Source organism: Vreelandella neptunia, from assembly GCF_034479615.1.
In the GTDB taxonomy this organism is placed as follows: Bacteria; Pseudomonadota; Gammaproteobacteria; order Pseudomonadales; family Halomonadaceae; genus Vreelandella; species Vreelandella neptunia.
In genome coordinates, this window is record NZ_CP140255.1 from 4,762,215 (window position 1) to 4,818,243 (window position 56,029).

General features: G+C 57.0%; 57 protein-coding genes (2 of these 57 only partly in view). 22 read left to right on the forward strand and 35 right to left on the reverse strand.

Annotation, left to right across the window (positions count from 1 at the left end; all coding sequences use genetic code 11):
- The 6 genes from SR894_RS22000 to SR894_RS22025 form a co-directional block, all read left to right on the forward strand.
- Positions 1–343 carry the 3' portion of an ABC transporter permease subunit gene (locus SR894_RS22000; protein ID WP_133732239.1) on the forward strand. 776 nt of this gene lie to the left of the window's left edge, so the window shows 343 of its 1,119 coding nt (coding positions 777–1,119); its start codon lies off the left edge, out of view; it ends in the stop codon at positions 341–343.
- Complete coding sequence (pstA, locus tag SR894_RS22005) at positions 340–1,764, forward strand: phosphate ABC transporter permease PstA (RefSeq protein WP_223288314.1); 1,425 nt, start codon at positions 340–342, stop codon at positions 1,762–1,764. Before SR894_RS22000 ends, pstA begins: the two co-directional genes overlap by 4 nt.
- The gene (gene pstB, locus SR894_RS22010) at positions 1,758–2,573 is read left to right on the forward strand and encodes a phosphate ABC transporter ATP-binding protein PstB (protein WP_009286293.1); all 816 of its coding nucleotides are present in this window, start codon (positions 1,758–1,760) and stop codon (positions 2,571–2,573) included. Before pstA ends, pstB begins: the two co-directional genes overlap by 7 nt.
- 31 nt (positions 2,574–2,604) lie before the next feature.
- Positions 2,605–3,330 carry a phosphate signaling complex protein PhoU gene (gene phoU / locus SR894_RS22015; protein WP_088698318.1) on the forward strand — a complete coding sequence of 242 codons (726 nt, stop codon included), beginning with the start codon at positions 2,605–2,607 and terminating at the stop codon, positions 3,328–3,330.
- Between the two features lie 78 nt (positions 3,331–3,408).
- The gene (gene cysZ, locus SR894_RS22020) at positions 3,409–4,152 is read left to right on the forward strand and encodes a sulfate transporter CysZ (protein ID WP_223288313.1); all 744 of its coding nucleotides are present in this window, start codon (positions 3,409–3,411) and stop codon (positions 4,150–4,152) included.
- A gap of 99 nt (positions 4,153–4,251) precedes the next feature.
- Entirely contained in the window at positions 4,252–4,746 is a 495-nt protein-coding gene (locus SR894_RS22025) for a copper chaperone PCu(A)C (protein WP_223288312.1), read from the forward strand.
- Between the two features lie 91 nt (positions 4,747–4,837).
- On the opposite strand, the gene SR894_RS22030 is transcribed toward SR894_RS22025, so the two are convergent.
- From SR894_RS22030 to SR894_RS22060, 7 genes are all read right to left on the reverse strand, one after another.
- Positions 4,838–5,167 (reverse strand): hypothetical protein, encoded by a 330-nt coding sequence (locus tag SR894_RS22030; protein ID WP_133732243.1) that lies wholly within the window; start codon positions 5,165–5,167, stop codon positions 4,838–4,840.
- A gap of 579 nt (positions 5,168–5,746) precedes the next feature.
- The gene (locus SR894_RS22035; RefSeq protein WP_223288311.1) at positions 5,747–6,049 is read right to left on the reverse strand and encodes a hypothetical protein; all 303 of its coding nucleotides are present in this window, start codon (positions 6,047–6,049) and stop codon (positions 5,747–5,749) included.
- Between the two features lie 634 nt (positions 6,050–6,683).
- On the reverse strand, positions 6,684–6,995 hold the full coding sequence (locus tag SR894_RS22040) for a hypothetical protein (protein ID WP_223288310.1): 312 nt from the start codon (positions 6,993–6,995) through the stop codon (positions 6,684–6,686).
- Between the two features lie 308 nt (positions 6,996–7,303).
- Positions 7,304–8,590, reverse strand: a complete 1,287-nt coding sequence (phoR, locus tag SR894_RS22045; protein ID WP_133732245.1) for a phosphate regulon sensor histidine kinase PhoR — start codon at positions 8,588–8,590, stop codon at positions 7,304–7,306.
- Between the two features lie 2 nt (positions 8,591–8,592).
- The gene (phoB, locus tag SR894_RS22050; protein ID WP_133732246.1) at positions 8,593–9,282 is read right to left on the reverse strand and encodes a phosphate regulon transcriptional regulator PhoB; all 690 of its coding nucleotides are present in this window, start codon (positions 9,280–9,282) and stop codon (positions 8,593–8,595) included.
- A 111-nt stretch (positions 9,283–9,393) separates the two neighbouring features.
- Positions 9,394–10,284: a 4-hydroxybenzoate octaprenyltransferase gene (gene ubiA / locus SR894_RS22055; protein WP_223288309.1), complete on the reverse strand. Its 891-nt coding sequence runs from the start codon at positions 10,282–10,284 to the stop codon at positions 9,394–9,396.
- A 35-nt stretch (positions 10,285–10,319) separates the two neighbouring features.
- The gene (locus tag SR894_RS22060; protein WP_223288308.1) at positions 10,320–10,883 is read right to left on the reverse strand and encodes a chorismate--pyruvate lyase family protein; all 564 of its coding nucleotides are present in this window, start codon (positions 10,881–10,883) and stop codon (positions 10,320–10,322) included.
- 138 nt (positions 10,884–11,021) lie between these two features.
- Here SR894_RS22060 and SR894_RS22065 point away from each other — a divergent pair, with 138 nt between their 5' ends.
- The 4 genes from SR894_RS22065 to SR894_RS22080 all read left to right on the forward strand — a co-directional run bounded on the left by SR894_RS22065 (position 11,022) and on the right by SR894_RS22080 (position 13,945).
- Positions 11,022–12,212, forward strand: a complete 1,191-nt coding sequence (locus SR894_RS22065; protein WP_223288307.1) for an NAD(P)/FAD-dependent oxidoreductase — start codon at positions 11,022–11,024, stop codon at positions 12,210–12,212.
- Between the two features lie 108 nt (positions 12,213–12,320).
- Positions 12,321–12,593: an HU family DNA-binding protein gene (locus tag SR894_RS22070; RefSeq protein ID WP_064232353.1), complete on the forward strand. Its 273-nt coding sequence runs from the start codon at positions 12,321–12,323 to the stop codon at positions 12,591–12,593.
- On the forward strand, positions 12,593–12,949 hold the full coding sequence (locus SR894_RS22075) for a hypothetical protein (RefSeq protein WP_133732250.1): 357 nt from the start codon (positions 12,593–12,595) through the stop codon (positions 12,947–12,949). Before SR894_RS22070 ends, SR894_RS22075 begins: the two co-directional genes overlap by 1 nt.
- A 78-nt stretch (positions 12,950–13,027) precedes the next feature.
- Positions 13,028–13,945: a LysR family transcriptional regulator gene (locus tag SR894_RS22080; RefSeq protein ID WP_133732251.1), complete on the forward strand. Its 918-nt coding sequence runs from the start codon at positions 13,028–13,030 to the stop codon at positions 13,943–13,945.
- On the opposite strand, the gene epsC is transcribed toward SR894_RS22080, so the two are convergent.
- The 7 genes from epsC to SR894_RS22120 form a co-directional block, all read right to left on the reverse strand.
- Entirely contained in the window at positions 13,942–14,703 is a 762-nt protein-coding gene (gene epsC / locus SR894_RS22085; RefSeq protein WP_133732252.1) for a serine O-acetyltransferase EpsC, read from the reverse strand. The two genes, SR894_RS22080 and epsC, sit on opposite strands and share 4 nt — an antisense overlap.
- Before the next feature lie 11 nt (positions 14,704–14,714).
- The gene (locus SR894_RS22090; protein WP_223288306.1) at positions 14,715–15,590 is read right to left on the reverse strand and encodes a VOC family protein; all 876 of its coding nucleotides are present in this window, start codon (positions 15,588–15,590) and stop codon (positions 14,715–14,717) included.
- A gap of 88 nt (positions 15,591–15,678) precedes the next feature.
- Positions 15,679–17,229 carry an aldehyde dehydrogenase family protein gene (locus SR894_RS22095; protein ID WP_223288305.1) on the reverse strand — a complete coding sequence of 517 codons (1,551 nt, stop codon included), beginning with the start codon at positions 17,227–17,229 and terminating at the stop codon, positions 15,679–15,681.
- A complete protein-coding gene (locus SR894_RS23020; RefSeq protein ID WP_223288304.1) occupies positions 17,226–18,131 on the reverse strand; it encodes an NAD(P)-dependent oxidoreductase in 906 nt (301 codons plus the stop codon). Before SR894_RS23020 ends, SR894_RS22095 begins: the two co-directional genes overlap by 4 nt.
- Positions 18,132–18,239: 108 nt before the next feature.
- Positions 18,240–19,397 carry a M20 aminoacylase family protein gene (locus SR894_RS22110; protein WP_223288303.1) on the reverse strand — a complete coding sequence of 386 codons (1,158 nt, stop codon included), beginning with the start codon at positions 19,395–19,397 and terminating at the stop codon, positions 18,240–18,242.
- A 10-nt stretch (positions 19,398–19,407) separates the two neighbouring features.
- A complete protein-coding gene (locus tag SR894_RS22115; protein ID WP_223288302.1) occupies positions 19,408–19,902 on the reverse strand; it encodes a hypothetical protein in 495 nt (164 codons plus the stop codon).
- A complete protein-coding gene (locus SR894_RS22120) occupies positions 19,889–20,707 on the reverse strand; it encodes a DUF3100 domain-containing protein (RefSeq protein WP_223288301.1) in 819 nt (272 codons plus the stop codon). The genes SR894_RS22115 and SR894_RS22120 overlap by 14 nt, the downstream gene beginning before the upstream one ends.
- 172 nt (positions 20,708–20,879) lie before the next feature.
- On the opposite strand from SR894_RS22120, the gene yccS reads away from it, so the two are divergent.
- Entirely contained in the window at positions 20,880–23,090 is a 2,211-nt protein-coding gene (gene yccS / locus SR894_RS22125) for a YccS family putative transporter (protein ID WP_223288300.1), read from the forward strand.
- Between the two features lie 9 nt (positions 23,091–23,099).
- On the opposite strand, the gene recG is transcribed toward yccS, so the two are convergent.
- Both recG and SR894_RS22135 read right to left on the reverse strand, forming a co-directional pair.
- Positions 23,100–25,178, reverse strand: a complete 2,079-nt coding sequence (recG, locus tag SR894_RS22130; RefSeq protein WP_223288299.1) for an ATP-dependent DNA helicase RecG — start codon at positions 25,176–25,178, stop codon at positions 23,100–23,102.
- On the reverse strand, positions 25,175–26,104 hold the full coding sequence (locus SR894_RS22135; RefSeq protein WP_133732261.1) for a hydrogen peroxide-inducible genes activator: 930 nt from the start codon (positions 26,102–26,104) through the stop codon (positions 25,175–25,177). The genes recG and SR894_RS22135 overlap by 4 nt, the downstream gene beginning before the upstream one ends.
- 168 nt (positions 26,105–26,272) lie before the next feature.
- Here SR894_RS22135 and SR894_RS22140 point away from each other — a divergent pair, with 168 nt between their 5' ends.
- On the forward strand, positions 26,273–27,154 hold the full coding sequence (locus SR894_RS22140; RefSeq protein WP_223288298.1) for an SDR family oxidoreductase: 882 nt from the start codon (positions 26,273–26,275) through the stop codon (positions 27,152–27,154).
- Here SR894_RS22140 and SR894_RS22145 read toward each other — a convergent pair.
- The 4 genes from SR894_RS22145 to gmk all read right to left on the reverse strand — a co-directional run bounded on the left by SR894_RS22145 (position 27,151) and on the right by gmk (position 30,804).
- Positions 27,151–27,540 carry a RidA family protein gene (locus tag SR894_RS22145; RefSeq protein WP_223288297.1) on the reverse strand — a complete coding sequence of 130 codons (390 nt, stop codon included), beginning with the start codon at positions 27,538–27,540 and terminating at the stop codon, positions 27,151–27,153. The two genes, SR894_RS22140 and SR894_RS22145, sit on opposite strands and share 4 nt — an antisense overlap.
- A 98-nt stretch (positions 27,541–27,638) precedes the next feature.
- A complete protein-coding gene (locus tag SR894_RS22150) occupies positions 27,639–29,786 on the reverse strand; it encodes a RelA/SpoT family protein (RefSeq protein ID WP_133732264.1) in 2,148 nt (715 codons plus the stop codon).
- A gap of 32 nt (positions 29,787–29,818) precedes the next feature.
- Positions 29,819–30,076 (reverse strand): DNA-directed RNA polymerase subunit omega, encoded by a 258-nt coding sequence (gene rpoZ, locus SR894_RS22155; protein ID WP_007112267.1) that lies wholly within the window; start codon positions 30,074–30,076, stop codon positions 29,819–29,821.
- Positions 30,077–30,171: 95 nt separating this feature from the next.
- Positions 30,172–30,804: a guanylate kinase gene (gene gmk / locus SR894_RS22160; RefSeq protein WP_133732265.1), complete on the reverse strand. Its 633-nt coding sequence runs from the start codon at positions 30,802–30,804 to the stop codon at positions 30,172–30,174.
- A gap of 148 nt (positions 30,805–30,952) precedes the next feature.
- Here gmk and SR894_RS22165 point away from each other — a divergent pair, with 148 nt between their 5' ends.
- Positions 30,953–31,648: an extensin-like domain-containing protein gene (locus SR894_RS22165; protein ID WP_133732266.1), complete on the forward strand. Its 696-nt coding sequence runs from the start codon at positions 30,953–30,955 to the stop codon at positions 31,646–31,648.
- Between the two features lie 15 nt (positions 31,649–31,663).
- Here SR894_RS22165 and SR894_RS22170 read toward each other — a convergent pair whose 3' ends face one another.
- Entirely contained in the window at positions 31,664–31,915 is a 252-nt protein-coding gene (locus SR894_RS22170; protein ID WP_133732267.1) for a hypothetical protein, read from the reverse strand.
- 125 nt (positions 31,916–32,040) lie between these two features.
- Positions 32,041–33,252, reverse strand: a complete 1,212-nt coding sequence (locus SR894_RS22175; protein WP_223288296.1) for an MFS transporter — start codon at positions 33,250–33,252, stop codon at positions 32,041–32,043.
- Positions 33,253–33,439: 187 nt separating this feature from the next.
- On the opposite strand from SR894_RS22175, the gene SR894_RS22180 reads away from it, so the two are divergent.
- Together SR894_RS22180 and SR894_RS22185 are read left to right on the forward strand one after the other, a co-directional pair.
- Positions 33,440–34,051: a DNA-3-methyladenine glycosylase family protein gene (locus SR894_RS22180; protein ID WP_223288295.1), complete on the forward strand. Its 612-nt coding sequence runs from the start codon at positions 33,440–33,442 to the stop codon at positions 34,049–34,051.
- 61 nt (positions 34,052–34,112) lie between these two features.
- Positions 34,113–34,985, forward strand: coding sequence for an urea carboxylase-associated family protein (locus SR894_RS22185; protein WP_223288294.1), 873 nt, complete (start codon positions 34,113–34,115; stop codon positions 34,983–34,985).
- 8 nt (positions 34,986–34,993) lie between these two features.
- Here SR894_RS22185 and SR894_RS22190 read toward each other — a convergent pair whose 3' ends face one another.
- The 7 genes from SR894_RS22190 to SR894_RS22220 form a co-directional block, all read right to left on the reverse strand.
- Positions 34,994–35,869: a pirin family protein gene (locus tag SR894_RS22190; protein WP_223288293.1), complete on the reverse strand. Its 876-nt coding sequence runs from the start codon at positions 35,867–35,869 to the stop codon at positions 34,994–34,996.
- A 112-nt stretch (positions 35,870–35,981) separates the two neighbouring features.
- Positions 35,982–37,022 carry a zinc-dependent alcohol dehydrogenase family protein gene (locus SR894_RS22195; protein WP_223288292.1) on the reverse strand — a complete coding sequence of 347 codons (1,041 nt, stop codon included), beginning with the start codon at positions 37,020–37,022 and terminating at the stop codon, positions 35,982–35,984.
- 61 nt (positions 37,023–37,083) lie between these two features.
- Positions 37,084–37,659 (reverse strand): histidine phosphatase family protein, encoded by a 576-nt coding sequence (locus SR894_RS22200; RefSeq protein ID WP_223288291.1) that lies wholly within the window; start codon positions 37,657–37,659, stop codon positions 37,084–37,086.
- 77 nt (positions 37,660–37,736) lie between these two features.
- A complete protein-coding gene (locus SR894_RS22205) occupies positions 37,737–38,495 on the reverse strand; it encodes a helix-turn-helix transcriptional regulator (protein WP_223288290.1) in 759 nt (252 codons plus the stop codon).
- 6 nt (positions 38,496–38,501) lie between these two features.
- Complete coding sequence (locus SR894_RS22210) at positions 38,502–39,272, reverse strand: SDR family oxidoreductase (protein ID WP_223288289.1); 771 nt, start codon at positions 39,270–39,272, stop codon at positions 38,502–38,504.
- 66 nt (positions 39,273–39,338) lie between these two features.
- Positions 39,339–40,127 carry an SDR family NAD(P)-dependent oxidoreductase gene (locus SR894_RS22215; RefSeq protein WP_223288288.1) on the reverse strand — a complete coding sequence of 263 codons (789 nt, stop codon included), beginning with the start codon at positions 40,125–40,127 and terminating at the stop codon, positions 39,339–39,341.
- Positions 40,117–40,935: a MoaF C-terminal domain-containing protein gene (locus SR894_RS22220; RefSeq protein ID WP_223288287.1), complete on the reverse strand. Its 819-nt coding sequence runs from the start codon at positions 40,933–40,935 to the stop codon at positions 40,117–40,119. Before SR894_RS22220 ends, SR894_RS22215 begins: the two co-directional genes overlap by 11 nt.
- Positions 40,936–41,198: 263 nt before the next feature.
- On the opposite strand from SR894_RS22220, the gene SR894_RS22225 reads away from it, so the two are divergent.
- Both SR894_RS22225 and SR894_RS22230 read left to right on the forward strand, forming a co-directional pair.
- Positions 41,199–42,593, forward strand: a complete 1,395-nt coding sequence (locus SR894_RS22225; protein ID WP_223288286.1) for an APC family permease — start codon at positions 41,199–41,201, stop codon at positions 42,591–42,593.
- Positions 42,594–42,661: 68 nt separating this feature from the next.
- Positions 42,662–45,700, forward strand: coding sequence for a cytochrome P450 (locus SR894_RS22230; RefSeq protein WP_223288285.1), 3,039 nt, complete (start codon positions 42,662–42,664; stop codon positions 45,698–45,700).
- A 184-nt stretch (positions 45,701–45,884) separates the two neighbouring features.
- Here the strand turns inward: SR894_RS22230 and SR894_RS22235 are convergent, their stop codons facing one another.
- From SR894_RS22235 to SR894_RS22245, 3 genes are all read right to left on the reverse strand, one after another.
- A complete protein-coding gene (locus SR894_RS22235; protein WP_223288284.1) occupies positions 45,885–47,174 on the reverse strand; it encodes an NAD(P)/FAD-dependent oxidoreductase in 1,290 nt (429 codons plus the stop codon).
- Between the two features lie 93 nt (positions 47,175–47,267).
- Positions 47,268–47,693, reverse strand: coding sequence for a Rid family hydrolase (locus tag SR894_RS22240; RefSeq protein ID WP_133732279.1), 426 nt, complete (start codon positions 47,691–47,693; stop codon positions 47,268–47,270).
- A gap of 82 nt (positions 47,694–47,775) precedes the next feature.
- Positions 47,776–48,915 carry an ornithine cyclodeaminase family protein gene (locus SR894_RS22245; protein WP_223288283.1) on the reverse strand — a complete coding sequence of 380 codons (1,140 nt, stop codon included), beginning with the start codon at positions 48,913–48,915 and terminating at the stop codon, positions 47,776–47,778.
- Positions 48,916–49,255: 340 nt separating this feature from the next.
- Between SR894_RS22245 and SR894_RS22250 the strand changes: the two genes are divergently transcribed.
- Both SR894_RS22250 and SR894_RS22255 read left to right on the forward strand, forming a co-directional pair.
- The gene (locus SR894_RS22250; protein ID WP_133732281.1) at positions 49,256–50,347 is read left to right on the forward strand and encodes a helix-turn-helix domain-containing protein; all 1,092 of its coding nucleotides are present in this window, start codon (positions 49,256–49,258) and stop codon (positions 50,345–50,347) included.
- Positions 50,322–50,810: a PIN domain-containing protein gene (locus tag SR894_RS22255; RefSeq protein ID WP_133732282.1), complete on the forward strand. Its 489-nt coding sequence runs from the start codon at positions 50,322–50,324 to the stop codon at positions 50,808–50,810. Before SR894_RS22250 ends, SR894_RS22255 begins: the two co-directional genes overlap by 26 nt.
- A gap of 90 nt (positions 50,811–50,900) precedes the next feature.
- Here SR894_RS22255 and SR894_RS22260 read toward each other — a convergent pair whose 3' ends face one another.
- Positions 50,901–51,779 (reverse strand): YicC/YloC family endoribonuclease, encoded by an 879-nt coding sequence (locus SR894_RS22260; protein ID WP_133733168.1) that lies wholly within the window; start codon positions 51,777–51,779, stop codon positions 50,901–50,903.
- 159 nt (positions 51,780–51,938) lie between these two features.
- Between SR894_RS22260 and rph the strand changes: the two genes are divergently transcribed.
- Complete coding sequence (rph, locus tag SR894_RS22265) at positions 51,939–52,661, forward strand: ribonuclease PH (protein WP_170834128.1); 723 nt, start codon at positions 51,939–51,941, stop codon at positions 52,659–52,661.
- A gap of 119 nt (positions 52,662–52,780) precedes the next feature.
- Here the strand turns inward: rph and SR894_RS22270 are convergent, their stop codons facing one another.
- Positions 52,781–53,548 carry an exodeoxyribonuclease III gene (locus SR894_RS22270; protein ID WP_009286323.1) on the reverse strand — a complete coding sequence of 256 codons (768 nt, stop codon included), beginning with the start codon at positions 53,546–53,548 and terminating at the stop codon, positions 52,781–52,783.
- A 141-nt stretch (positions 53,549–53,689) separates the two neighbouring features.
- Between SR894_RS22270 and pyrE the strand changes: the two genes are divergently transcribed.
- Positions 53,690–54,355 carry an orotate phosphoribosyltransferase gene (pyrE, locus tag SR894_RS22275; RefSeq protein WP_223288281.1) on the forward strand — a complete coding sequence of 222 codons (666 nt, stop codon included), beginning with the start codon at positions 53,690–53,692 and terminating at the stop codon, positions 54,353–54,355.
- Here pyrE and SR894_RS22280 read toward each other — a convergent pair whose 3' ends face one another.
- The gene (locus SR894_RS22280) at positions 54,356–54,826 is read right to left on the reverse strand and encodes a tRNA (cytidine(34)-2'-O)-methyltransferase (RefSeq protein WP_133733166.1); all 471 of its coding nucleotides are present in this window, start codon (positions 54,824–54,826) and stop codon (positions 54,356–54,358) included.
- Positions 54,827–54,936: 110 nt separating this feature from the next.
- Here SR894_RS22280 and rep point away from each other — a divergent pair, with 110 nt between their 5' ends.
- Positions 54,937–56,029: the 5' portion of a DNA helicase Rep gene (gene rep / locus SR894_RS22285; protein ID WP_223288280.1), read on the forward strand. The gene runs 977 nt beyond the window's last position; 1,093 of the gene's 2,070 nt are visible here — the first part of the coding sequence; its start codon is at positions 54,937–54,939; its stop codon lies beyond the right edge, outside the window.

Genomic DNA, 56,029 nt, shown 5'->3' on the forward strand with positions numbered 1-56,029 from the left:
CCGCTGGCAGGCGATGTGGAAAGTGGCGTTAGTGGCAGCGGGCCCAGGTATATTCTCGGCGATAATGATCGGTGCGGGCCGGGCGGTAGGCGAAACCATGATAGTACTGATGGCTAGCGGCAATACAGCCCTGTTTAGCGCCAGCCCCTTCGAGGGTATGCGCTCCATGGCCGCGGCTATTGCCATTGAGCTGCCTGAAGCGTCCCCCGGTGGCCAGACCTATCATCTACTGATCTTGGCCGCCCTGGTGCTGTTTATCTTCACGTTTCTGGTCAATACCCTTGCCGAGGTCGTCCGCCAGCGTTTACGCCGCCGCTTCCGCCAGATGGGGGGCACCTTATGACCTCAGTTTCGACCCACGCCGCCTCTCGCCGACCTCGTTTTAGCCGGGCAAATGATGTATGGCCCTGGCTTTGCGCAGCCAGCGTAGCGCTCTCCCTGCTGATGCTGGGCGCCCTACTCACGCTGCTGCTGGTGCGCGGGCTAGGGCACTTCTGGCCCGCTACGTTGGAAGAGGTCACCCTTGACTCGGGCGAAACCTTTGCTGGTCAACCCGTACGCGAAGTCGCGCTACCCCAGCAAGCAGGGGATGAACGCCTCTACTTTACCGGCAACCAGGATATAGAGGGCGTGCGCTGGCGTTGGGTGGCGATTGATGAAATTGCCGAGCGCACCCAGCCAGACGATTTGATTCGTCTTGATCGCAGCCCCTGGGGCGACTTTATTGGCCGTTTGGTCGCCATAGAGCAGCAGGGCCAGCGGTGGGAGGGAGACGCTGCCTGGCAACGATTGACCTCTTTATTGGCGCTCCCCGTCAGCCAGCGCCAGGATAGCCAACTGCTGCTTACCACCGTGGACGGCCAAACCCTGCGCCAACCGCTGGCCAGCGTGTCGAGCGCTCAGGCTCCCAATGCCATGAGCGTGTGGCAGAAAACGCTCGCCTGGGGGGATGCAGTTTGGCGGTTTCTGAGTGAGGGCCCACGGGCAGCCAACACCGACGGTGGCGTCTGGCCCGCGATATTTGGCACGGTGCTGATGGTGATTTTAATGTCGGTGATGGTGACCCCGTTTGGGGTGCTGGCCGCTATTTATCTCAATGAAATCGCTCACCAGGGGCGACTGACCCGATTGGTACGTATTGGCGTGCGCAATCTGGCGGGCGTTCCGTCGATTGTGTATGGCGTATTTGGTTTGGGCGTGTTTGTTTACGGCATCGGTGGCTCGCTGGATGAGTGGTTTTTCAGCGATACACTGCCTTCGCCCACCTTTGGCACCGGCGGCCTGTTATGGGCGTCGCTGACCCTGGCACTGCTGACCCTACCAGTGGTGATTGTGGCAACAGAGGAAGGCCTGGCGCGGATTCCCGAGGCGCAGCGTGAAGGCGCCGTGGCGCTTGGCGCTACGCGCTTAGAAATGCTCACCCGCATTGTGCTGCCCATGGCTGCCCCCGCCATGCTAACAGGCGTCATTTTAGCGGTTGCCCGCGCGGCCGGCGAAGTGGCGCCGCTAATGCTGGTTGGCGTTGCTAAGCTGGCGCCTCAAATGCCCATCGATGGTGAGTTTCCTTACCTACATTTAGAGCGCAAGTTCATGCACCTTGGCTATCATTTATTTGATACCGCCTTTCACGGCGAAGATGTGCAGGCTGCCATACCGCTGGTTTACGCCACGGCGCTACTTTTAGTGTTAATTGTGCTGGTGCTTAACCTAACTGCCATATTTCTGCGTCATTATCTTAGGCGTCAACGGGGAAACGAATGCTAGCGTCATTACATTCAGCCAATACCTCTCAGGCACCAGTGGCGCACTTTTCGTCCGAGCACAGCTGCCTGAGTATCGATCACTTTAGCCTCGCCTACGCGGGGAAAGAGGCGTTGCGCGAGTTAACCCTCAGTGTTCCCCGGCATCGTGTAACGGCTTTTATCGGCCCGTCAGGCTGCGGTAAGTCGACGCTGTTACGGGCAATTAATCGTTTGCACGATCTTAATGAGTCGGTCACCCACAGCGGCCAAATCACGCTGGAAGGGCAAGATATTCATGACCCGCAAATGAATGTGACTGAGCTGCGACGGCGTGTGGGGATGGTATTTCAAACGCCCAATCCCTTCCCCATGTCGATCTATGAAAACGTGGCCTTTGGGCTACGATTGCAGCAGCGCATGCCCAAGCGCAAAAGGGACGACATTATTGAGTGGGCGCTTACTTCCGCTGCTCTGTGGGATGAGGTGAAAGACCGCCTACACCGTTCCGCCTGGCAGCTTTCCGGCGGCCAGCAGCAGCGCCTAGTGATCGCCCGCACCTTAGCAGTTCAGCCCGATGTGCTGCTGCTTGATGAACCTGCGTCAGCCCTCGACCCGATTTCAACCCTCAAAATTGAGGAGTTGATCCGTAACCTCAAGTCAGAGCTGACGCTGATACTGGTCACCCACAATATGCAACAAGCGGCACGCGTATCGGATTACACCGCCTTTTTGCATCAAGGGGAGCTGGTTGAATACGGGCCGACCGATCAGGTCTTCACCAACCCCCGTTTGCAACGCACTGAAAACTACATCACCGGCCGCATCACCTAGGCCCTAGCAACTGAACCGTCAGGAGTGCTCCATGGATATTACTAGCGACTCTCACAGCCAGCATATCTCTCGCCAGTTCAACCAGGAGCTGGAAGAGCTGAAAACCCACCTGATGGCCATGGGCGGTCTGGTGGAAAAGCAAGTGCAGGACGCCGTCTTTGCCCTACTGGAAGGCGACACCCGGTTAGCCGAGCAGGTGCGTGACAATGACCGCCAAGTCAACGATCTACAGCTGCAAATCGACGATGAATGCACTCGCGTACTGGCGCGTCGTCAACCGGCAGCGTCCGATTTACGTCTGGTGCTGGCCGTCATCCGCGCCACTTCAGACTTAGAGCGCATTGGCGATGAAGCCAGCAAAATTGCCCGCAACGCCCTGCTCCTAAGTGAAAACACCAGCACCATTCGTGGCTTGGTAGAGGTGCGTCACATTAGTGAGCACGTACGCAAAATGCTCCGCGACGCACTCACAGCCTTTGCCCGCTTTGATACTGACCTGGCAATGCAGGTTGTGCGCGAAGACGAGCTGGTTGACGACGAGTACAGCAGCGCTATGCGTTCGTTGATGACCTTTATGATGGAAGATTCACGCTCTATTACATCCGTGCTCAGCATCATGTGGGTACTGCGTGCGCTGGAGCGAGTAGGCGACCACGCCGACAACCTTGCTGAGTACGTGGTTTATCTCGTCAAAGGCCTGGATATTCGTCATAGCGACACCGACGACCTGGATCCGAAGGTGCTAAAAAAGTCTTGACCTGATGGGGCTTTCCTCCTGCAATACGACTAGGCTGCTAAGCGGCCTGGTCGTTTGAATCTCGAGGAGCTCACCTAAATGCTGGATGCTGTCACTGCGCTTAGCCGAGGTACACGCTGTGTGTATCAGCCGGGTATGCGCCGCTATATTTTTCTGCCGATTCTGGTCAACCTGATTGTCTACGTGAGCATGTTCAGCTTTGTGCTCAACCGTTTTGATGGCTGGCTCGCCCATTGGATGAGCATGGTACCCGCCTGGCTTGATTGGCTATCCTGGCTTATCTGGCCGCTTTTCGTAATTAGCCTGTTGGTAGTCGTGTTTTTTACCTTCACGCTGGTGACCAGCTTGATTGCAGCCCCTTTTTACGGCTTTTTGGCCGCCAAAGTTGAAGTTCAAGTCACTGGCCGTGAGCCCATTGATGATCGAAATCTGACTAAAACAGCCGTTGATGCTGTGGGACGCGAGTTTGTTAAGCTCGCCTATATTCTGCCGCGTGCCGCTGGCCTCTTTGTGATTAGCTGGATTCCAGGCGTTAATATCGTTGCCCCACTACTCTGGGCGCTGTTTTCTGCCTGGGTGATGGCCATCACTTATTTGGATTACCCCATGGATAACAACAAGGTGACGTTTGCTGATATGCGTCAACGGCTCTCTAAACGCTGGTGGCAAAGCCTCAGTTTTGGAGGTTTGGTCACGCTGATCACCTGGATTCCGTTGGCCAATCTATTTCTGATTCCCGGCGCCGTAGCGGGTGCCGTACTACTCTGGGATGACCATTACAGAAATGTACATGGTGATACACGCGGCATCACACCGCAGTAGGCGCTTATTACCCAGGCTACGCCACTTTGCTACCTTTATGTTTTGTTCGGCTTTCCTAGGTTCAATCCTGGGCTCAATTAACAACAAAGGAATCACCGCATGTTAAAACCGACGACTTGGCTGGGGGGCGTACTCTTGGTTAGCGCTATGTCTATTTTGATGGCATCTATAGCCGTAGCCCACGAGGTAAAAACTGAGGCTCTGCGCGTTGCGCATCCCTTCGCCACCCCTACCCCACCAGGTGCGGCAAACGGCGCCGCCTACGTCGACATCACCGCCCTTTCAGAGTCCGTTACTCTTATTGGCGCGAGCAGCCCTGCGAGCAGCAACGTTGAGCTGCACGATATGCGAATGGACGGCGATATGATGCAAATGCGGCATGTGGATGAGATTCTCGTCGAGGCAGGTGAGACTTATACCATGCGCCCTGGTGGCGGCTTTCACTTAATGCTGATTGGCCTCACCGAGCCGCTAAAGGAGGGTGAGCGGTTCCCTCTTACGCTCACCTTTGCAGAACAAGGCGATGTGGATATTGAGGTTTGGATACAGGGCGCCCAGGAAGGCAGCGAAGCTGCTGATGGCCACCACCACTGACGTGGGCTGCAGTTAACTTATAGCAAAAACCCCGCTTCGGCGGGGTTTTTGCTAGCAATGATTACATTAGCAGTTACACTTATTCTATGTTTTACCAGTCGGTGCTATCGCCTTCATCCCGGTTGAGTTCCCCAGGAGTGTAACCCTCTCGGCGAGAGGTCGCCCCTTTTTCAGCACTAGAAAAACGACTACTTGAGGGCGAAAAGTCCAAGCTATCACCTTCATCATGGTTCAAGTCACTCGCAGAGACATGAGATGGTTTGGAAGCTGCATGTGACTCAGGTTTGTCGATGACATCCTGACCAGCGGTACGGTCTTGATTTAGCTCAATAGATGATTGCGCCATCGCCAAGGGGCTCGCTACCAGACCAAAAGCAATACCGACTATGGCGAGTTTTTGACTCATTTCTTTTAACAGCATGGTGATCTCCTCACTATTCATGGATTCCGTTCGATGATGATTAGAACGGTTATTACGCTTTATGTTGCATATTAGCCGCCAAAAAATAAAAATATTTTATTCTTTAAAAATCAATAATTTATAAAAAATCGCTTAAAAATAACACATTCTGTTATGCCCAGAGGGATTATGTATTCATTACTCATATGACTGTTATCTACACATAGTAGATGCTTAAGACATCGCCCATCGGCAGACTGCATGAGGTGTGGTGTATGCATAGCGACGCAATGAAATTGGGCCTCGCTAGAAAGCAGCACCTTAAACGAAAAAGACAATGGTTTGAGAGAGGTGTTGGGTGTCACAAAAAATCAGACCCCGCATTAGCAGGGCCTAAGGACACAATACTTTGACAATGACTAACGCTAGCTTCCTTTCCTTTTGCGGGACTCCAACCTTGGAATTTAACCCTGACTAACGCTTTGATTGTCGCTTGATTCATTCCTTGAATCGATCTGCATCCGTATCGTTTTGACACGCCTTCGCGTGTTTAGCTCACACGTCAATCGTAATGTATTTCTACATAATTGCAAACTTTTGTTACCAAACGTTTCCATCACCTTCATCATGAGTTAAGTCTTTTGCTGTGTACTCCGCTTGAGCGCTGGTGCGGTGTGACTCTGCCTTGATAACTAGAGGGCGCTCGCCTTCGTCATACATCAAATCAGATGGGCTAAACTCAGCTTGGGTCGAGGTACGGTGTGACTGTGCCTGAATCGGCTGATCATCGACGGTAAAGTCTTGGTTCGCTTCAATGGACATATGTGCCATTGCCAACGGGCTAGCCAGTAGACCAAATGAAAGTCCCACAACAGCTGCTTTTTTTACAAATACGTTAAACATAATATTTACTCCTGACGACTGTTTGATACCGCTGAAGTGAAGTAAGAAGAGGCCCCTGGCTCAGTTCTCACTGCGGTTAGCTTCACTACCTTAAGCTTGCACTTAAAATGCCAAAACCGATCTTAATTCAATTAATAACAATAAAATCAATTACTTATTTTAAATATATTGTGCGCAATAATACATCGCTGTAAACAAAAGCGCGCTAATTAAATGTGCACTAATGACACATGCGCAAAATTGTCTGTGCCTTTATGACACACTACTCAACGTCCGCCTTAAAAGCGCATGCAAATACGCCTCGTATCAAAAGGCAGCAGTATAGTTTTTAGGGAGAAAACAAGAAAAAGTACAAAGCAGAGGGGGAGGGAAAAATATAGATTGAAAAAGTAGGCAGCAAAAAATTAGGCCCCGCTTAGCGGAGCCCGATATCAGAATTGGTTATAGGTAATGACTAACGCTAGCTTCCACTCCTTGTGCGGGACTCCAACCTTGGAATTTACCCTGACTAACATTTTGATTTCCTATTGATTCATCCTTGAATCTAAGAGCATCCTTGCCTGTATAACATCCTGTTGATCGCTTCTTCATCCGATGAAAAAGCATTCAATGATATCTAAAAAATCACCAATAATTAGCTACCGCTATTTTCTTCAACAAGCTCATCTTCGCCATACTCAGCATCATCTGAGTGGCTGCTTGATTGAGGATCCATGTCGCTAACGTCATCGCCTTCGTCATGGGTTAAATCATTCGTCATATCTGTATCATTGCTGTTTGAGCTGCCTACACCTTGTGGATCCATTGGCTGCTCATCAGCTGTAATACCCTGATTTTCGTCAATCGCCGAATTTTCATCGGTTTGTGCAAAAGCTAATGGACTTGCCATCAGACCAAAAGAAACACCTAGAATGCCAGCTTTCTTGAGAAATTCCTTGGACATCATATTCCACCTCCGATCGCTGTTTGTTACCGCTTAGTCAAGAAAGAAGGGCTAACCAGTAGCCAGCATTTCCTGCGGTCGTCTTTCTTAACTTTATTGCTGCATTCGGTATGCCAAAAAAACATAAAATAAAATAAAAACATCAAAAATCAATAACTTGAATTCAACTTGAAAGCATTTTCAAAAATCTACCCAGCTAAAATATGACGCTAAAAACTGTGTAGAAATGACACATGAGCAAGGTTTTACCAATCTTGCATGCCAATATTGCACACTTCTACAAATATTGTGCGGCGGAACATTTGGCTACATCAAACAAGACGCGAGGGGGGGAAGGCGCAGCGAAACAACGCCCCTTTACCGGGGAGGGATTCAATTTGCAGTTGCGCATCATGACGCAACAGTACGTGCTTAACGATGGCTAAGCCTAAACCTGTGCCGCCCGTTGCAGTACTGCGCCCCTTATCGACTCGGTAAAAGCGTTCGGTTAAGCGGGGAATATGCACAGGATCAATCCCCTCTCCGTTATCTTCCACATCAATACAGCCACCGCCAGTAGCGCTAGCTTTCCAGCGCAGGGTGATTTGGCTGCCTGCTGGTGTGTAGCGAACCGCATTAAAGGCAAGGTTAGAGACGGCGCTACGAATTTCCTGCTCACTGCCTAGCAGCCGCGCATCGCTCTCAAGTGCGACGGTGATGGTATGGCGTTGATGCGATAAGGCTAGTGCGTCAGCACACACGCTTTGCAGTAAAGGCTCAAGTGACAGCGGATGATGATCTTGCCCACCTTGGTCAATCTCCAAACGCGAGAGCAGCAATAAATCGTTGACCAGATTCTGCATCCGCTGGGTCTGCTCCTGCATTTGCTGGACACTGCGACCCAATCGCGGCGGAAGCTGATCGGCGATATCACTGTAGGTTTCCAAATAACCTGATAGAACGGTCAGAGGGGTGCGCAGCTCGTGGGAGACGTTGGCGACAAAGTCGCGCCGCATCTGCTCTAGGCGATGCAAGCGGGTGATATCGCGCGCCATCACCAAGCGTTCGTCGTCACCATAGAGAGTAATTTGATATTGCAGGATTCGCCGTTCATCAATCGGCGAAGTGAGCGTTAACGGCTCACTGTAATTACGCGCATTAAAGTAGCTGATAAAGCTTGGGTCGCGCAGCAGGTTAGTAATGTGTTGACCACGATCATGGGCCGTTTGTAGCCCCAGCATGGCGGTAGCAGCACTGTTCCACCACTCCAGGTCGCCGTGGCGGTCAAGCATAACCACGCTGTCACGCATCGCTTCAGACGACTCTTGAATACGCGCCAGAGTAGCGCGCAGACGGCTTTGGGTAATGCGCTGGCTTTTTTGATAGCGGTATAAACGATCGAATAGCTCGCCCCACATTCCACTGGCGGCAGGGGGTTCATCGTGAGGGTTAAGCGTGAGCCACAGGTAAAGCTCGCGCAACTGTCGTAGGTGGTAAAACAGGCATAGCGCAAGCCCTGCCGCGAGCCCCAGCCCGGCCGAACCCAACAGCCAGCCTAAGCAGGTGCCCAGCGTGGCCAGCCACGCTATTCGCCACAGCTCACGACTCCATAAACGCACATTTACACCCGTGCAGAGAAACGGTAACCGGTACCCCGAACCGTTTGAATCAGGTTTTGATGCACCTCGCCCAGGGCTTTACGCAAACGGCGAATATGCACATCAACTGTGCGCTCTTCGACATACACATTCCCCCCCCACACTTGGTCAAGCAGCTGGCTGCGTGTGTAAGCGCGCTCTTGGTGGGTCATAAAAAACTGTAGCAGCCGGTACTCGGTAGGGCCCATTTCCAGCGCTTTGCCGTGGGCGCTGACCCGGTGGCTCACCGGATCAAGCAGCAGGCCGTTAATCTCAATGGGATCTTCAACGCCACGTGGCGTCGCACGACGCAGCACCGCTTTTAGTCGCGCCACCAATTCCCGGGGAGAAAAAGGCTTGGTGATATAGTCATCTGCACCAGCTTCAAGCCCTTGAATTTTATTATCCTCTTCGCCTTTGGCGGTGAGCATAATAATGGGAATTTCGGCGGTGGCTTCTTCGCGCTTTAAACGTCTTGCCAGCTCAATACCACTAGTGCCGGGCATCATCCAGTCCAGCAGCAGTAAATCGGGTTGGTGGTCGACCACCATAGCATGAGCATCCTGGGCGTTATCCGCTTCGAGCACGCGATAGTCAGCCATTTCCAGCGCTACCGCGATCATCTCGCGAATCGATGATTCATCATCGACAATCAGAACGGTCTTGGCGGTCATACCAGAGCCTCACGGTGTCCAAAGAAAACTTGCTCAAAGATAAACAGTTCAATGACATGTCAGTGACGATAACACCATGACTTGATGACAGTTACATGACAACCGCCGCGATTAACCAGCCACAGGCCACCAACTTAGCGCAATACCGGCAAAAATCAGCAGTCCCGACCAGTGATTATTGAGAAAAGCCTGGAAGCAGGGATCCCGCTCCTGGTCGCGAATCAAGCGCTGCTGATGCAGAAAAGTCGCCGCCATTGCCGCAAGCCCTAGCCAGAAGAAACCACCTAAACCAACCCGCCAGCCTACCCAGGCCAGCAATCCCAGGGTGGCTACCTGGAGTAAGCCAATCATCAAACGATCCGCATTTCCAAACAGCACGGCCGTTGATTTAATGCCAATTTTTAAATCATCGTCGCGATCGACCATGGCGTACTGGGTATCGTAGGCCACTGTCCAGCATACATTAGCGCAGAATAGCAGCCATGCCTCCAACGGCACGTGGCCCAACACGGCGCCAAACGCCATCGGAATCGCCCAAGAAAACGCAGCGCCCAGCACCACCTGAGGAAAGTGGGTATAGCGCTTCATAAACGGATAAATAATCGCCAGCAGCACACCGCCCAGCGAGAGCAGCACCGTAAACCAGTTGGTCAGTAGTACCAGAATAAACGCAGCGGCCACCAGGGCGATAAACAGTAGCTGGGCTTCGGTTTCGCTGATACGGCCTGTCGCTAGCGGACGATGTTTTGTGCGTTTCACATGCCCGTCAAAGTGGCGATCTGCATAGTCATTGACCACGCAGCCCGCGGCACGCATCACATAAACGCCGGCCACAAAAATCAGCAGCACATTTCGTCCTGGTACACCTTCCGCAGCCACCCAAAGGGCCCACAGCGTCGGCCACATCAAAAGCCATGTGCCTATCGGCCGATTCAAGCGCATCAGCTGTAAAAAATCTGCCACGCGAGCCCATCCCTTCGGCCGCAACAGTGAACGATCCATGCTTACCTCACGAAGAATAAGATGCAGGCGCTAGCCTAGCGCGAAGGCAGGCCAAGATCATCTGCCATCGCACCCAAAAAATACTCTTGCACTAATAACGACAGGCCGCCGTGATAAAAGACGGAGCGCCTTCCCCAGGCACAACTCCCATCGATACCATTCACGCTAATAAAATGCGGGGGTTGCTTCGTCGCTTCCAAAGGCCCGCGAACTAAACCTGGCTGTCGAAATAGCCAACTGCCTAGCGAGCGCTCACCCAAACTCTCCAAACGCTGGCCCTTTAGCTGCGTGAGGGGGGCGACCGAGCGAGCCACTACCCACGGCGTTTCATCCAAGCACAGCGCCACTTCCCGCAGCCAAGCGTAGCGCTTGGCGCCAATGCCCAGCGCCTGAGCCTCATCCTGGCGCGGCCAGCCGACGCCCTGATGTAGCAACCGTACTCGAAACGGCTTCTCTCCACCCGCGACCATTAAGCGGGCGGTTAACGAGTCGGTGGAGGCGACCCACTGCCACCAGGAAGCACTCATCGCAGGCCGCGCCGCATCAATCGGGCGCCAGCGGGAAAATAGAGGATTTTGCCGAAAAGCAGCAGCCGTCACCGAGTTCTCCAGGGCAATTAACGGGTTGGCTAGTGTAACATGAGCACTGAAAGGCTTTTGTTTCAGCGACTTTTTTAACGACTCGGTTTAGCGCCTCTTTTTTCGCACCCTTTTTTAGCAACTTTTTTTGGTGTCTGCATGCCCGCCACCCAAACACAGAAAACGTCCTCTCACGCTGCGCTGGTGATTATTGGCACTGGCATGGCAGGGGTTGGCCTTGCCCGGGTGTTACGCCGATTGGGCGACCAACGCTCAATCACGCTGGTAAGCGCTGACAGCGGCGATGACTACAGCAAGCCGTTGCTCTCCACCGGCTTCGCCAAGGGCCTCGAGCCCGAAAAATTAGCCCAGCGCAGCGCTGCTGAACTAGGCGAAGAGCTAAATGCCCAGATGGTTATCCACACCCAGGTAGACGAACTGGATGTGGATAACCAAACCGTTCTTCTTGAAGACGGCAGGGTGTTCGGCTACGACACACTGGTGCTGGCCACTGGCGCTGCACCACGGTTGCCCTTCAGCCTTGAGCCCAGCGTAGCCCCACGCTGCTTCGCCATCAACGACTTAGACGACTACCGCCACTTTCACTCGGCACTAGGCCATGGCCCAGCACGGGTGGCGATTATTGGCGCGGGGCTGGTCGGCTGTGAATTTGCCAACGATCTTCACGCTGGCGGCCATCACGTCAGCGTCATCGCCCCTGAAGGAAGCCTGCTTCCTCGCTTGCTACCACCGCCTTTAGGAAACGCCCTGGGCGATGCCTTTAGCGAAGCAGGGATCCATCTTCACCTTGGCCGTTCGATTGATTCCATTACGTCCGAAAGCGACGAAGACATCGTATTACGCCTGGATAACGGCGACACCGTCAGCGCTGATCTCGTGCTGATGGCAACCGGCCTTGCCCCCCGCACGGCGCTTGCCGAATCAGCGGGTTTAAGCGTATCGCCTAGCGGTATAGTCGTTGACCGCCAGTTGCGTACTTCGCACCCCAATATCTACGCCCTGGGCGATGTAGCCTGCGTAGACGGCGTTAATGCCATGTACGTTCAGCCGCTGCAAGCCAGCGCTAAGGCACTGGCGGCAACGCTTTCGGGCACCCCCACGCCGGTTAGCTTTGGCGCCTGGCCGGTAGTGGTTAAAACGCCGCTGCTGCCAGTCGTGGCCTACCCGCCAACCACCACGCCCGAACGCTGGCGAATTGAAGGCGAAGGCGGTGATATCAGTGCCTTGGCTGAAAATAAAGACGGACGTTTGATTGGTTTTGCGTTGACAGGCGGCTGCGTGAGAAGGAAAGTGGAGCTTTCCAGAGCAGCACCTGCGCTGCTAGGCTGATTTTCGTCGCGTTCACGACTAGGCTAGAGAAGCTATCCTAATCGGCTACGCACCCAACAACATGCATTTGTTTGATGTTTGATTTCTTTTAAAAAGGGGAGATTCCTTATGCGCAAACCTGAACTCGCTGCAGCCATCGCTGAAAGTGCCGACCTGTCCAAAGATAAAGCTGGTCAGGTGCTGAACGTCATTCTGGATGAGATCACCAACAGTTGTGCCAAGGGCGAAGATGTCGCGCTGATTGGTTTTGGTACCTTCACGGTACGTGAGCGCGCAGCGCGTACCGGCAAAAATCCGCAAACCGGTGCCCCGCTGCAGATTCCGGCCAGCAAAAACGTTGCCTTTAAGCCAGGCAAGGGACTCAAGGACGCCGTTTCCTAATGAAGCTCAAGCTGACGCTGTGGCTGCTGGGCGTACTGCTCAAACGCGCCCTGCGCCGCAAACCGCGCTTTCGCGAACAGTTAGAACGCATGCGCGGCCTGGACTGGGGAATTGCCACGGAAGATCTAAGCATTGCCCGCCACTACCGGATGACGCCGAAAAGTGTCAGTACCGGCAAAGGGCTGCCCGTGGACTTAGATCTGGAGCTACGCTTCCGTGATCAGGATACCGCTTTGAAAGTGCTCAAAAAGCCAACCCAGCAGGCCTTTCTCGACGGCATGATGAACGGCAGCGTGCGCTTGGTGGGTGATTCCGCCGATATGAATAAGCTGCAAAAACTACTCAAGTATTTGTAGCGGCTTACGATTGGCATAGGGTAGCGGCTTAGTTTAAATAAATTTAGGCTGAACAAGGTAGAGGTATAAAAGCTATCGATGGACATACCTCATCAACGCCTCGTTTACTTCCGCGTTACCCTTGAATCTGGCTCCGTGCGCCGCGCAGCGGCGCGCTTGGATATTGCTCCCTCGGCGGTAAGTCGGCAGATTGCTTTGCTGGAAGAAGCCTTGGGAGCAACCCTGATGGAGCGTCAGCGCGACGGCATTTCGCCTACCCCGGTAGGCGAAATGCTGCTTGAATACTGCGAACGTCGCGGCGCCCTTGATGAAGGCTTTATTGCGTCACTTGAATCCTACCAGCGCATGGAAACCGGCAAAATATCGCTTACCGTCGGTGAAGGGTTTGTCAGTGACTTGGTAGCATCCCCGCTGCATGAATTTACTCAACGCTATGCGGGCATTCAGCTCGATATCCATACCGCAGGCACCTCGGGCATTATTGAAGCCATTGTCGACGATCACACTCATATCGGCTTAATGTTCCACGAGCGAACCCACCCTCAGCTACGCTTCTGGGCATCGACGCCTCAGCCGCTAATGGCTATTCTGCCACCGAACCATCCACTCACCTTGCAAACGTCACCGCTCACGCTGACTCAGCTCAGTGATCAGCCGATGGCCATGTGGGACACCAGTCACGGCGTTCGCCAAATGGTTGATCAAGCGTTTCAGCACGCACGCATTGCACCCCGCCTAGCGATGAATACCAACTCCATGGTGGTATTGGCACAGTATGTACGCAGCGGCATGGGCGTTACGCTGCTACCGGCTTTTGCTGTCGCGCACGACATAGAAGCGGGCACGCTCGTGGCGCGCCCGGTAGACCATCCGCTCTTTCAGCGCTCCCAAGCCCATATGGTCACACGAGTAGGCCGCCAACAGCCCAAAGCCAGCATTCTACTGCTACGCCATTTGCAGCGCTGGATGCAGGCTTTTCGCGATGTAGCGAATTAGCGCGCTGATGCGGGTAAACCAACCACCGTGACGCCAGCAGCAACGCGCTTAGTCACAATAGCGCCAGCCCCTATTCGGGCGCCCTCACCAATTTCAATATTGCCAAGTACAACGGCGTTTGCACCCAAAAAAGCATTCCGCCTAATTTTGGGATGGCGATCCCCATCGAGCTTACCCGTTCCCCCTAATGTGACGCCCTGAAAAATGGTGACTCCATCTTCGACGACAGCGGTTTCGCCAATCACAATGCCCGCCCCATGGTCGATAAAGATGCCTTTACCAACGCATGCCGCAGGATGAATATCCACACTGAATGTACAGCTACAGCGAAACTGCAGGTAGCTCGCCATGCTCTTCTTCGCCGTTGCCCACCAAACATGACTGACGCGATGACACTGCAGTGCGCGATAACCCGAGAAATAGAGCAGCGGTGTAAAAGGTTCTGGAATAGCGGCATCTTCTTGTAGTAATACCCGCAAATCATCCAAAGCCGACTCTACGATCAGCGGGTTTTCCGCAAACACAGCGCGAATCTCTGCCAATGCAGAGGCATACGATATATGAGTAGATGACAGCGTTTCGGCGATAACGACGGCAAGTGCCGAAGCAAAGTCGCTATGATCAAGCAAAGCGTAACGGTAGAAATCAGCAAGTAGTGGCTGCGAGCGTGAGGCTTCAAGGGCGGCTACCTGGATCTCCCGCCAAAGCGCGGCAGGGTCATTAAAGGCGTGAGCGCCTAAGTCTGAGGTCTCGGTCATTATTGGTGCTTTCACCCAGTGGTTTGAGAAAAGCGTAGCGCTGTTCCGCCTAACACCTCAGGCGGTATATCGGCCTGATGAGCGCTCAGCGACACAAAAGGTAGCGAGCACTGCTGCCAATGATTCGTCGCCGCGGCAATATCTTCACAGGCCAGTGTTAGCGCCACCGCCCTGGCGGGTATCGACGGAAGCCCAGCCAACACCTCAAAGTGCTCCCCTATTGCGCTATCGCTTAATAAATGGCAAACCCCTTTATCGGTGTGGATTTTAAAGCCCCCCGCTTGCGTTTGAATCGCTTCTTCGCCATGGATACGACAAAAATGCTCCACATCACGAGCAGGGCTATCGGACACATACCAAATATCGGTGATAGATGTCGCCGTATTGGCGTGCCGCTCAAGGCTGGGGTCTGTGCGAAACAGCTCGGGGCGCAATTGCTGGCACAAGAACTGAGTAAGGAAAGGCTGCTGAGGGTCATGCAGAATATTTAACGCGACGCCCACTTCTACATCACCACTGGCAAGATGCGCCAGTCGGCGAAACTCAATAGGCGAGTGGCCTTCAAAGCCACGCGCGGTCAACAGCGCATGATCCGTCGCCATCGCTTCACTTTCTAAAGCCAGCATAGCGATCCCTTCACCAATGGCTAAGCGATCTTCCACCACTTTGGCAAATTGAAAGCCGTTACTATCCCGATAATCTGTTAGGTGTGGATGGGCAATACCAATCAACTCAATGAAATTATTGCGTAAAAACAGCAGGTGGTTATCGGTACCCCAGGGGTGGCTATGGCGCGGATTGAGGGTAAAACCCAAGGCTGCCGCACGCTCGGCTGCCACATCTAAATCGGCGACCGCGACTAAGGGATGATCAATGCCAAAGCTCATTGCAGTAACTCCTCACAAAGCGGGGCGAATAGCCCCGACAAGTTCAACTCACGCTCTCTGTTACTGGATAGTCGCTATTACTAAACGATCAACCCACGCCGCTGCCATAGCCAAAGGCGACACTAGCTTCCGGTGCCGTCTCCACCCAGACGCTTTGCGGCACCGTGTATTCGCGCAGGCCATCCAAACCGCTGGAGCGACCAAAGCCGCTATCGCCAAAGCCACCAAACGGCGACATCACGCTGATCGCCTTGTAGCTATTGATCCACACCGTGCCAGCTCGCAACTGACCGGCTACGCGATGTGCACGCGCTACATCCTGGCTCCATACCGCACCTGCCAGCCCAAAACGGGTTTCGTTAGAGAGTTGAACGGCTTCGGCTTCGTTCTCAAAGGCCATGGCAATCAGCACTGGGCCGAACACCTCTTGCTGAGCGATCTCCATCTCCGGCGTGACATCGACCAGCACGGTCGGGGCGATAAAATAGCCGTGGGCCTCGTCTGGCAGTCCTTCGGGACGTTTGCCGCCCGTTAATACTCTCGCGCCTGCCGCTTCGGCGGCCTCAATCATGCGGGTGGCCTGCTCAAATTGGCGGCGATTCTGTAGTGGCCCCATGCGCGTCGCTTCATCGCTGGGTAACCCCACCGCAATCTGCTCCGCCGCCCGCGCCAAACGGCTGGTGACCTGCTCAAACACCGAGCGCTCGATTAGCAGCCGTGAGCCCGCCACACAGCTCTGGCCAGCGGCGGCAAAAATGGCCGCCTGGGCCCCCGCGACGGCTTCATCCAGCTTGGCATCAGCAAACACGATATTGGCCGATTTGCCCCCCAGCTCTAACACGCTGGGCACCAGCCTCCGCGCGCCCGCTTCAGCAATCATGCGGCCACTCTGGGGAGAGCCCACGAATACCAGCTTGCTGATGGTGGGGTGGTCGGTTAGAGCTGCGCCGGTCGTTTTTCCCAGCCCGTTGACGATATTGATCAGTCCCTTAGGTAGCCCGCCGCTTTCCAGTAGCTTGGCAATCACCACCGAGGAGAAGGGCGTAAGCTCAGAGGGCTTTAGCACCACGCCGTTGCCCGCCGCCATCGCCGGGGCCAACTGCCAGGCGCAGGTGAACATTGGCGCGTTCCAGGGGGTAATTTGCCCCACCACGCCGTAAGGTACATGGCGCACATAATTAAGGTGCGAGGTGGGTACCGGAATCACTTCGCCGTGCTGCTTGTCGCACCAGCCCGCGTAATACTCAAACATCTCGCGCACTTTGCCTACTTCAGCCCGGCAGTCACGAATCGGCTTACCGGCCACAACGCTTTCCAGCTGCGCCAGCGCTTCTTCATGGCCCTCTAGCCCACGCAGCGCCGCATTCATGCGCCGCCCACGCTCGCTGGCGGTGAGCGCCATCCACTCACGTTGGCCTCGCTGTGCCGCTTGGGTAGCACGCTCAATCAGTGCAGCGCCCGCATCACGATAGTGCACCAGCGTTTCGCCAGTAGCCGGGTTGATCAGGGTGATTTCCTCACCCTCGCCCGCGATTAATTCGCCATCAATCCAATTACTTAACGTCGTGGCAGCGGCCAAGCCAAAACCCTCAAGCAGTTGTGCAAGATGGTCGCAGGCGTGCTGGCTAAGTGAGTTCATTGGTTACCCTCCGTTTGGCTGCCACGCGCTAATATCGGCGTAGTGATATGGTTAAAGTCATCGCTATCAGTTGGCTGCTCGGGGTTTGCGTGCCACGCTTCGACAACGGCTTGCAGCAGCGGTAACGGCAGGCCCAACTGCTCAGCGGCATCCCGCGCCAAACGCAGATCCTTGCGCATCAAGCCGGTGGTAAATCCAGAATCAAAACGCTCGCTCAGCACCCACTCGGGGAAGTTGACTTCGCTAACCGCGCTGCGCCCTGAACCGCTATTCAGGCCCGCTAAACAGGCAGCGGGATCCACGCCCGCCTTGGCGGCCATCGCAACGGCTTCGGCAGTCGTCAGCAGGTGCGCGGCACACAGGTAGTTATTGGCAAGTTTCACCACATGGCCGCTGCCTGGGCCGCCCACATGGGTGCGCTTGGCTGACATCGCCTCCAGCATCGGCGATACCCGTTCGATAGTGCTTTCATCGCCTCCCAACAGCATACCCAGCTTGCCGCTGGCAGCGCCTTTCGGGCCGCCGCTGACGGGGGCATCCAACCATAGAAGGCCCGCAGCAATTACTTTTTCAGCCAGTTCACGCGTCACGGCAGGGTCGCTAGTGGAGGTATCGACAATCACGCTACCTTTCGGCGCAAGGGTGAGTAAGCCTGGGGATTGCTCGATCACCTCGCGGACATGGGCAGAGGTGGGCAGGGACAGCAGATAGATGTCGCTGGCAGGTAGTTCATCGGGCGCTACCACTGCTAGGCCCTTAGCCGCCAAACGCGACCGCGCTTGCTCAAATACATCGCTGCCTGTCACTGCAAACCCGGCGGCTTTAAGCGTAAGTGCCATATTGCCGCCCATCTGCCCCAGACCAATCACCACAACCGATAACGACTCTGTTGAAAAAGACATCTTAAAACTCCTTGAACGTCCTGTTACTTGAAGTTCGGCGTAGACGCTCCCCTATCCAGTGGGCATCAGAGAGCGCATAACGCTTTTCGTTGAGAAAAAGGGTGCGACTTAGACGAGCAGCGCCCTGACTAGCTCCACCCAATAGCGCGTTCCTAACGGCAACAGCGCGTCGTTAAAGTCATAGCGGGGGTTATGCAGCGAAGCGGACTCCTCGCCATTGCCCATCCATATATAGGCGCCGGGGCGCTCGGCCAGCAGGAACGAGAAATCCTCGGAGGCCATACTGGGCGGCGGGTTGCGCACCACATTGTCGCTGCCGAGTAAGCTTTCCAGCACCGAGGCGCAGTGCTGGGCATGTTCAGGGGTATTGATAGTAGCGGGATAGCAGCGCTGGTAATCCAGCTCAACGGTTAAGCCGTGAAACTCCGCCAAGCTGGCAATCGCCTGCTTAAAGCGTTCCTCCAGGTGCTCTTTATGCGCCATATCAAAACAGCGCAGCGTGCCACGCAGCGCGACCTGCTCGGGAATCACATTGAAGGTATCCCCCGCATTAATGCTGGTAATACTCAGCACGGCAGATTTGTCCGGCGGCGTTTCGCGGCTCACCAGCCCTTGCAGTTGGCTGATCAGTTGGCAGCTAGCCAATACCGTATCAGTGCCTAAATGGGGCATCGCCGCATGGCAGCCCTTGCCAGTCAGCGTCAGGCTAAAGATGTCGAAAGCGGCCATGACGTCGGTATCGTGCACCGCGGCAACGCCCACAGGCAGTCCCGGCCAGTTATGCAGGCCGTACACGGCATCCATGGGAAAGCGCTCAAACAGACCCTCTTCAACCATCACCCGCCCGCCGCCTGCGTTCTCTTCAGCGGGTTGAAAGATGAACACCACTCGGCCTTTGAAATCAGGCTGCTGCTTTAACGCCCAGGCGGCGCCCAATAGCATGGTCGTGTGGCCATCGTGGCCGCAGGCGTGCATCTTGCCCGGCGTTTGCGACGCGTAGGTAAGCGCCGTCTCTTCACGAATATCCAGAGCGTCGATATCGGCCCGCAGGCCGATGGTTTTACCTTCACCCTGTTGACCATCCAGAGCGGCTACCACACCCGTTCCGGCAATCCCGGTGGTTACCTCAAAGCCCCACTCAGTCAGCAGCTCAGCAATGCGTGCGCTGGTACGGTGCTCTTCAAACGCCGTTTCCGGGTGCTGGTGAAAATCATGGCGCCACGCTTGTAGTTCTGCGTTATCCGGTAAGTCTACTGAAGCAGTCATCGTCTTATCCTTAAAGCATCACATGGGCGACAACGGCAGAGCCAATAAAGGTGCCGGTAAAGACCAGCAGGGCCACAATCACCAGCTTCCAGCCAGTTTGCTTGAACATGGCAAACTCACGCCCGGTAAGCGCCAACCCTGCGTAGGCCAGTACCGGCGTCACCACTGCCAGGAAATCCACTTCAGCCAGCCGTGCGATTATCCACCCATTACCCGGGAAGAACGGCAGCGTCGCGATAATACTGATTAGCGACACCCAGGCCACGCTGGGCAGGTAAAAAGGACAAAACCGCCCAACCACCAAGCCGATAATGACCATCGCATACAGAATTAGCATGCCGGGTAACGCGTCTAATAAAGGCGAACCGTTAACGATATTGCTAAACCATGCCGCCACACACACCGCTGCCAGCACTAACGCCGTTTTACCGAGTTGGTTTTCTGGACGCAGCTCTTTCAGCGCTTCGGCATCAAACTGATCGACCGTGCTCTCATGAGTTTTCATGGCTAATCTCCTGGCGCGAGCCGTTTAAGCGCTTGTACATCCACTCGGTGACCGGTAGCGCGATAAATAGCGAGATATACAAACCGGTGGCGTAGGTAAGCAGGTTGCTGGCCCCGGCAAAGGCGAGTAGCTCATCTTTAGACGCCGGAACCGCTTCGGCCAACGCAGCCGAACACGCCGCCACCATACTGCCACTGCCCACCCCACAGGCCATGGCCAGAGCACGAATATCGAGAATATCCAACGAGGCGATATAGCCCGCCATTAAGGCGAAGTAGAGCGTGCCGAACATGGTGCCCACTACGTAAACGCCCATAATACCGATACCTTCAGGGCTTCTTAGCCCGTAACGGTCTGAAATGATGGCAATATTGGGTTCACGGGCGATAGAGTAGGTAGCACCAATCGCTTCACGGCCCATCTTGAGCACTAATACCGCAAAGGGCAGCGCGATCAGCATGGTGCCCAGATTGCCCAATTCCTGGAGAATCAGCGCAGGGCCGGCGGCGATAATTTGCTCAATGGCGGGGCCAATGGTGGAGCCAAACTTGGCAATAAACGGCAAAATAGCGATCAGGATGATCGGGCCAGCCGCATTGCTGACCGGCTTGGGGATGACCTTGCCCATTGCCGAGAAAAGATGAGGATTGAACAGTACGCCAATGATAAAAGCATAGAGCAGCGGTAATAACAGCAGCGTTCCAGGCCCGAGGGGGATACGTACGATGCCGACCCACTCGGCAAACATTGACGTCACGATCACCGTTAGGTGAAGACGCCAGTCCAGCAGTAGCTTGAGATCCATAGGAGTGTCCCTGTTTTTTTTAGAGTCACTCCGAGTATCGAAAGGTTACTGTTTCAATCATAGGGCTTTAGTGCGCTAATTTTTAGAACACCCAACCGTTGAGCGCAGAGGTAGCGACATCCAACGCCTACACATTTATACTAAAGTCTAATAACCACCTATAAGAGCCTTTATGCCCATATCTTTGCCGCTACGGCGCCTTTGGACTCTCGATAAATTCGCCTACAGCCTGCGCGTTTTTATAGCGTTCAGCGGTGCGCTGCTGTTCAGCGGCTTAATGGGCGATGTGGCGCTGGTCATTCCGCTGTTTCTGGGCATTATCGCCTGTGCGCTGTCTGAAACCGATGACAGTTGGCAAGGCCGTTTCCAAGCACTGCTGGTAACGCTGGTGTGTTTTACCTCGGCGTCATTTATTGTGCAGTGGCTGTTTCCCTGGCCGTGGCTGTTTGTTGTGGGGCTAGGGCTTTCGACCTTTACCCTGATAATGCTCGGCGCTATCGGTCAGCGTTACGCCACCATCGCTTCAGGCACGCTAATACTCTCGATCTACTCGATGATCAACATCGAGCAGCACGGCGGGGTGGATGAAGACGTGGCGGCGCGCCAGCTGCTGCTATTGGCTGGAGCGGTGTGGTACGGGCTAATTTCGGTGGTGTGGTGCGCCCTTTTTTCACGCCAGCCGGTCAAGCAGAGCATGGCGCGGGTGTACAAGGCACTAGGCGAGTTTCTGATATTGAAATCGGCGCTGTTTGAACCGGTGCGCGGTGTAGACGTGGAAGCGCGTCGTGTGGCTTTAGCGCGCCAGAACGGCAAAGTTGTCGCTGCGCTCAATCAAGCCAAAGAGATGATTTTCCGGCGCTTAGAGGGCCAGCGCGGCGACCAAAAGCTCAACCGCTACCTACGCATCTACTTTATCGCCCAGGATATTCATGAACGCGCCAGCTCCACTCACTACCCCTATAGCGCGCTCAGCAAAGCCTTTTTCCACCATGATGTGCTGTTTCGCTGTCAGCGGCTGCTGGATCAACAGGGGCGCGCCTGCCGTCAGCTAGCCAAATCGCTGCTGCTCAATCGCCCATTTGACCACCAGCAGAGCGAAGAAGCCCTAGCCGACTTACATGCCTCGATTGAGAACCTGCGCGGCCGAGGTAAGCCCGAGTGGCGCCCGCTGCTGTATCCCCTAAGCGCATTAGCCGACAACCTGGCTACCCTGGAAAACCAGCTCGCCAGCGCCCACAACCCCGGCGTCAGCGATGAGCGACGCGACAGTTCGCTATATGACCGCTCGCCGTCAAGTTTACTGGAAGCATGGAAGCGGGTGCGCCTGAATTTCACCCTTGGCTCTCCCACTTTTCGCCATGCGGTGCGGCTCTCCATTGCCCTAATGACCGGTTACGGGCTAATGCAGTGGATCGACCCCGAGCAGGGCTTTTGGATTCTGCTGACCACGCTGTTTGTCTGCCGTCCCAACTTTGCGACGACGCGACGATTTTTGTCCCAACGGATTATGGGCACGGTATTGGGCCTAACCGTGGGCTGGGCATCGATCAGTCTCTTTCCGCACCCGCTGGTGCAGAGCATGATCGCCGTGGCCGCAGGGGTGTCGTTCTTCGCCAACCGCGAAAAGCACTATGTGATCGCCACCGCCTCCATCACGCTGCTGGTGCTCTGCAGTTTCAACCAGGTAGGCGATGGCTTTAACCTAATATTACCGCGCCTGTTCGATACCTTGATCGGCTCGCTGATCGCAGGCTTAGCGGTATTTTTCATTCTGCCCGACTGGCAGGGGCGCAGGCTTTATCGCGAAGCTGCCAACGCGCTCAATAACCACCGCCACTACCTGGAGGAGATTATCCACCAGTACGAGGAGGGCAAACAGGATGATTTGGCCTATCGCCTAGCGCGCCGCAATGCCCATAACGCCGATGCAGCGCTCTCCACCCTGCTCACCAATATGCTCCATGAACCGGGACACTACCGAAAACAGGACGCGGACAACGGGCTGCGCTTTTTAGTGCTCTCCAATACGCTACTCAGTCATCTCTCTGCACTGGGCGCCCATCGCCACCAGTTGGCAGACGATGAAGATGACGCCACGCTAGTGCCGGTAGCAAAGCGTATTGGTGAGCTGCTGGGACAGATTGCCGAGCGATTAAACCAGCGCCAGCCGGTTGAACCACTCGCTGATCAAGCTGCCGAGCTATTAGCCCAGCTAGAAGAGAAAAGTGCGCTATCAGCAGATGAAAAAGGGGTCACGCTCTACCGTCCTATCCAAAGCCAGCTGCGCCTTATTACCGAGCAGCTCGCCCCGCTGGGTGAGGCGGCTAATAGGTTGGTGGGAAGTGAAGAACACGCGCCAACCACCGCCACCGCTAGGGTCTAACCTAGCTAGTCACACCTGCCCATAGCGCCCTGCTGCTTCGCCTAACCAGCGGCGCACCAGGACAGCGGTGACGCCGGAGTTGCCCTGCAGCGTTTGGGCCATGGCCGTTACTCGCTCTAGCAGGTCGGCATCGCGCTCAAGGTCAGCAATTTTCATCTGCGCCAGGCCGGTTTGGCGGGTGCCGAGCACTTCACCGGGGCCGCGAATTTCCAGATCTTTCTCGGCGATGCGGAATCCGTCGGTGGTTTCGCGCATGACTGCCAAGCGCTGGCGGGAGCTTTTCGACAGCGGCGGATGGTAAAGCAGCACACAGAAGCTTTCCGTGCTGCCGCGCCCTACCCGGCCGCGCAGTTGGTGCAGTTGGGAAAGCCCTAGGCGCTCGGGGTTTTCGATAATCATCAGGCTGGCGTTGGGTACGTCCACTCCCACCTCGATCACCGTGGTGGCCACCAATAGGTCTAGCTCGCCCGCTTTGAAGGCGGTCATGACTTCGGCTTTCTCGCTCGATTTCATGCGCCCGTGAACCAAGCCCACCGCCAGCTCGGGCAGCGCGATGGTGAGTTCATCGCGGGTAACCTCGGCAGCTTGGCACTGCAGCACCTCGGACTCATCAATCAGCGTGCACACCCAGTACGCCTGACGGCCTTCGCTGCAGGCCAGCCGAATGCGCTCAACCACTTCAGGGCGGCGTTCGTCGGGCACTACCACGGTTTTGACTGGCGTGCGGCCGGGGGGCAGCTCGTCGATCACCGAGACATCGAGATCCGCGTAGGCACTCATGGCCAGGGTGCGGGGAATCGGCGTAGCGGTCATGATCAACTGGTGCGGGGTTAGCCCGCCCGCCTCGCCTTTCTCGCGCAGCGCTAAGCGCTGATGCACGCCAAAGCGATGCTGCTCGTCAATGATCGCCAGCCCTAAACACTGGAAGTGCACGTCGTCCTGAAAAAGTGCGTGGGTGCCCACCACCATCCGCGCACGCCCGTCGGCAATCGCCGCTTTGGCATCTAGCCGCGCCTTGCCTTTAAGCTTGCCCGCCAGCCACGCCACTTCGATCCCCAGGGGCTCAAACCAGGCTTTAAACGAGCGGTAGTGCTGCTCAGCGAGGATCTCTGTGGGCGCCATAATTGCCGCCTGGCAGTTGCCCGCCAGGGCGCTCAGTGCGGCCATGGCGGCAACCACGGTTTTTCCCGATCCCACATCGCCCTGGATCAACCGCAGCATCGGCGCCGGTCGGCTTAAATCGTGGCCTATCTCTTCCAGCACGCGGCGCTGTGCGCCGGTTAAGGCAAAGGGCAGTTGGGCCAAAAAGCGCGCCTGCAGGCTGCGCCCGGAGGGTAGCGTCGGTGCGCCATCCGCCTGAATACGCAGGCGCACTTCGCGCAGGCTTAATTGGTGGGCGAGCAGCTCCTCCAGCGCTAGCCGCCGAGTGGCCGGGTGCTGGCCGCTGGTCAACTGCTCTATATTCACATCGGGAGGCGGCTGGTGCAGCAAGTGCAGGCTGGCGTGTAGGCCCGGCAGTTGGAAGCGCGTGAGAAGTGCATCGGGTATCACATCGGGCAAGGCCTCGGGGGCGTCGTCCAGTAAACCAAGCGCCTGCTGCGCCAGGGCGCGTAGCCGCGGCTGGTTCAAGCCTTCGGTGGTGGGGTAAATCGGCGTGAAGTACTCTTCCACCGGGGTCTCACTACCGCCGCTGAGCCGGTATTCCGGGTGATAGATCTCTAAACCGGTCGCCCCGGCCCGCGCTTCGCCAAAAGCCCGCACCGTGGCGCCAGGACGCATCTGTTGCTGCTGGGCCGGTGAGAAGTGAAAAAAGCGCAGGCTCAAAATACCGCTAGCATCACGCAGGCGCACCAACAGGCTGCGGCGGCGCCCTTTGACCACGTCGCAGGCGGTCACTTCGCCCTCAATCACCGCCTCCTGCCCCGCGCGCAGCAGGCCAATCGGTGTCAGTCGCGTGCGATCCTGATAGCGTAGCGGCAGGTGAAACAGCAGATCGCTCACCCGCTCGATCCCTAACCGGCCAAGCTTTAGCGCCAGCGCTTCGCCAACGCCCTTCAGCGCGGTGATGGGCGCGGAAAGATCACTCATGGGGCGCTTTTCACGGCTTTAGTCGGTTGGCGGCAGTGGCTAATTGCCTGAATCAGCGCCTCAATAGCTTTGGGACGGGGGAAGCTCGCCCGCCAGGCGATCGCCACGGTGCGGGAGGGCGCTGGGTCAACAAAGGGTCGGCTCGCCAGCATGGCATTTTCATACTGGTCGGTGCCCAGAGCCGACTGCGGCAACACAGTGATACCTAATCGAGAGGCCACCATATGGCGAATGGTTTCCAGCGACCCGCCTTCGGCAATCAGCGTATTGTTGGGGCTGTTGAGCTTTTGGGTAATCGCCGGGCAGGCTTCCAGAATTTGATCGCGGAAGCAGTGGCCTTCGCCAAGCAGCAGCAGGCGCTCTTCGAGTAAGTCCTCTTTATTGATCGCCTCCCGCTCGACCCAAGGGTGATTGGCGGGGATGAGCACTTCAAAGGCTTCGTCGTAGATCGGCTTGGTCACTACATCGGTTTCGGTAAACGGCAACGCGACAATAATCACATCCAGCTCGCCGCTTCTAAGCTTGGCGCGCAGCGTACCGGTCATGCCCTCTTCAATATACAGCGGCATTTGCGGGGCCGCGTTCGCCAGGGCAGGCACTAAATGGGGAAACAGATAGGGCCCAATGGTGTAAATCGCCCCAATGCGCAGCGGGTTGGCCAACTGATCTTTACCCGCACTGGCGAGCTCAAAAATCAGGCTGCTCTGCTCTAGCACACGCTGGGCCTGGGCGACGATTTTTTCACCCAGCGGGGTGACCTGTACGGTGGACTTGGAACGCTCAAACAGCGGCGTTTCGAGCTCTTCTTCCAGCTTTTTCACCGCCACCGAGAGCGTGGGCTGTGAAACATGGCAGCGTTCTGCCGCGCGACCAAAATGACGCTCTTGGGCAAGGGTTACGATATAGCGAAGTTCTGTTAAAGTCATAGCGGTGCCAGTGGCATCCTCTCGTAGCAGCGTGTGACTAACAAAGTGACAGTCAGCGGGATGGAAAAGGACAAGCAAGCTCTGCAGTTGGTCTTCTCATCCGACAATCTCATATTTGGTAGAGACTTTGCATCTAATAGGGAATATTAATCAAGAGGAGTGAGCACGGTGAAGCTAACCGTACTGATTATCGGCTGTGGCGATATAGGGATCAACCTTGGGCGCGAACTGCTTGAGGAAGGACACCAGGTGATTGGCTTACGTCGCAACGTGGAAGCCTTAAAAGGCACCGGCATTAAACCGCTGAAGCTGGATTTAAACGATCTTGAAGAAGCCGGCCCCAAAAGCCTGCCCCAGGCTGACTATGTGGTGTATACCGTCAGCGCTGACCGTTTCGAAGAGAGCGCCTATCAAAGCGCCTACCCTGAAGGCTTAAAGCGAGTGCTGAGTGTATTAGAACAGCATAAAACGCCGCCGCGCCGGGTATTTTTTGTCTCGTCGACCAGCGTGCATGGGCAACAGGAAGGCGAAGTCGTTAACGAAGAGACGCCTCCCGATTCGACGAGCTTCTCTGGCACGCTGATGTGTGAAGCCGAACAGGCGCTGATTAATCATTCGCTGCCCGGTACGGTGATTCGTTTTTCCGGCATTTACGGCCCAGGTCGTGACCGGCTGATTCATCAGGTCGCCGAAGGCCGTGTGGCTGCGATCACTCCGGTGGTGTACTCCAACCGCATTCACCGCGGCGACTGCACCGGCATTATCGCGCACCTGATTCGCTATCAGGAGAGCGGTGAGACGCTGGCAGATATCTACCTGGGTAGCGACTGTGAGCCCGTTACCATGCACAACGTCATGATGTGGCTGGCCGAGCAGCTTAAAGTCGAAGCCACCGAGACTATGCAGTCCCCTTTACGTCGGCGAACGAGCAAACGCTGCGATAACCAGCGCCTATTGAGCACTGGTTACCAGTTCCGCTTCCCCAGCTACCGCGAAGGCTATGCACAGGTACTTAAAGAGGGCGGCTTTTTAGAACTAAATAAAGCCTAGTCACCGATGACCATCACCGCTTCCGCTTCCACCTGGCTGCCTTTGGGCAGCGCTTTGACGCCAACGGCGGCGCGGGCGGGGAAAGGAGCGGTGAAGAACTCCTCCATGACTTGGTTCACAATGGCAAAGTTATCCAAGTCCACCAGGTAGAGATTCAGTTTCACAATATCACTTAGCGAGCCCGCCGCTTCTTCACACACTGCTTTCAGGTTGGTGAAGACTTGGCGTGCCTGGGCTTCGAAATCCTCAGACACAATCACCATGGTCGCTGGATCCAGCGGGATCTGGCCAGAGAGATAAACCGTGTTGCCTGCTTTAATGGCCTGGGAGTAAGGGCCAATAGCCGCGGGGGCTTTGCTGGTGTTGATAACAGCCTTATTGCTCATACGTTGTTTCGCTCCTGTAGTGGGTAACGCTTAATTATTTGATGCTAAAAAAATAGCGATCGCTGCCGATTTTTATCAGCCTATTGTTATAGACGGTGTTAGTTAGCGAGTCGGGTGATTTTGCCAACGTTGGGAAGGTTACGGATGCGTTTAATGATGCGTGCTAAGTGCACACGTCCTTTCACCGACAGGATCAGATTGACGGTGGAAAGGTGGGCATCACGCTCTTCAATGCCAATCCGCTCAATGTTGGCATCGGCATCGGTGACCAGTCCGGCAAGCTCTGCGACTAATCCGCGGCGGCTCTCAATTTCGATACGCAGCGCGACTGGGAAATCTTCATCGATGGTGTCCGACCACTCCAGTGCAAAGAGCTTGTCGGGGTCGTTTTTATCGGCAAAGTTCTTATCAACAACGTTTTTACACTCTGCACGATGCACCACCAAGCCTTTGCCAGTGGAAAGGTGACCGACCACCGGGTCGCCCGGTAGCGGATGGCAGCAGCGGGCAAAGTTAATCACCATACCTTCGCTGCCGCTGATCATAACGGCTTTGCTACCTTCAACGCCTGCGGGATGCTCATAAGTATCATCCCCGTGGGCGGCATCCACCAGGCGGCGAGCCACCACGTGGGTCATGCGATTGCCCAGCCCTAGCGACTCCAACAGCGACTCTTCGGAAGTAACATCCAGCTCTTTAAATGCCCGCTTGAGAACACTCTCATCCAGCTCTTCCAGACTGGTATCGAACGGTGCCAGCGCTTTATTGAGTAACCGCCGCCCCAGCATGACCGCTTCGGTCTGCTGCTGATGTTTAAGCGCATGTCGAATAGCCGAACGCGCCTTTGCTGTGGTCACAAAGTTAAGCCAGGCAAGATTCGGCTTCGCGCCGGGAGCGGTGATGATCTCCAGCGTTTGGCCACTCTCTAAGCGCGTCGAGAGCGGTGCCAAATGGCGATCAATTCTACAAGCGATGCAGTTATTGCCGATATCCGTATGTACGGAGTAGGCGAAGTCGATCACGGTGGCGCCCTGAGGAAGCTCCATAATGTCGCCTTTGGGCGTGAACACATAGACATCGTCAGGAAAAAGGTCGTTCTTAACGTGTTCGATAAACTCCAGCGAGTCGCCGGCGTGGCGCTGCATCTCCAGCAGGCCTTTCACCCATGCGCGGGCTCGGGCATGGCTGCCCTCGGCAATCGGGTGCGATGTCTGCCCCGCTTTGTAAAGCCAGTGAGCCGCAATACCGTTATTGGCCATGGCCTCCATTTCACGGGTGCGTATCTGCACTTCAATGGGCATACCCCGTGAGCCAAACAGGGTGGTATGCAGACTCTGGTAACCGTTGGCCTTGGGGATCGCAATATAGTCTTTAAAACGCCCCGGCACTGGCTTATAAAAGTTATGCACCACGCCTAGAATGCGGTAACAGCTGGCCACATCTTCGGTAATGATGCGAAAACCAAACACGTCCATAATTTCGGCGAAGGGCTTACGCTGGTCGCGCATCTTTTTATAGATCGACAGCAGATGCTTTTGGCGCCCAATTACCGTGCCGTTAAGATCATCTTCATCCAGACTCTTTTGCAACGACGACTGGATTTCGCGCATCGCGCTGCGCCGATGCCCCCGCGCATTGGCCACCGCACGCTTGATGCGCTCCGCGCGCATGGGGTGAATCGCTTGAAAGGAGAGATCCTCAAGCTCGATACGAATGGTATTAATACCCAGCCGTCCAGCAATGCGCGCGTAAATTTCCAACGTTTCACGGGCAATGCGGCGCTTCTTATCCGGTCGCAGGGCGCCCAGGGTGCGCATGTTATGCAGTCGATCTGCCAGCTTGACGATAATGACGCGAATATCTCGCGACATCGCCAGCACCATCTTCTGGAAGTTTTCCGCTTGAGCGACAGCTTTGTCTTCAAAGGTGATTTGGGTAAGTTTGGATACCCCGTCCACCAGTTCTGCCACCGGTTTACCAAACTGGGCCTCAAGGGCTTTTTTGGAAACGCCGGTGTCTTCAATAACGTCGTGCAGCATGGCAGCCATCAGGCTTTGATGATCCATGTGCATATTGGCAAGAATATTCGCCACCGCAAGCGGGTGGGTGACGTAAGGCTCGCCTGAACGCCGCCGCTGGCCGTCGTGGGCCTGCTCAGCGTAGTAAAAGGCACGTTTGACCTGCTGGATTTCATCCGAGGGTAAATAGCCGCCGAGTCTATCGGCCAGGTCATCAATGGTGAACATCTACCGCGCCTCTATCGGTTTCGTTGAAAACGTTAGTCGTCGATATGAGTAGGCGCCATTGCCGGGCGCGGACGAACTGCGGCTTCAACGGGCTCGTCCAGTACGGTGTGATCAACCAAGCCTGCGGCAATTTCACGCAGCGCCATTACCGTAGGCTTGTCATTTTCCCAGGGCAGCAGGGCATCGCGGGAGCCGCGCGCCAGCTGACGAGCACGCTGGGTGGAAATCATCACCAGCTTGAAACGGTTTTCAACATTTTCAAGACAATCTTCAACGGTTACGCGAGCCATGGGAGCCTTCCTGTTATGACGGAACCGGGCCGACACCGTTTTAAAGTTGAAAAACGGCGTCGACCCAGCGAAAAAAAGATGTAGAACCGAATAGATTACTCGACCGTAGGCGCCTGTGACAAGAGCGCAGCCAACAGCGGCGCGTGGCGCTCGGTCATTACCGGGCGACTTAAGCGACGGCTGATTACCAGTGATTGTAACTCCTGCAGCGCCGTGGTGAAGTCATCGTTAACGACGAGGTAATCATATTCGTGGTAATGGGACATTTCACTCACCGCATCGCGCATGCGCCGGGCAATCACCGCATGCTCGTCGGTGCCTCGGCTAGCGAGGCGCCGTTCAAGTTCGTTGCGCGAAGGCGGTAGTATAAAAATCGACACCGCATCAGGCATTTGTTCGCGTACCTGCTGGGCGCCCTGCCAGTCGATTTCCAGAATGACGTCCTGCCCCGCTGCCAGCAATACCTCTACCGCCTGGCGCGAGGTGCCGTAGTAATTATCAAATACTTTGGCATACTCATAGAACTCCCCCCGGGTGATCATCGCTTCAAACTCGGCCACATCGGTGAAATGATAATTGACGCCATCCACCTCACCCTCGCGCTTGGCACGCGTAGTGTGCGACACCGATACTTGAATTCCATCCAGGCTTTCGATTAGCTCGCGCACCAAGCTAGTCTTGCCAGCACCCGATGGGGCAGAAACGATAAACAGCGTACCTTGGGACATGAAGTACTTTCCCTTCAGTTAGCGAAAATAAGTAGCGGAACAAGTAGCAAAATAAGTAGAGCGACTGCAGCAGAGCAGCAAGGCTGCGCAGTATCGCACACCCAGCGCGACGACTGTAGCGTTGGCAGTGATGTACAGGGAGGTAAGCATGCGCAGTACGCTATTTATTTTAGTCTTGATTGCCCTGGGCGTAGCCCTGCAAAAAGGCCTTATAGAGATTCCTCGCCACTGGGCGCCTTGGGCACCGCTACATATTGACGATCCCATTACGCCGGTCACTCAACTGAAGCTAAGCCGCTTGGCGGATGACCGCAATGGTTGTTTAGCCGCATTAGATACCCTCCCTGAAGGCGAGCTGCGCTACACACCATTGGCCGATTACGCCCCCACGGCGAACTGCCCGCTTGCCAATATCGTACGCATGCAGTCTAGCGGCGTCGCGTTCAATCAGAGTTTCGTGGCCTCCTGCCCGATGGCATTGGCGTGGGTCATGTATGAACGCCACGCGTTACAGCCTGCCGCCGAGGAGATTATGGGCAGCCGGGTGAGTCAGGTTAACCACGTGGGTAGCTTTGCCTGCCGTAACGTTTACGGTCGTGAAACCGGCAGGCGCAGCGAACACGCCACCGCTGAAGCGCTGGATGTAGTGGGATTTCAGTTTGAGAACGGCCAGCGCATCACGCTAATTAATGGCTGGGATGATGAAGGCGAGGTAGGTGAGTTTTTACGCGCGGCGCGGGATGGCGCCTGCCATACCTTCGGTAATGTATTGGGGCCGGATTACAACGCCGCGCATGCGGATCACTTTCATATGGGCATGCGCGGATTTAGGCTGTGTCGCTAAGAGATCAACCATTGCTTATTCGAGGTTGATGTCATCTTCATCCGTAGCGGCACCGGTGGCAGCACCAACGCCACCGCCGATAACGGCGCCTTGAACGACGCTACCACCGGTTATGGCTGCGGCACCCGCGCCGACGGCAGCACCGACCCCCGCGCCGCTAGTAGCGCGCTCGCCAGTGGAAGTACCGCAGCCCGCCAAGCCAATGGTTAACGCCACCACCGCGCCGAGGGTCAATATACGTGTCGAATTCAATACCTGAATGTGCATGGTCATCTCCTTATGGGTTACTACTCTTACACAGTAGAGAGAATTCGACTTTTTAGCCATGTTAATTATCACTGTTCGATAACTAGCCAACTGGCCAATCAATCACGATGCAACGTTAGCCAACGCTAGGCTCGCTGGGCCACGGTGCCGTAGGTGCGCTTTTCCAACCAACGCCCTGCAGCAAAAATCACCAAACCACAGAGTGCCAATCCCGCACCGACCAAGCCCGTGCTCGACCAGCTAAAGCCAGCGCTGATGGCCAGGCCAGCAAGCCACGCCCCTAAGGCATTGGCACCGTTAAAGGCCGCGTGGTTCAGTGAGGCCGCCATGGTTTGGGCATCCTCTGCCACATCCATTAAGCGGGTTTGTAAAGAAGGCGCCAGCGCCATGCTGGTACCCACCAAGCCAACAAACAGCAGCCCCGTCCAAACGTTATTCGCCGCAAAGTAAAACAGCCCCTGGATCACGCCACACCAAAGCAGGATGGTGGGTATGGCGCGCATCAGGTTTTTATCCGCCATGCGCCCGCCAATTAAATTACCGGCAATAGAGCCCAGGCCAAAAATGACCAGCACCAGTGGCCCCAGTGCTTCGCTCATACCCGCCTGCTGGGTTAACGTCGGCATCACATAGCTAAAAATTGCGAACATGCCGCCGCAGCCGATGCAGGCAAGCGCCAGGGTGACCAACACCCGCTGCTTAAGCAGCGCGGACAGTTCACGCACCGGGCTTGCCAGGGTATCGACGGGCTGAACCGGCACATAAAGCCGAATCAACAGGGCGGTGAGCAGCGCAATACCGCCGACACCTGCAAAGGCGATCTGCCAGCCAAAAAGGTTACCCGCCCAGGTACCCAGCGGTGCACCGATCAAAATCGCCACCGTTAAGCCCATCATCACCCGGGAAATAGCCCGCGCCCGTTGGTCTATCGGCACGGCTCCCGCCGCCACCAGCGCAGCGATGCCAAAATAGGCCCCATGGGGCAAGCCCGCCAGAAAACGCAGGCCGACGAATGACCAGAACCCCGGCGCCATGGCACTGGCAATGTTGCCCACCGCAAAGACCAGCATCAGAATGATTAACAGTGGCCGCCTAGGCACCCGCGCGGCCAGTGCCGAAATCAGCGGTGCGCCGACCACCACGCCCAGGGCGTAGCTGCTGATTGCGTAACCCACTTGCGGCACCGTTACCGCTAAATCTCCCGCCACGCGATTCATCAGGCCCATAATGACAAACTCGCTGGTGCCTATCCCAAAGCCACCCAGCGCCAACACAAATTCTGCCAAGCGCGGGTTACGCGCCAGCCCTTGAGACGACGATGCTGTCGAATCCTGCATGTTTGACTCCTAGGGATACCACCCCGTTGGTATCACGATGGCGCAAATGATCGCAGGATTAGACGAAAGTAGAAACATACTGCGTATAAAAAGTTAGCGGGCGAATGGGCTCATCCAAATGGGTTTAATCCCATTAGTGTCCTAGCTTTGTTAGTGTACTTTTTATTTCTCAATACCCGAGACGTCCATGAACCTAGATACCATCGAGCACGCCATGGCAGCACTTGCCAAGGCCGATCCGGATATAGCCCGCGCCCTGCCGCTAGTGGGGGCTCCCCCGCCTCGTGAGCGCGACAAAGGCTTTGCGACGTTCTTCTCCACCATCGTTAGCCAACAGCTATCCACCGAAGCGGCCCGAGCGATTATGGGTCGCGTAAATACATTGTTGCCCGAGCTGCACGCCAAGGCAGTGATGGAGGTAGAGGGGCAAGCGCTGCGCGATGCAGGGCTCTCCTGGCGCAAGATCGAGTACGCCAAAGGGCTGGCAGAAGCAGAGTTGGCAGGCACTTTTAGCGCCGAGGGGCTTGAACAGCTAAGCGATGATGAAGCCATTGCCGCGATTACCGAGCTACGCGGCTTTGGCCGTTGGAGCGCCGAGATCTACCTGATGTTTTCGCTGAAACGCCCGGATATTTTCCCTGCCGATGATCTCGCCCTGCGGGTAGCGCTGGGCCGTTTAAAAGGCATGGACGACAAACCCACGCCCAAGCAGGCCCGCCAGTTGGTAGAACACTGGGCGCCCTGGCGCAGCGTGGGTTCGCTGTTTCTGTGGCACTACTATCGCGGCGAGCCGCTGTAGTGAATGGCCTCTTTGAGCACCAAGTGTCATCACCACCGTTATTTACAAGGAGTCACTAACAATGGCCAACCGAGCTCCAGCCTACCGCGCCAAACCAGGCTCTCCCCTTTTCGTTGACCCGGCTTTTTACAACCGGATTGCCAAAGCGACCGATCAGCGGAGGCTAATAGAAACCATAGAGGTGCCAATTCGTGATGCACGCGCCTGGAAAGTTCCAGCCGGTCACGTAATGCGCCTGTGTACTCGCCAAGGGCCTCAGGTGGGAGATTTCAATCTGTGGTCGTTGCACAACCCACGAGAACGCTTCTGGGCCTCACGCACGCGCCAGCTTCAGCGCGCTCATGTTAGCGTTCACGATCGTTTATGGTCGTCTCTTCCCTACCTTCGGCCTATGGCGACTATCACCGCCGATACCTTGGAAAACTACGGTATCGACGAGGATGGCGGTCGTGTTCACGATCTATTGGGTACCCGCTGTGACCCTTATGTGAATCATCTGCTGACCGGTGAGGATTTCGACTTCCACTGTCACTCCAACTTAACCCGGGCCGTGGCGCCCTTCGGACTCACCGAATTTGATGTCCACGATGTGCTTAACGTCTTTCAGTGCACCGGCCTTAATGAACAGGATCAGTACTTCATGAAGGCTTGCCCGGCCAAAGAAGGCGACTACCTGGAGCTATTTGCCGAGATTGACCTACTGTGTGCCCTCTCCTGCTGCCCAGGCGGCGATCTATCGGTGGATCTATGGGGCAGTGACGCCACCGATGACGACCTGTTGGCCACCTGTCACCCCATCGGCATCGAGATCTACGCCCTTGATGACGCACTGCTAGAGGGCTGGTCACCGCCGACATCACCTAACTATCGCGGCAACCATGGTGTAAGGCCGCCTGAAGAGGATTGGAACGCCAAACGCAATAATTGCTGCTGACACTGCCTTTATGCGTCGAGCCCGCCAAATTTGCCGTTCTGATAGTCCTCGACCGCCTGAACGATCTCTTCGCGGGTATTCATCACGAAGGGCCCGTGGGAATAGACCGGCTCATCGATCACCTCGCCATGGCCAAACAGCAGGCGCGCGTCGCTGTTAGCTTCGATGTCGAGGCTATCACCATCGCGATCTACTTCAATCAGATGATGGGCCTTAACGGGTTCGCCACCTACGGTGACATCGCCATCCACCACGTAGAGAAATACCTGTCGACCTGGCGCCACGGGCAGTTGCTCGTGGCTACCGGCAGGCAGCCGCAGCGTCGACATAAATACGCCGGTTAGCGTGTCGATAGGGCCAGCATTACCCTGCCACTCGCCTGAGATCAGGTTCAACTCACCACCACCCGGCAGCTTAATAGCAGGAATGGATTCTCGTTGCAGCCCTACGTAGCGCGGCTCGCTCATTTTCAAGTGCGACGGTAGGTTGACCCACAGCTGCAGAATCTCCAACGGGCCACCGTCGCGCAGAAACTCCTCTGGCGAAATTTCCGCATGCACAATGCCGCTGCCCGCAGTCATCCACTGCACGCCGCCCGCATTGATCACGCTTTGATGCTTGGCGCTATCGGCATGGGCCAATGAGCCTTCCAGTATAAAGGTGACCGTTTCAAAGCCCCGGTGTGGGTGCGGGCCAAACGGCAGGCCACGATTATTGGCCGGATAAGTCTGCGGGCCGTGGTGGTTAAGAAACAGGAATGGATCGAGCTGTTCAAGCTGCGGCCCCGGCAGCGGGCGCCGGGTAACTAAATCGCCGATATCATCGCGCTTGGCCGGGTGCTGGGCGATCACGCGACGTGCTGATTGAATAGTGTCTGATGGCATAGCTTACTCCTTATCAATACGCCCAGCGTAAAACCTCAACCCGCAGATGAGGAGCGAATAATTTGCCTCGTTTCATTGAAGGAAATTGTTATTAAACGTCTCTGCGGTTTCCTCAAAACTCGGTCACCACCGTCACCCCCGCCCCTTCGAACTTATCCATGTTCATCAGCGCCTCAATCGACTGCTCAAGATTGATGCGTTTGCCAATAAGCTTTTCAGGCGCCAGCTTTCCCGACTGGATCATCGCCAGCATGGCGTCATAACGGTGGGCCTGCATGCCGTGGCTACCCAGTATTTCAAGCTCATGGGCAATGACTTTACTCATGGGAATGGCGGGCGTGCTGTTCTCGGCCAACATCAACCCGACCTGGACATGCTTGCCACGTTTACGCAGATTACTGATGGAGTTAAAGCAGGTCGTCGGATGGCCCAGCGCATCCAGGGATACGTGAGCGCCTCCCCGGGTTATCTCCGCCACCGCTTCAACCACATTGGCTACCTTGGCAGCATTCACGGTGGCAGTGGCACCCAATTGACGGGCCAGATCTAGAGCGCCTTCAGAAATATCGATGGCCACCACGTTGGCACCGACGGCGTTGGCAATCATCACGGCAGAAAGCCCAACCCCACCGCAGCCGTGGACGGCCACCCACTGGCCTGCCGCTGTTTTGCCCTGATCCACCACTGCCCGAAAAGAGGTAACGAACCGGCAACCCAAGCTGGCCGCCGTTGCAAAGTCGAGTGTCTCTGGCAGCGCGACCAAATTCACATCGGCGTAGTGAATACCCACATACTCGGCAAAGGAGCCCCAATGCGTGAAACCGGGCTGAAACTGGCTATCGCACACCTGATGGTTGCCGGAGTGGCACTCGGGGCAAGTACCGCAACCGCCAACGAATGGAACCGTGACGCGGTCGCCAATGCGCCACTTTTTTACATCCTTACCCACGGCTTCGACCACGCCGGAAAGCTCATGCCCCGGCACATGGGGAAGTTGAATATCGGTATCATGCCCCACCCAGCCATGCCAGTCGCTGCGGCAGACTCCGTTGGCCATTACCTTCACCACAACGCCATGCGGCTCAGGGGTAGGGTCGGGCAGTTGCTGAAGGGTCGGCGGGGCGGAAAACTGCTCAAAAACAACGGCTTTCATAAAGAATTCCTAACCTATATCGTTTTTTACTTTATAAAGTCTTGCGCGGATAAGAAGCAAATTATTGGCCGCTAACGCTTAACCGCCCCACGACCTGCATCTCATCACCCGCTGGGCGCACCACAATCATTTCTCCCGAGCCCGCACCGCTACCCACCAATGCCGTGATATTTACCTGATGGGTGACTAGCAGCAAATTGCCCGGCCCCTGCCATGCGGCAATCTGCTCTTGGGCGGTTTGAGTGATTGACGTCTGATCACCGCGCCCGCGAAAGAAAGAGTCCAGCCAGGGAGTAGGCTCCACAGGCCCCAACGCCATTAACTCGGCGGTATCCAGCGCACGACACCAGCTTGATGAGTAAACCGCCGCAATGGGAATATCCCGCGCACGAAACGCACGCCCAGCGGCTTGCGCCTGAGCGCGACCAGCCGCAGAGAGATTGCGCTGAGTCTCGCAACTGCCACGCTCAAACCCGGGCGGGTCACCAATGCCAGGGGCCAGGGAGTGGCGCATGAGAATCACTAAACCGCCCTCCTGTAGCGCCCGCCAGGTTGCCTCGTTTGCCTGGGCAGTGGTCGAGAATATGCTCGACATAGCGAGCAGCAGGGCTAACGTGAGGTAGCGTAGGGTTGGCATGGGGAGGCGTCCGCTAATCACTATAAGAAGGCAACTGCGCTGAGGGCTTCATAGCCTATTGAGCAGGGTGAAGCGGGCTACGAGTAGAGTCGCCCGACCAACTCGGTGCGGTTGGTGACATCGAATTTACGATACAGATGATCGAGGTGGGTCTTGATCGTGGAGGGCGCAATGCCGAGCTCACGCGCCATGACCTTATTGCTCAAACCCTGGCGTACCAGCGGCAAAAGCTGCGCCTCACGCTCGGTCAACGGCCTGTGGTGGAGTTCGGCCTGCGCCGGGGCAATCTCACTGGCGCGGGTCGAGACGGCCAGCTGCAGCATTTCCTGAAGCGATTGCAGCGTGTTCAGTTCCTGGGGGGTAAAACTCCCGAAGCGTGATTTGCGCAGCAACGACATGCCCATCACCGGGCGGTTCCGGCGGTAGAACATGACTTCGGTTACATCCACGACATCGTGCTGGCTCAGAAACGTCTGATACCCCTCATTACGCTGTTTCGATTGAAGCGCCTGGGCATCGCGCAGTGACACGACACCTCGGCCGATCTGCTGGCAGTAACCGGGCTGAAGCGGGTCAAGGTGCCGGTAGCGGCGCAGGTAGCTGTCGTGCATCTGCGTGGGATCGCCGTAAAGCTGGAAATCAAACGCACTCAGTCCGTCGTCGATATGGTAGAACGCTGCCAGCGAAGCGGGCACGGCACGGGTGAAGGCGTTCAGACAGTAGACACCCAGTTCCTGGGGAGACTGCATGGCTAGCCGACTCCATGTTGATTGATACCTCCAACATAGCGAGTCGGCCGTGTGCAAGCAACGGAAATTTGTTGCCCAATGACCCATAGTGGCTCAGTCGAGCGCGGTCACGCTTTCCGGCAGCAGAGCGCCGCCATCGACGATGATGGTCTGGCCAGTGATGTACTTGGCCAGATCAGAGCCCAGAAACAGCATGGCGTTGGCGATGTCCTCCGGTGCCCCCAGGTGGCCCAGCGGAATGCCGCGCTCGAGGCGCTGGCTGTGCTCGTCGTCACCGAGGTTGTCCATCGCCGGGGTGCGGATCATGCCCGGCTCGACGCCGTTGATGCGGATGCCCAAACCGCCCATTTCCAGTGCGGTGTTGCGGATGAAGCCGTTAACCGCGGCCTTGGACGCGGCATAATGGGTCAGCCCCGGATACGCGACCCGATTGCCGGTGACCGAGGAAGTACACAGGATCACGCCCTGCCCCTTCTGCTTGAAAGAAGGCAGCAGCGCTTGTGTCATCCAGAACAGCGACTGCACGTTAACGGCGAAGGTGCGTTCGACCTGGTCAAGGGTGAGATCTTCAAAGGGCGTGAGCGGAAAGTAGCCCGCGTTGTGCACCAGCACGTCGATGGGGTCGCTGACCGCTATCATGGCGCGTGTGGTGGCCTCATCGGAGAGATCCACGGCGTAAGCCTGAACCCGATGACCCTCAGCCGTGAGCTTTTCAGCTACCCGCGTGGCCTGGTCGCCGTTGATGTCGGCCAGCGTGACGCGGGCACCGGCCTCGGCAAAACGGGTCACGATAGCCTCGCCGATGCCCTGGGCACCGCCGGTGACCAGTACGTGCTGGCCGCTGTAATCGATACGAATACTCATGAACGGACTCCATTGATCCGGGACAGGGCAACCGGGCCATGGGCAGCCCGGTCGCCCTGTCGTCTCCTAGAGGGCCTCGAAAGCGAGGGTGGGGGTGTCGACGATATGCGAGCCGCCGTCGGCCATGATCATGCTGCCGGTAATGATGGCGGAGGCCGGGCTGATCAGAAAGTGACAGACCTCGGCGATTTCGTGGGCACTGGCTGGCCGCCGCAGGGGCACGTGCTGCGTCACACGGGCGTAGGCATCATCGAGGGACTCGCTGTAGTGCGCCATCAGCGGCTGCATTTCTTCATCGGCCATGGGCGTTCGAATCCACCCCGGGCAGACACAGTTGACCCTCACGCCCTGAGGGCCGAAGTCACGAGCCATGGAACGTGTCAGACCCACAATCGCGTGCTTGGCGGTGGTGTAGCCGCAGACCTCACCACCGGCCTGAAACGAAGCCAACGACCCCAGCAACACCATGGTGCCCTGCTGCTTGATCAGGTGTGGCAGACAGGCGCGTGCGCTGTAGAAGGCGGTATCCAGATTGAGACGCATCGATTGATGCCAGTCATCGTCGGACATCTCGGTGGCCGTGCCGAGGCCGTGGCCCCCCGCGCTGCAGATCAGGCTGTCGATCCGGCCATAGGCCTCGAGAATGCGCTGGCAGAACCCCTCCCACTCGGTGGCGCTGGCGGCGTCGCCGGCGAGCACCAGCCCGCCGGTGTCCGCCGCCAGCGCCTCAAGAGGTGCCTTGCGACGTCCAATCAATACGACGTTATGGCCAAGCGCGGCCTGCTGACGCGCGCAGGCTTCACCCACGCCGGTGCCGGCGCCGGTGATGACGACGGTTTTGGTATCAGAGGTCATCGGGGTACTCCGTATCGGCCAGGCGCTGACAGTAAGAAGCCATCGGGAAGTTGGCCAGCGGCGCGTCTTCGGTATCACCAACGCCGAAGATCTTGCCGTCGCTGCGGTGATTCTGTTCATCGATCATGACGATGCCGAGCGTCGGGACGATCTTCTCGCGCCAGATGAACAGATAAAGCTCATCGGCAATCTTGTAATAGTGGCAGGCATCAGTGTCGCACAGCCCCTGCTCCACGCCTTTCAGGCAGTGCCAGGTGTAGAAGTTCTCGTTCAGATAGGTATGTTCGTACACCTCGGTCGGACTGTAACGGTAGAGGTTGCGCACCCCGATCAGCTCGTCGGTCTTGGCATGCGGGCAGGCGCCGTCGCTGTAGGGTTTGTTCACCGCGCCGTGGCTGATGTCGACCTTGACGTCGGTCAGCGGGCGGCCGCCCAGTGCGCGCTCATAGAGGCCGGTTTTGATGACATCAAACGTGGGCAAGGTGCCGATGACCTGAGTGTAGCTGTCAGTCAGGGTATCCAGCACCACGGTGTACGAAGTCGCCGGACGGGTGCGTTCATCCAGCCAGTCAAGCAGATAGACACGTTCACGTAACGATGTGATGCGCACCTTGACCGCCTCGCCGCCATCGATGGCCAGCTGATCCTGATCGAACTCGATACGGCGAACACTGCCGTCGGCGGCGTGCAGTTCAACCTGCTTGCCGGTGAGGTCTGCCGAGTTGTCCAGCGCATAGGAACCCGTCGCGAAGCCCTTTTCAAGGCCAGCAACCGAGATCCAGTCAGTGTGGGAAGGAGTTGTTGTCATGGGGTTGTCTCCTGAGACAGGGGTAAGGTGTAAGGCAACCAATGGCCACGTACATTTTTATCGTCGGCGCTGTTAAGCCGCCTGGGTATCCCCCGGATGGGGGAGGCCGGCCGTGATACAGGAGAGTTAAGACAGAAGTAGGCAGGCAGGGGAAAATTTCTGGCAGAAGAGAACAAGAATGGTCGGTGAGTAAGGTGCAGATTGGATATCAGGTTGTCCGTGTCAACCAAACAAGAATTCAACCGGCCAGGAGATTACTCATCATGCTCAACACCTCGAAGGCGGGCCCCGCGCCCCAGGTAAGCGCCCCTGCGCGTCAACACATCGGTTTCAAGACCATGATCGCGATCTGTGTGGGAACCGTGGTGGTGCAGGGCGCCATGGCATCGGCATTGATGGGCTTTGGCATCGGCGGCTTGAGTTTTCTGGCCGCCATGCTGGTGGCCACCTTGCTTGCCGTCTGCAACGCCATGTCCTTCTCGGAACTTTCGCTGATGTATCCGCAGGCGGGCACGCTTGCCACCTATACTCAAAAGGCCATCGGTCATTTCCCGGCCATCGTCTCGGTGTTTGCAGGCTACGTGGTGGTGGCCATCTTCGCGATTCCTGCCGAATTTCTGCTGGTGGATGCCCTGCTGCAGACGCTGTTCCCCGAAATGCTGCCGTCGCATCTGGTACCAATCCTGCTGCTGGCGACGCTGGCCGTGCTCAATATTCTCGGCACCGACGTCTTCGCCAAGCTTCAGAACGTGTTCACCTTCGCCATGATCGTTGCCATCTTACTCGTGGGCGCCACCGCCCTGCTCCAGCCGCCGTCGCCGGAGGTGGCTCAGGCCGCCGCAGGCATCGACTGGGGCATCGGAGGCATTGTCGACGGCAGCTTTATCGGCCTGGTCGCCCTGGCCATGTGGATGTTCGTCGGCTGTGAGTTCATCTGCCCGATGATCAACGATATTCGTCAGCCGGAAAAGCGGATTCCCCGCGCTATGTTCCTGTCGCTGGGCATCATCTTTGTGCTGTTCTCGATCTTCTGCCTCGGCGCCGGCCACTATCTTTCCGTTGAGACCTTGACCACCTCGCCCCTGCCGTATCTAGATCTGGTCAATAGCGTGTTTGGCAAAGCGGGCCTGATTATTGCCACCGTAATGGGCGTGACCGCGACCTGCAGCACGGTCAATACCGTGCTTGCCGCCGTACCGCGCATGCTCTCGGGCATGGCCGATAACGGCCAGGCGTTTTCGATCATGGGCAAGATGCACCCGCGCTATAACACGCCCTGGGTCGGCATCACCTTTCTGGCGCTGGGCGTGGTCGTGCCTTTTTTGCTGATCGAACCCGATCAGATCATCGCGCTGGTGATCGCTGCGGCGACCAGTTGGCTGTTTGCCTACATCGTCGCGCATATCGATGTGATGGTGCTGCGTCGTCGCCGCCCCGAGCATCGCCGCCCTTACCGCACGCCCTTTTACCCGCTGCCGCAGATTCTGGGCATCATCGGCATGGCCTACGTGGCAGCCAACGCTTCCCCATCGCCTGAGATGACCACCCTGATCTATACGCTACTGGGCGTGGTGCTGGGTATTGTCAGCCTGATTGCCATCGTCTGGGTCAAGTTCAAGATGAACAAGGGGCTGTTCGAGCCGGACCTGAGCGATTAGAACCGCTCAAGATAGAGCATGGGGCGCCGGGCGTAAGCACCGTCTAAGTGCCCCTTCATGGAGATCCTATGAATAAGCCAATGAAAACTCGCCCCGCCCCCGTGGCAAACTGGGTCGATCTCAAGACACTGTATGACGATCCGTTTCCAATCTACGAACGCCTGCGGCGCGAGGGCGGGGTTCATTGGGTGCCCAGCGTCAACCGCTATCTGATCACCAGCTACGACGCCGTGATTACCACCGAGCACGACCAGGAAACCTATTCAGCCAACGAAACGGATTCGCTCCAGATCCGCGCCATGGGGCATTCGATGCTGCGCCGCGACGACCCGGAGCACTACCGCGAGCGCCGCCAGTGGCAGAGCGTGTTCAAGCCCAATGCGGTTAAAAACGTCTGGACGCAGACCTTTCATGAAAAGAGCCGCGAACAGTTGACCCGCTTCATCGACAAGGGGCCGGGGGCCGATCTGATCTGGGATTTTTCAGCGCCCTTTGCCGCCGAATGCCTGAGATCACTGCTCGGGCTCTACAACGCCTCGGCGGAAGATCTTCAGCGCTGGTCGCAGACGCTGATTGATGCAACCGGCAACTACGGCGACGACCCGGACGTTTGGGCCGCGGGCAAGCGCTCTTTCGATGAAGTGGATGTCGCCCTCGATGAGATGCTCGAGTGGCACCTTCACAACCGCGACCACTCCCTTCTCTCCTCGCTGCTCTCCTCCCCCGAGGATCAGATGCCGCTGGAAAAGATTCGCGCCAACATCAAGATGAGCATCGGCGGCGGTTTGAACGAGCCCCGGGACGCCCTGGGCGTGGCGGCTTGGGCGATGTTGACCCACCCCGACCAGCGCCGGACGGTGGAACGCGACCCGAGACTATGGTCGACGGTGTTCGATGAAACCATTCGCTGGGTAGCGCCCATCGGGCTTTATTCACGCCAGACTACGAAACGCACCGTGCTGGCCGGCGTCGAGCTGCCGGAAGGGGCACGGCTAGGCATTTGTATTCTCTCGGCCAACCGCGATGAATCGATCTGGGATCGCGCGGACAAATTCGATATTTACCGCGAGGTCAAACCGCACCTGGCGTTCAGCAAGGGCACGCATGTGTGTCTGGGCGCCCGGGCGGCGCGGGCCGAAGTGGCCGAAGTGGCACTACCGCTGCTGTTCGATCACTTGAAAGGGCTCGACCTCCACCCCGACCGCGATCCCACCATCGGCGGTTGGGTCTTCCGTGGCATGCTCTCGCTGCCGGTGACCTGGCGCGACGTGAAGCCGCTCGCCAAGGGGCGCGTGCCCGTTTCTACGGGTGGGCCAACGCCCTCGGCAACGGAAACCGAGGCGACCCCGCACGTCGCCATTGTCGGCTCTGGGCCGGCGGGCTGCTTTACGGCAAAAGAAGTCCAGCGCCGCATGCCCGGCGCCCATATCGATCTGTTTGACCGCCTCCCCGTACCCTACGGTCTGCTGCGCTACGGCGTGGCAGGCGATCATCAGGGCACCAAAGCCGTCTCACGCCAGTTTGATTGCCTGTTCGATGCGCCGAACGTGCGTTTTATCGGCAATACGACCATCGGCCAGCAGGTGTCTTTCGATGCGCTGCGCACGAACTACGACGCCGTGGTGCTTGCCTCCGGTGTACGTGCGGATCGGCCGCTGGAGATTCCCGGTGACCTGCTTACGGGCGTAGTGGGTGCGGGCAGTATTACCCGCCGACTCAACGGCCACCCGGACGAGACCGAGACGCCGACGCTTGGTCGGCGCGTGGCAATCTTGGGCCAGGGGAATGTAGCCATCGACGTGTTGCGGCTGCTGTCGATTCGCGCCGCCGAACTCGAGGGCAGCGACATCGACGACGCCGTTCACGGGAAGCTGACACGTGAGATCGATACGCTGCACATCATCGGCCGCTCGAGCGCGGAGAAGGCCCGCTTCGACCCGGTGATGATCCGCGAGCTGGGCGGCTTTTCAGCTATTCGGCATCGCCTTCACGGTGTCGATCTGGATAGCGTGCCGGAAGGCAAGGATGCCCGGCTGGACGCGCTGCGTACGCTACCCGGGGCAGACAGCGTCGACCTCGAGGGCGAGCCGCGGATGATGGTCGAGTGGTGGTTCGAGACAGTGCCCAAACGCATCGATGGGCAGGCGCAGGTCGAAGGTATCACTCTGCGTCATGGCGGCGAGACCGTCGCGCTGGCGCTGGATTCGGTCATAACCGCCATCGGTTTCGTGCCCGACCCGGAGGACGCCATAGCACACGCGCTCGCCGAGTATCCGGCGGTATCTGAGACCGGCCGCGTCGAGGCGGGGCTCTACCTGGCCGGCTGGTTGCGCCGCGGCGCCCGAGGCACGATTCCCGATCAGCGCACCGACGCACGGGCACTGGCTGGCGTGATTGGCGCGGATATCGCGGCAGGTGAGGTGCACTGCACTCGCCAGGGGCTTAGCCCTCATGAAGAGGCCACCGACATCGACGGCTGGCGGCGTATCGACCACCTAGAGCGTACCCAGACCTCTCCAGGGCGGGTACGCACCAAGCTGGCCACGCTGGAGGCGCTTTTGGCGTCGGCGCGGGATGAGTCGCTGGTGGTCGAGCGTGCGTCGCACCTCAATACGGGTGACGGCGACAGCCTGGGCGACCTGGCGGTCAGCATTCTATTCGGCACCGAGTCCGGCAATGCCGAGCTGGTCGCCGAGGAGCTCGAGCAGGCCCTTGATGGGCGCTGCGCGGTTGACGTGGCCGATCTGAGCGATGTTGACCCGCACTCGCTCGACCCGACCCGGTTCTACCTCATCGTCTGCTCAACCTACGGCGATGGCGAGGTGCCAGGCGGCGCCCAAGATTTCTACGCGACGCTGCGCGATGATGCTCCCGACCTATCCGGCGTGCGTTTTGCGAGCATGGGGCTGGGCGACAGTAGCTACACCAGAACCTACTCACGCGGCGGCGAACTGCTCACCGAGGCGCTACTGGCCTGTGGCGCAACGCGAATCGGCGAGTTTGGCCGTCACGATGCCAGCGGATCGCTTGCGGCCTCTGAGGTCGCTCTGGATTGGGCAGAGGGCGTACTGAACCTGGTGGCGAGCGAAGAACCATCGCCGCCATGACAATCGCAATCCGACCAGACCGGGTCTCGAGGCTGGCAAAAGACGTCCAGCCAGGACGAGCCTGGCGTTTTCTCGGGTGAGATTTTGGATATATGGAGCAGAAGGAGGTTACGGCTGTTCCAGAAGCCACCGTTAGCTACGCCCCTGGGTGTGGGCAGAGCGTGACATAGACGCTCCGCACAGTTTAGAACCTCCCGAACCGGTAAGGCCTTGGATCAATGATCGGCTCGTTGTTCATGATCAGATCCGCGGCGAGCTGGCCGGCCGCCGGCGAGGTGCCAAAGCCGTGGCCGGAGAAGCCGGAAGCCAGGGTCAGCCCCGGCACGCCGGGCACCGCATCAATGACCGGGTTGGAGTCCGGTGTGATGTCGATCATGCCTGCCCAGGCTTCTTCGATGGTCGCCTTTTCGAACACCGGCCATGCCGCGGACAGATTGTGGTGGGCATCACGGTTGAGCATTTGATTGATCGGCGGATCCAGGGTGCGCACGCGTTCGAAGGGCGAGTTGCCGTTTTTCCAGCGCCGTGGCAGCGCGAGATCCCGCCAAAAGTGCTTGCCCAGCGATATCCGCAAAAGCCCCCGCTGGGCGCGCAGTGCGATTAAATACTTGGAGCCGACCAGCAGATGATCCAGCGTCAGCGGGGCATCAAGTGCACCACGCTGGGTCACGATGAAGCCGCCATCCTTGTGCTTTCGAAAGGAGAAATCCGGCCCGCCAACGGCGCTGTTGGTGGGGCCTTCCATGGCGCCGGTTCGAAACACCGACAGAATCAGCGGCAAGGTGGGCAGGGAGATGCCGATATTGCCCAGAAACCGCCGGGACCACATGCCGCCAGCCAGCAGTACCTGATCGCAGCGAATTTCGCCACGCTCGGTTACCACCCCACTCACCTGCCCGCCGGTGCGGGTAATATTGCGCACTGCACAGTGTTCGACGATGACCGCGCCCCGTGCAATGGCCGCCCGAGCGATGGCGCTGGAGGCAAGCGTAGGCTCGGCGTAGCCGTCAGATGGCGTGAAGATGGCGCCAGCCCAGTCACCGCGACCGCCCGGCACCTGCGCGTCGATCTCGCGTGCGCTCAACAGTCGGGAGTCCAGCGACAGCGCCGCGACCGAATCGAGCCAGGCTTCATGCACGGCGAGCTGATCGGGCGTGCGCGACAAAAACATGATGCCCGACTGGCGATACCCCACGTCGCTGCCGGTGCGCTCAGCCATGGTGGCCCATAGCCGGTCGGAAGCCAGCGCCAGCGGCACATCCTCGCCGTGGCGGCTGGTCTTGCGAATCCAGCCCAGGTTGCGGGAGGACTGCTCACCGGCGATGCGGCCCTTTTCCAGTACCGTGACGGGCACGCCGCGCTCGGCGAGCGTCAGGGCAGCGGTCAGGCCGATAATGCCGCCACCGATGATGACCACGGTGGTCGAGGCGGGAAAGTCGTTGGAGGTCTCGACGGGTGCGATAGTCGGTGCCATGAACGCGTCCTGATCGGTTGATCGTTCAACGCAGTATGCCCGGGTCAGGCCGGCCATACCGCGTTGGATCAAGTTATAGGGCCGAACGACGCCTCACTGAGCGGAGGTGTCGATCCGGATGGTCTCGGCGCTGCCGGCGCCTCGGTAAGCGGTCACTTCCAGCTCGACCTTGTAGACCTCGGCGCCGAGCGGCGGGCAGGTGACGGTAATGACCGGGTCGACGCCGCGCATGGTTTCGCCGAACAGGGTCATGACCGTTTCAGTGTCGGCTGGGTTCTGAATGAAAATCCTGGCAGATACCACGTCGGAAAGGTCGCTATCGACGGCTGAAAGCCCGCGTTCGATGTTGGCGAAGACCTGCTTCAACTGCTCACTGACGTCGTCTGGAATCTCCTTGGTGTCCGGGTTACGCCCGGCAGTGTTGGAGACAAGGATCCAGTTGTCGACGGCCACCACGCGTGAATAGCTGGCGTGTTCCTCGAATTTGGAGCCGGTTTTGACCTTGGTGATCGTAGTCATTAGAGAACGCTCGCTTTGCAATCAATGAGAAGGGCGAGCATCAGCCGAGAGGCGATGCCCGCGGATGAGAGATGCCGACGCCTTATTTCAGCGCGGGCTCATCCCACAGGTTCAGCTTGACGCCGATGCCCTGCTCCACGGCCTTGCGGTAGACGACCGTGGCCCAGGCAACGTCTTCGACCGGCATGCCGCCGACCGACATCATGATGATCTCCTCGTCGCTCTGACGACCCGGGCTGTCACCGGAGACGATAGCGCCCAGGTCTTCCAGCGCGCTGGCCTCGAGGGTGCCGGCATGGAGCATGTCCATGAACTTCACGCCGACCAGCGGAATCACGTTATGGGCGGGCTTGGGCACTTCCTCGTACCAGGCTTCGTAAAGGCCGGTGTCATCGAGCACCTTGCGGATATCCGGCGCTTCCATGCCGGCATCGAAGTTGCACGGCGCCGGCATTGCCAGAAAGGCGCCGGGCTTGACCCACTCGCGCTTTACCATCGGGTAGAGGTCGGGATTGCCGACTTCGCCGGAGGCGCAGTAGGTCACGATGTCGGCATCGCGCACCACCGCTTCCTCGGAATCGACGACCTGGAGGTTGGTGACCTGCGGGTAGTGCTCCTTCACCCACTCGATGAAGCCGTTGATGTTCTTCTCGCTGCGCCCCTTGATCTTGATGGTGTCGATCTCCGGGCAGACCGCCATGAACGCAGCCACGCTGGTCCGGCCCATTACCCCTGGGCCCAGCAGGCCGATAACGCGGGAATCCTTGCGGGCCAGATGGCGAGCGCCGACACCCGGCACGGCGCCGGTGCGGTAGGCCGACAGCAGGTTGGCCGACATGTACGCCAAGGGTGCAGCGGTGTCCGGGTCGGTCAGCGTGAACATCAGGATGGAGCGGGGCAGGCCCTTTTCCCGGTTGGCGATGTTAGAGCCGTACCACTTCACACCGGAGGTGCAGAAGCTGCCGCCCAGATAGGCCGGCATCGCCATCATGCGGCGATCGGCAGTCGGTTTCGGCATGGTGGAAAACGGCGACTCCTCTGGGAACATGATCATCGCGCCGTGGGAGTCGTTGTTGGGCCCAGCCATGCGGTAATCGCCGATGTGAAGCAGGTGGAAGACCTCTTCCATGGTGTCCACACAGGCGGCCATATCGGTCACGCCGGCACGAATCATGTCCTGCTCGGAGAGGTAGATAAAATCAATCTTGGTGTTGTTGCCCATGATGGAGTCCTCGATGCGTTCTTGTTGGAATGCGGTGCATTTCATATTGCGCATCTCAAGGCCAGGGCGTTAGCACAGATCGGCAACTCGGTCGTGGGCATCGACCAACGGCTAAAAGCACGAACGGTTTGCTGGGCGGGGAGGGACGCTGTCAGCGTTCGAGTCAGAGCTGCGTCAAAAATAGCCTGGATCTACATCCCTGACTTCCTGCCAACATGTGATCCATCACATGAACTTCCCTCATGAAGTGCTCCATATCTAAACAACACGCCAGGTTGACAGATTTTAAAAATTTAACCATATTGTCAACTTAAACCGCCCTGACATAAGGTAATACGTCATGCTGCATGATCGTCTACATCGTGCGCGTGTCCTTAAGAATATGACCTTGCAGCAGTTAGCCGATCTGCTGGGGGGCATAACCAAGCAAGCTCTGTCGAAATATGAACAGGGCAAGGACGCGCCCAATTCGACTCGCTTGATCCAACTAGCGGACGCACTTGGGGTTAACCCTGAGTATTTTTTCCGTTCAGACTCAGTAGCGCTGGGAAAAGTAGACTTCCGTAAGCACTCTGCCTTCGGAAAACGCCAGCAAGAAGCCGTCAAGGAGCAAGTGCGTGAGCACCTTGAGCGCTATTTAGCGGCAGAGAGCCTGTTCCAAACCGGCCAATCACCTGATGAATTTTCCAAATGGCATAAGCGTTTTTCCGTATCCAGTATCGATGAGGTTGAACAGGCAGCTAATAAACTCCGTGAAGAATGGCAGCTTGGGCTAAACCCCATCGCCAATCTGACTGAAACCCTGGAAGAAAACGGCATTAAAGTCGTCAGTCTTAAGGCCCACGAGAAATTCGATGGGCTTTGCGCCCTCGTCAACGATGGCGCGGATGCCGTTATTGTCAGTAATACTGAGCGTCCTGGTGAACGCCAGCGTTTTAATCTCGCCCATGAGCTAGGACATTTGGTTATGTCACTACCAGAGGAGCTTCATGGCACTCGGGATGAAGAAAACTGGTGCCACCGCTTTGCCGGGGCGTTTCTTTTTCCTGCAAATCAAGTGCGCGTCACCTTTGGTGAGCACCGCAAACGGGTGCTGTTCCAAGAGTTCCTTTTGGCCAAGGAGGAGTGGGGTGTTTCTATTCAAGCCACTTTGCGCCGGTTATATGACCTGGATATCGTTAGTTCGAGCTTCTATCAGAACACTTTTCGCCTATGGTCGATGAAAGGTTTTCGAAAAAGTGAACCTGGTCGACAAGAGCCTGAAAAATCCTATCGCCTGAAGCAATTGGTTTACAGGGCGCTGGCTGAAGGACTGGTTACTCCTTCAAGAGCAGCGGAGTTACTCAGTGTAAGCCTCGGCGAGATTGAGGAAATCATGGCAAACGGACAGGCAGGTGACAGTGAGCATGTCAGCGAAAATTCTTGTCTCTGATACCAATATCTGGATAGATCTTCACCACAGTGGCCTGCTAGAAACCGTGTTTGCCCTACCTCACCAGTTCGTCACCACCGACTTTGTGTGGCGGGAGCTGAAAAAGCCCCCTGGCCAAGAGTTAACGGGATTAGGCCTTGTGGTTGAGGCATTCAATGGTGAGGAAGTTGCAACGCTTTTTATGCTACGCCAAACATTGGGTAATTCCTCACTAGCGGATGTGTCGTGCTACTTCCTAGCCAAGGAAAGAGGCTGGACGCTGCTGACCAATGACGGCGCGCTCAGGAAATCAGGTCAGAAAAGCCAGCTAGAGGTTCGTGGTGTTCTTTGGATCCTGGATGAACTGGAAGCCCATGCGCTTCTTGCTCCAGGCCAGTTGGCCGATGCTTTGGAAACGATGCTGGAAGCGGGTGCCTGGCTACCGGAAGACGAATGCCATCAACGGCTAAGTCGATGGCGATAAGGTATTTCCGTGAAGGTGTCGTATCGCTATGACGCCTGCCGCATTTTCTTTAACAACTACAACGCTCCCCTGAAGCACCATCATTGGAAGTCACTCAATATTCTGAATCTGCTCCCTCATCTGCTCAATCAACACCTTCAACTCCACCGCACAGCGTGTCGTCTCCGCCACCACAGACTTTGACGAAAGCGTATTGGCTTCCCGGTTAAGCTCTTGCATTAGGAAATCCAAACGGCGGCCTTTGGGGCCTTTCTGGGCGAGCTGGTGGCTTACTTCTTCGATATGCGCCGTTAGACGATCCAGCTCTTCATCCACATCAGCTTTTTGCGCCACCAGCACCAGCTCGGCTTCCAGGCGCTGCGGGTCGAGTTCGGTTTTGGCAACCTCCAGGCGCTCTAGCAGTTGGGCGCGTTGGCGCTCCAAAATCTGCGGTAGCAGGCTGCGCACGTTGGCGACCTGCTCACTTACTGCCGCCAGGCGGGTGGTGATCATCTCAGCGAGCTTTTCCCCTTCACGGGCGCGAGCGTCAATCAGCTCATCCAGTGCTTGGTCAAACAGCGCTTTGGCGGCGGCCTTGATGGCCTCTTGGTCAAGGTGCTGGGTTTCCATCACACCGGGCTGGTTGAGTAGCGCAAGCGTGGTGGGTGGCACGGCGCTGGGCACTTGCTGCTGTATGGCGGCAAGCGCATCAGCAATGGCGGCTAAGCGGGTGCTGTTAACGGCGGGGGCTTGGGCGGTTTCGGCGCTCTCAAAGCGAACACTGCACTCGACTTTGCCACGAGCTAAACGGGTGCGCAGCGCTTCACGCAGCACTGGCTCCAGGTCACGCAGGCTTTCGTGCAGGCGGAAGTGAGGCTCTAAATAACGCTGATTCACTGAGCGAATTTCCACCTGCAGCGTGCCAAACGGGGCAGCCTGCTCGGTGCGGGCAAAGGCGGTCATGCTGTGTACGCGGCTTGAAGTGGCCATGTTTCATCCTAATAGAGAACAACGGTGTATAAAGCATTGCCAACAGTCTACCCGATAGGCCAATCAGCGCACTCCCAGACGTGTACAATGGAGGGCTTTTCCCAGTTGTGCGTTTATTGAGAGGTACTATTTGTGAGCAGTGCTAAGCGTCCTGATGTTGTGCGCCCCAGCGGTCGCGAAGCCGACCAGCTCCGCGAGATTCGCCTGACCCGCGATTACACCCGTCATGCGGAAGGCTCCGTACTGGTGGAGTTTGGCGATACCAAAGTGCTGTGTAATGCCAGCGTAGAAGCCGGTGTACCGCGCTGGCTGCGCGGCAAGAATCAGGGCTGGGTCACCGCTGAGTACGGCATGCTGCCCCGCGCCACTCACACCCGTAGTGGCCGTGAAGCGACCCGCGGCAAGCAAGGCGGCCGCACGCTGGAAATCCAGCGTTTGATTGGCCGCAGCCTGCGCGCCGCGGTGAATTTGAAGAAGCTGGGTGAGTTCACCATTACCGTGGATTGCGATGTGATCCAGGCCGATGGCGGTACCCGTACCGCGGCGATTACCGGGGGCTGCGTAGCACTGATCGATGCGATCCGTTATCTGCAGCGCGAGAAGAAGATCAAGGGCGATCCCTTCAAGCAGTTGGTGAGCGCCATTTCCGTGGGTATTTATAAAGGCGTGCCGGTGCTGGATCTGGACTACCCGGAAGATAGCAAAGCCGATACCGACCTGAACGTGGTAATGACCGAAAGCGGCGAGCTAATCGAAGTGCAAGGCACCGCCGAGGCAGGCGCTTTCACCCGTGCCGAGCTAAACGACATGCTCGATTTAGCCGAGAAAGCAGGCGATGCGCTTCGCGATCATCAGCGTGAAGCGCTGGGTATTCGTGGGTAATGAAGGTAAGGAGTAAGACGTAAAAAACAACAGGCCAGCATTTAGCTGGCCTGTTGTTTGTCACCCCGGCTAATCCGCAAGGGTGACAGGCGACGCGGGAAAAGTTCGTTGCCTAGCGCTTAGAGCGCTAGGTCGTACTCAACGATTAGCGGTGCGAACTCGGAGAAGGTCGCATCGTAATCGATCCACGCGTCGACCACGTGGCGGCGGAAGTTGGGGCCGACTAATTGATAGTCAATCCGCCAACCTTCCTGGCGCTCACGGGGCACGTCTTGGTCGAGCTTCGGCCACCAGGTATATTCACCTGCATCGCGGTTAATTTCGCGGAAGGTGTCGATAAACCCGGTGGGGCCAAGCACCTGATCCATCCAGGCGCGCTCTTCCGGGCGGAAGCCTGAGGTCAGTTGATTATCCGACCAGTTAGCCAAATCGACGGTTTTATGGGCAATATGCCAAGTACCGCAGAGGATGTATTCGCGGCGTTTGCGCGACATCTTCGTCAAATACTCTTGATACTGCTCCATAAACGCCTGCTTGGCTTTTTGGTCACTTCCGTCAGGCATCAGGAAGGAGACGATACTGAAGCGTTCATAATCCGCCTGCAGAAAACGTCCTTCATGGTCACACTGAGGAAACCCCAGGCCATACATAATCGCCTTGGGGATTTTGCGGCAATAGAGTGCCACACCGGAGAAACCGTCCTCTTCGGCATCCAGGAAATAGCCTTCATAGCCTTCCGGATACAGAATGTGGTCACCCAGTTCAAAACTTTTTGCCTTGATGTTCTGCACGCAGACCACGTCGACATCCTGCTGAGCCAGCCAGTCCAGGAAGCCACGATCGACGGCATCACGAATACCATTGACATTGATGCTGGCAATTTTCATAAATCGTCCCTTTTGCGTCGCTGCTGTATGATACCCGACGTTTAGACGTTTGGGTAAAGGCAGCTAGTAAAACTTGCCATTTACCCCACTTTTATTGTTGCTTTCGTACCGATTTAAACCTACCGCCTAGTGAGGAATGCCGTGGCTACCACTCTACAACCCTACCAGCGCGATTTCATTGCCTTTGCCATTGAGCAAGGCGTGCTTAAGTTTGGCGAGTTTACGCTTAAATCTGGCCGCGTTAGCCCCTACTTTTTCAACGCAGGGCTGTTTCAAACCGGTCGTGCGCTGGCCAAACTGGGACGTTTTTACGCCCAGGCGATTGTCGATAGCGGCTTAAACGCCGATGTGCTGTTTGGCCCGGCGTACAAAGGCATCCCACTGGCGGCAGTCACCGCGGCGGCACTGGCCGATCATCACGACCGGGATATGCCCTACGCCTTTAATCGCAAAGAGGCGAAAACCCACGGCGAAGGCGGCAATATCGTAGGCGCACCGCTTGCTGGCGATATTTTGATCATTGATGACGTGATTACCGCGGGTACCGCCATTCGCGAAGTGATGACACTGATTGAACAGAGCGGTGCTCGTGCCGCTGGCGTTATCATAGCGCTTGACCGTCAGGAGCGCGGTCAAGGCGAGCAGAGCGCGATTCAGGAAGTGCAGGCTCAGTACGCTATGCCAGTGGTCAGTATCGTCACTCTGGAGCAAGTGCTCACTTACCTTGAAGAGCATGCTGGTGGCGAAATGCTCGCCTACGCTGAAGCGATCAGGGCGTATCGTGACCGCTATGGGATTACCAATTGATTAGACCTGCAGCGCGCCAGCGAACCCTTGCTGGCGCCACGCTTCGTAGCTCACAATAGCCACGGCGTTGGAAAGGTTTAGGCTACGGTTATTGGGTTGCATGGGCAGGCGCAGTTTATGCTCAGCGGTTAGCGCTTCATGCACCTGGGGTGACAGCCCAGCGGTTTCAGAGCCAAACAGCAGCACATCGCCTGGGGCAAAGTCCGCATCGCTGTAGGTGCGGGTTCCCTTGGTAGTGATCGCCCAGATGCGCCGCCCCTGCATGGTTTGCTGAAAGGCGCTAAAATCGGCGTGGCGAGTGACGTTGTCGAGGTCGCGGTAATCCAGCCCGGCGCGACGCAGCTTTTTCTCTTCCAGGTCAAAGCCCAGCGGCTCAATCAGGTGTAACCGGCAGCCATTATTGGCGACCAGGCGCATGATATTGCCCGTATTGGGCGCCATGCGCGGTTCAAAAAGCGCTACTTCAAACATCTCCACCTGCCTGTTTATTATGCCTTCGCCAAGCGGACGATTGTACTTGAAACCGTACTTGAAATCGTAATCGAAACCGCCAGCAACTCTCGTAGAGGACGACCGACGCCATGACGCCTGCAACGCCCAAGAGCATTCTTAGCCGCATCAAAGGGCTAAACCCGCGCCAGCAGGAAGCCGTGCGCTACATTGATGGCCCTTGCCTGGTGTTGGCGGGTGCAGGTTCCGGTAAAACCAGCGTTATCACCACTAAAATTGCCTATTTGGTGCAAGAGTGTGGGATGAGCGCGCGCAGGATCGCCGCGGTGACCTTTACCAATAAAGCCGCCCGAGAGATGAAAGAACGCGTGGGCCAGATGCTCCACGGCAAAGAGGGCCACGGACTGACGGTCTCTACTTTTCACACCCTGGGGCTGAATATTATCCGTGGCGAGCTTAAAACCCTGGGCTATAAACCGGGCTTTTCGCTATTTGACCCGGAAGACGCCAAGGCGCTGCTGCGCGATTTGATGAACAAAGACGCCCAGGTGGACGCCGAGCAGATCAATGCTGTGCAGAGCAAAATTTCCACCTGGAAGAACGACTTGGTGCTGCCTAGCGATGCGCTCTCGTTTGCGGCTGATGACGATGAGCACTTTGCCGCTCGGGTTTATGAAGCCTACGTACGCCATTTAAAAGCCTACAACGCGGTGGATTTCGACGATCTGATTCTGCTGCCGGTGGTACTGCTCAAGAACGATACGGAAGCACTAGAGCGCTGGCGGCGCAAAATCCACTACATGCTCGTCGATGAGTATCAGGACACCAACGTCTCCCAGTACCTGTTAGTGAAACTGCTAATGGCGGAGCGCTCCACCTTTACCGTGGTAGGCGACGATGACCAGTCGATCTACGCCTGGCGCGGTGCCCGCCCTGAAAACCTAATCACCCTGGGTGAAGATTTCCCGCGCTTGAAAGTGATCAAGCTGGAGCAGAACTACCGCTCTACCGCCACGATACTGCGCGCCGCCAACACGCTAATCGCCAACAACCCCCACGTTTATGAGAAGACGCTATGGTCCGATATGGGCGACGGCGCGCCTATTCGGGTAATCGTGAATCGTCATGAAGAGGCGGAGTCTGAGCGGGTCGCCAGCGAAATGCTCACCCGGCGTATCAAGGAAAAGGCCGAGTGGCGGGATTTTGCGGTGCTTTATCGGGGCA

Bases quoted from the DNA above. Each gene is read 5' to 3' on its own strand.
- pstA (WP_223288314.1), top strand. From the start codon at position 340: ATGACCTCAGTTTCGACCCACGCCGCCTCTCGCCGACCTCGTTTTAGC.
- pstB (WP_009286293.1), top strand. From the start codon at position 1,758: ATGCTAGCGTCATTACATTCAGCCAATACCTCTCAGGCACCAGTGGCG.
- phoU (WP_088698318.1), top strand. From the start codon at position 2,605: ATGGATATTACTAGCGACTCTCACAGCCAGCATATCTCTCGCCAGTTC.
- cysZ (WP_223288313.1), top strand. From the start codon at position 3,409: ATGCTGGATGCTGTCACTGCGCTTAGCCGAGGTACACGCTGTGTGTAT.
- SR894_RS22025 (WP_223288312.1), top strand. From the start codon at position 4,252: ATGTTAAAACCGACGACTTGGCTGGGGGGCGTACTCTTGGTTAGCGCT.
- SR894_RS22030 (WP_133732243.1), bottom strand. From the start codon at position 5,167: ATGCTGTTAAAAGAAATGAGTCAAAAACTCGCCATAGTCGGTATTGCT.
- SR894_RS22035 (WP_223288311.1), bottom strand. From the start codon at position 6,049: ATGTTTAACGTATTTGTAAAAAAAGCAGCTGTTGTGGGACTTTCATTT.
- SR894_RS22040 (WP_223288310.1), bottom strand. From the start codon at position 6,995: ATGATGTCCAAGGAATTTCTCAAGAAAGCTGGCATTCTAGGTGTTTCT.
- phoB (WP_133732246.1), bottom strand. From the start codon at position 9,282: ATGACCGCCAAGACCGTTCTGATTGTCGATGATGAATCATCGATTCGC.
- ubiA (WP_223288309.1), bottom strand. From the start codon at position 10,284: ATGGATCGTTCACTGTTGCGGCCGAAGGGATGGGCTCGCGTGGCAGAT.
- SR894_RS22065 (WP_223288307.1), top strand. From the start codon at position 11,022: ATGCCCGCCACCCAAACACAGAAAACGTCCTCTCACGCTGCGCTGGTG.
- SR894_RS22070 (WP_064232353.1), top strand. From the start codon at position 12,321: ATGCGCAAACCTGAACTCGCTGCAGCCATCGCTGAAAGTGCCGACCTG.
- SR894_RS22075 (WP_133732250.1), top strand. From the start codon at position 12,593: ATGAAGCTCAAGCTGACGCTGTGGCTGCTGGGCGTACTGCTCAAACGC.
- SR894_RS22080 (WP_133732251.1), top strand. From the start codon at position 13,028: ATGGACATACCTCATCAACGCCTCGTTTACTTCCGCGTTACCCTTGAA.
- epsC (WP_133732252.1), bottom strand. From the start codon at position 14,703: ATGACCGAGACCTCAGACTTAGGCGCTCACGCCTTTAATGACCCTGCC.
- SR894_RS22090 (WP_223288306.1), bottom strand. From the start codon at position 15,590: ATGAGCTTTGGCATTGATCATCCCTTAGTCGCGGTCGCCGATTTAGAT.
- SR894_RS22095 (WP_223288305.1), bottom strand. From the start codon at position 17,229: ATGAACTCACTTAGCCAGCACGCCTGCGACCATCTTGCACAACTGCTT.
- SR894_RS23020 (WP_223288304.1), bottom strand. From the start codon at position 18,131: ATGTCTTTTTCAACAGAGTCGTTATCGGTTGTGGTGATTGGTCTGGGG.
- SR894_RS22110 (WP_223288303.1), bottom strand. From the start codon at position 19,397: ATGACTGCTTCAGTAGACTTACCGGATAACGCAGAACTACAAGCGTGG.
- SR894_RS22115 (WP_223288302.1), bottom strand. From the start codon at position 19,902: ATGAAAACTCATGAGAGCACGGTCGATCAGTTTGATGCCGAAGCGCTG.
- SR894_RS22120 (WP_223288301.1), bottom strand. From the start codon at position 20,707: ATGGATCTCAAGCTACTGCTGGACTGGCGTCTTCACCTAACGGTGATC.
- yccS (WP_223288300.1), top strand. From the start codon at position 20,880: ATGCCCATATCTTTGCCGCTACGGCGCCTTTGGACTCTCGATAAATTC.
- recG (WP_223288299.1), bottom strand. From the start codon at position 25,178: ATGAGTGATCTTTCCGCGCCCATCACCGCGCTGAAGGGCGTTGGCGAA.
- SR894_RS22135 (WP_133732261.1), bottom strand. From the start codon at position 26,104: ATGACTTTAACAGAACTTCGCTATATCGTAACCCTTGCCCAAGAGCGT.
- SR894_RS22145 (WP_223288297.1), bottom strand. From the start codon at position 27,540: ATGAGCAATAAGGCTGTTATCAACACCAGCAAAGCCCCCGCGGCTATT.
- SR894_RS22150 (WP_133732264.1), bottom strand. From the start codon at position 29,786: ATGTTCACCATTGATGACCTGGCCGATAGACTCGGCGGCTATTTACCC.
- rpoZ (WP_007112267.1), bottom strand. From the start codon at position 30,076: ATGGCTCGCGTAACCGTTGAAGATTGTCTTGAAAATGTTGAAAACCGT.
- gmk (WP_133732265.1), bottom strand. From the start codon at position 30,804: ATGTCCCAAGGTACGCTGTTTATCGTTTCTGCCCCATCGGGTGCTGGC.
- SR894_RS22165 (WP_133732266.1), top strand. From the start codon at position 30,953: ATGCGCAGTACGCTATTTATTTTAGTCTTGATTGCCCTGGGCGTAGCC.
- SR894_RS22170 (WP_133732267.1), bottom strand. From the start codon at position 31,915: ATGCACATTCAGGTATTGAATTCGACACGTATATTGACCCTCGGCGCG.
- SR894_RS22175 (WP_223288296.1), bottom strand. From the start codon at position 33,252: ATGCAGGATTCGACAGCATCGTCGTCTCAAGGGCTGGCGCGTAACCCG.
- SR894_RS22180 (WP_223288295.1), top strand. From the start codon at position 33,440: ATGAACCTAGATACCATCGAGCACGCCATGGCAGCACTTGCCAAGGCC.
- SR894_RS22185 (WP_223288294.1), top strand. From the start codon at position 34,113: ATGGCCAACCGAGCTCCAGCCTACCGCGCCAAACCAGGCTCTCCCCTT.
- SR894_RS22190 (WP_223288293.1), bottom strand. From the start codon at position 35,869: ATGCCATCAGACACTATTCAATCAGCACGTCGCGTGATCGCCCAGCAC.
- SR894_RS22195 (WP_223288292.1), bottom strand. From the start codon at position 37,022: ATGAAAGCCGTTGTTTTTGAGCAGTTTTCCGCCCCGCCGACCCTTCAG.
- SR894_RS22200 (WP_223288291.1), bottom strand. From the start codon at position 37,659: ATGCCAACCCTACGCTACCTCACGTTAGCCCTGCTGCTCGCTATGTCG.
- SR894_RS22205 (WP_223288290.1), bottom strand. From the start codon at position 38,495: ATGGGTCATTGGGCAACAAATTTCCGTTGCTTGCACACGGCCGACTCG.
- SR894_RS22210 (WP_223288289.1), bottom strand. From the start codon at position 39,272: ATGAGTATTCGTATCGATTACAGCGGCCAGCACGTACTGGTCACCGGC.
- SR894_RS22215 (WP_223288288.1), bottom strand. From the start codon at position 40,127: ATGACCTCTGATACCAAAACCGTCGTCATCACCGGCGCCGGCACCGGC.
- SR894_RS22220 (WP_223288287.1), bottom strand. From the start codon at position 40,935: ATGACAACAACTCCTTCCCACACTGACTGGATCTCGGTTGCTGGCCTT.
- SR894_RS22225 (WP_223288286.1), top strand. From the start codon at position 41,199: ATGCTCAACACCTCGAAGGCGGGCCCCGCGCCCCAGGTAAGCGCCCCT.
- SR894_RS22230 (WP_223288285.1), top strand. From the start codon at position 42,662: ATGAATAAGCCAATGAAAACTCGCCCCGCCCCCGTGGCAAACTGGGTC.
- SR894_RS22235 (WP_223288284.1), bottom strand. From the start codon at position 47,174: ATGGCACCGACTATCGCACCCGTCGAGACCTCCAACGACTTTCCCGCC.
- SR894_RS22240 (WP_133732279.1), bottom strand. From the start codon at position 47,693: ATGACTACGATCACCAAGGTCAAAACCGGCTCCAAATTCGAGGAACAC.
- SR894_RS22245 (WP_223288283.1), bottom strand. From the start codon at position 48,915: ATGGGCAACAACACCAAGATTGATTTTATCTACCTCTCCGAGCAGGAC.
- SR894_RS22250 (WP_133732281.1), top strand. From the start codon at position 49,256: ATGCTGCATGATCGTCTACATCGTGCGCGTGTCCTTAAGAATATGACC.
- SR894_RS22255 (WP_133732282.1), top strand. From the start codon at position 50,322: ATGTCAGCGAAAATTCTTGTCTCTGATACCAATATCTGGATAGATCTT.
- SR894_RS22260 (WP_133733168.1), bottom strand. From the start codon at position 51,779: ATGGCCACTTCAAGCCGCGTACACAGCATGACCGCCTTTGCCCGCACC.
- SR894_RS22270 (WP_009286323.1), bottom strand. From the start codon at position 53,548: ATGAAAATTGCCAGCATCAATGTCAATGGTATTCGTGATGCCGTCGAT.
- SR894_RS22280 (WP_133733166.1), bottom strand. From the start codon at position 54,826: ATGTTTGAAGTAGCGCTTTTTGAACCGCGCATGGCGCCCAATACGGGC.